This is a genomic window from Micromonospora sp. NBC_00821 (assembly GCF_036347035.1).
GTDB lineage: Bacteria > Actinomycetota > Actinomycetes > Mycobacteriales > Micromonosporaceae > Micromonospora > Micromonospora hortensis.
In genome coordinates this window covers 1,604,920-1,662,590 of the sequence record NZ_CP108880.1, presented here as the reverse complement: position 1 = coordinate 1,662,590, position 57,671 = coordinate 1,604,920, and the positions used below count along the sequence as shown (strand labels likewise).

Sequence of the window (57,671 nt, the reverse complement as noted above, 5' to 3'; positions counted from 1 at the left end):
CCCTTGGTGCCCTTGCGCTTGTTCTTCGGCGACTTGGTCGCCTTGCGGCGGCCACCGCCGGGCAGGCCCATCATGCCGCCCATCTGCTTCATCATCTTCTGCGCGTCGGCGAAGCGGTTGAGCAGCTGGTTGACGTCCATCACTGTGACCCCGGAGCCGTTGGCGATACGCGCCCGGCGAGAACCGTTGATGATCTTCGGGTTGGTCCGCTCGCCCGGGGTCATCGACCGGATGATCGCGGTGACCCGGTCGAAGTGGCTGTCGTCCAGCTCGGCGAGCTGGTCCTTCATCTGCCCCATGCCGGGCATCATGGCCAGGACGTTGGCGATCGGGCCCATCCGCCGCACCGCGATGAGCTGGTCGAGGAAGTCGTCCAGGGTGAACTGCTCACCGCCCATCAGCTTGGCGGTCATCTTCTCCTTCTGATCGGAGTCGAAGGCCTGCTCGGCCTGCTCGATCAGAGTGAGGACGTCGCCCATGCCGAGGATCCGGCTGGCCATCCGGTCGGGGTGGAAGACGTCGAAGTCCTCCAGCTTCTCACCGGTGGAGGCGAAGAGGATCGGCTGCCCGGTGACCTCGCGGACCGACAGCGCGGCACCACCACGGGCGTCGCCGTCGAGCTTGGAGAGCACCACACCGGTGATGCCGACGCCGTCGCGGAACGCCTCGGCGGTGCGGACGGCGTCCTGACCGACCATCGCGTCGATGACGAAGATGACCTCGTCCGGCGAGACGGCGTCGCGGATGTCGGCGGCCTGCTGCATCATCTCGGCGTCGATGCCGAGCCGGCCGGCGGTGTCGACGATGACGATGTCGCGTGCGGAGCGCTTCGCGTGCTCGATCGACGCGCGGGCCACCTGCACCGGGTCACCGGTGCCGTTGCCGGGCTCCGGGGCGTACACCTCGACACCGGCCCGGCCACCGAGCACCTGGAGCTGCCCGACGGCGTTGGGGCGCTGAAGGTCGGCGGCGACCAGCAGCGGCTGGTGCCCCTGGCCCTTGAGCCAGCGGGCCAGCTTGCCGGCGAGGGTCGTCTTACCGGAACCCTGGAGGCCGGCCAACATGATCACGGTCGGCGGCTGCTTGGCGAACTGGAGCCGTCGGCCCTCGCCGCCGAGCACGGTGATCAGCTCTTCGTTGACGATCTTGATGATCTGCTGGGCCGGGTTCAGCGCCTGGGAGACCTCGGAGCTGCGCGCCCGCTCCTTGACGGCCGCGATGAAGCCCTTGACCACCGGCAGCGCGACGTCCGCCTCCAGCAGCGCGAGGCGGATCTCGCGCGCGGTGGCGTCGATGTCGGCGTCGGTGAGCCGCCCCTTGCCGCGGAGCTTGGTGAAGATCCCGGACAGGCGGTCACTCAAGGTGTCAAACACGCGAACATCCCGTTTGTCAGTGTTCCGGCGGGCACAACGCGGCCGGCACTGCGGAGTCCGGCCACCGCTAGGGTAACCGCCCGGCCGTAGGGCCGCTGTCGCCCGGCCCGGGCCTCACCCCGACACCAACCCCGACTGGTACGCGAACACGACGAGCTGGGCCCGATCCCGGGCTCCCAGCTTGCCCATCGCCCGGCTGACGTGGGTCCGCGCGGTCGCCGGGCTGACCACCAACCGTGCGGCGATCTCCTCGTTGTTCAGGCCCTCACCGACCAGGCCGACGACCTGCCGCTCCCGATCGGTCAGCGCCTCGAGTCGGGGGTGCGGACGAAGCACCCGGGACGGCCGGGTCGCGAACTCCCGCACCACCCGACGGGTCACCGACGGCGACAGCAGCGCCTCCCCCTCGGCGACGAGCCGGATCGCGCGCAGCAGCTCAGCCGGTCTGGTGTCCTTGGTGAGGAACCCGCTCGCACCGTGGCGCAGCGCGTCGAAGACGTACTCGTCCAGCTCGAAGGTGGTGAGCACCACCACCCGCGTGCCGGTCAGGTCGGGGTCGGCGACGATACGGCGGGTCGCCTCGATGCCGTCGATGCCGGGCATGCGGATGTCCATCAGCACCACGTCCGGCCGTTCCCGACGGGCCAACTCGACAGCCCGCAGCCCGTCGGACGCCTCACCGGCCAGCGCCAGGTCGTCCTCGCTCTCCACCAGCGCGCGCAGCCCGAGCCGGACCAGGTCCTGGTCGTCGGCGATCAGCACCCGGATCACGTCGTCGGCTCCACGGGCAGCCCGGCGTACACCCGGAACCCGCCCCCGGCGCGCGGCCCGGTGCTCAACCGCCCGCCCAGCGCCGCGACCCGCTCGCGCATCCCGGCCAGACCGTGGCCACCCTCGTCGTCGGCAGGAGCCGTCCCGGGGCGGCCGGCACCCACCCCCCGGTCGGTGACCTCGACCGTCACCTCGTCGGCGCGGTAGCCCACTGTCACCTCCGCGCTCGCCACCCCCGCGTGACGCAGCACGTTCGTCAACGCCTCCTGCACCACCCGGTACGCGGCCAGGTCGACGGCGGCCGGCACCTCCCGGGGGTCCCCGACCACGCGCACCTCGACGGCGAGCCCCGCCCCGGCGAGCCGGTCGCGCAGCGCGGGGAGCCGGGCCAGGCCGGGTACCGGTCCGCGCTCCGCGCCCCGCCGCACCGCGCCCAGGGTGACCCGCAGCTCGTCCAGCGCCTCGCGGCTGGTCCGGCTGATCGCGGTCAGCGCCACCTCCGCCTGTTCCGGCCGCTTCGGCAGCAGGTGCAGGGCGATCTCCGCCTGCATGCTGATCGCGGCCAACCCGTGCCCCACCACGTCGTGCACCTCCTGCGCGATGCGCAGCCGCTCCTCGTCGGCCTGCCGTCGCGCCTGCTCAACTCGTCTGCGGGCCTCTTCGGCACGGGTACGCGCTGTCGCCTCACGGCTCACCCGCACCACCACCCCCACGGCGAGCGGTACGACCACCCAGGCCGACGCGGGCAGCACTCCCGTCCAACCCGGCGCCGGCCCCCGCCCGAAGAAGACGTGCGCCAACAACAGGACGAACGCCCCACCGGTGGCGAGCGCCGCCGGTCGCACCGGCAGCCGCACGGCCACTGTGTAGACCGCGACCAGGAACGTGACCAGAATCGGCCCGTACGGGTAGCCGGTCAGCAGGTACGTCGAGGTGGCCACTGTGACCACGGCGAGGGCGGCGACGGGAGAGCGCCGCCGGACCAGCAGGGCGAGCGCGGCGACGGCGATCAGCACCCGACTGGCGGCATCCACCGGCCTCGACCCTGGCTGGTTGTCCCCGGCCAGGCCGGTGGCGAGCAACCCGAACCCGAGCAGCACCAGGGCCAGCGCGGCATCCGCCGCCACCTCCGGCCACCGCCACTGCCCGCCCTGTCGCATGGCCGTCATTCTGCCCGCGCAGGTGCCGCGCGACGTCCGTCCACGAGCGGCGCCGCCCCTACGCCCCCGGACGTACCCCCACCCCGCCCATCCACCCGCGCCCCGCGCCCCGCGCCCTCGCCCTCGCCCTCGCCCTCGCCCTCGCCCTCGCGATCTTGCACTTTGTGTCGCCAGGATGTGGCTTTTGCGCGGTACGCGGGGACACAAAGTGCAAGATCGACGCGGGGAACGCGGGGAACGCGGGGCGGGGCAGCGGGAAACGGCGGGGCGGTTAGACGGCGGTTAGGACTGCGGCTTCCAGGCGGGCTCGGGTGGCGTCGTCCGGCCAACCGCCCACCAGATAGAAGGCGTCGACCACGTCGGCGCCGAGGGTGGAGATGCGGGCCGCGCGAACCAGGGCGCCGGCCTCGTCGAGCGCGCAGGCGACCCGGTAGAGCAGCCCGGCGGCGTCGGCGGCGCGCAGTTCCAGCAGTACGGCGTCCGTGGCCGCCTCGCGGTGCCAGACCACTCGTGGAGCCGCGCCGCCGGCACGGCTGGCGAGCGCACGGCCACGCAACCGTTGGGTGACCGACACGTCGCCGGCGACCGCCCGGCGCAGGTCGGCGCGGAGCGGGACCGGGTCCGGCGGAAGGCCGTAGCGGGGCTGCACCCGGCACTCGACAAGGGCCCGCCCGTCGACGGCGGAGGCGTCCGCGGAGATCACCTCAAGCCGGTGCAACGCCAGGCAGCCGGCCACGGTGGCGAGCAGGCCCCGCCGGTCGGCCGCCGCGACCGACACCCGGTCGCCGGTCAGGTGGACGACCGGCAGTGGCCCGGCCAGCAGCTCCGGGTCCGGTGCGGGTGGCTCGGGGAGTACGCCGGTGTCGAGCGCGGTGCGAACCCGGGCGACCAACTCGGCGACGAGTCGACCCTTCCAGTCCGACCAGGCCGCCGGCCCGGTCGCCGCCGCGTCGGCGCGGACCAACGCGTGCAGCACGTCCAGGGTGCCGGTGTCGCCGACCGCCTCGGCCACCGAGGCGATGGTGACCGGGTCGCTCAGGTCCCGGCGGGTGGCCACGTCGGGCAGCAGCAGGTGCAGCCGGACCAGCTTGCCGATCAGCTCGACCTCCGCGGGAGGCAGACCGACAGTGGTGGCCACCGCCTGGGCAACCGGCACACCGACTGTGCTGTGGTCACCGGGGAGGCCCTTGCCGATGTCATGCAGGAGAGCGCCGAGGAGCAGCAGGTCGGGGCGCTCGACCTCGCGGGCGTGCCGGCTCGCCTCGTGCGCGGTCTGTACGAGGTGCCGGTCGAGGGTGAAGCGGTGCACCGGGTTGTGCTGGGGCAGGCTGCGCAGCCGGGTCCACTCGGGTAGCCAGCCGTCGACCAGCCCGTACCGGTCGCAGGTCTCCCAGGCGGGCACCAGGCCGGGACCGGCGCCGAGCAGGGTGATCAGCGCGGCCCGGGCCTCGGCCGGCCAGGGAGCCGGCAGGGGCGGGCAGTACGCCGCCAGCCACTCGCAGGTGGCCCGCGCGATGGGGATTCGGGTCGTGGCCGACGCGGCGGCCACCCGCAGCGAGAGGCTCGGGTCGGGGCGGGCCCCGATCGCCGTGCGGGCGAGCACCAACTCGCCGTCGTGCTCGACCACGTCGCGGGCGACCGGGCGGCGGGCCGGGCGGCCGTTGCCGGCCCGGGAGCGACCGGAGCGCAGCCGGTCGGCGGCCCGGAAGGCGTCGTCCAGGGCGTGGCTGACCGTGCGGGCGTCACCGGCGACCCGACGCAGCAACGCGTCGCCGTCCTCCACGACGGCTCCAGGCCGCCGCGCGGCGTCAGACGTGCCGGGCTGGAGTTGTCGCAGGCCGAGCAGGGCGGCCACTCCGTCGCGTTCCTGGGCGACCAGTCGGTCGACCCGTCGGCCGACCTGCTGGTGCAGCGCGTCGCGGGTGTCCAACAGGCGCAGGTGGGCGGCGCGTACGGCGGGGCGCAGCGCGTCGGTGATGCCGGCCGCGGAGATCGCCCGCAGCAGCCCCACGTCGCGCAGGCCACCGGCGGCCTCCTTGAGGTCGCCCTCCAGCAGGAACGCCAGCTCGCCGTGGGCCTGCCAGCGGGCTTCGGTGACCTCCCGCAGGCCGGGCAGGTGCCGGACGGCGGTACGCCGCCAGTGATCGGCGGCGGTGCGGATCAGCGCGTCGGCCAGCGCCTGGTCCCCCACGATCAGCCGGGCGTCGAGCAGCCCGAGGGCGACCTTGACGTCGTCCTGGGCGACCGAGAGCGCCTCGGCGACGGTGCGGACGGAATGGTCGAGCCGCAGGCCCGCGTCCCAGATCGGGTACCAGACGGAGGCGGCCAACTCGTCGATGCCGGGCACCCCGGCGTGCAGCAGCACCAGGTCGAGGTCGCCGTACGGGGCACACTGCCGCCGACCCAACCCCCCGACGGCCAGCAGCGCCACCCCGTCCCGCGCCGGCAGCAACCCCCGCAGGAACGAGTCGTACGCGGCGGCCCGCCCCCGCCGGGCCGCTTCCCCGATCCCCCCGGGAACGCCGACGACCTCGTTGATCAAGAGGTTCGCGTCACCGTCGTCGGCGGGTCCTGACGCGTTCTTCTTGATCAACGAGGTCATGTCAGTAGTGGCCGCGTCAGAGTGCGTCGAGGCCGCGTTCGCCGGTACGTACCCGGACGACCTCTTCGACACCGGTGACCCAGACCTTGCCGTCACCGATCTTGCCCGTGCGGGCCGCTCCAACGATCGCGTCCACCACCTTGTCGACGTCGATCTCGTCGGTGAGCACCTCGACCCGGATCTTGGGCAGGAACTCGACCGTGTACTCGGCACCCCGGTAGACCTCGGTGTGCCCCTTCTGCCGCCCGTACCCCTGAACCTCGCTGACGGTCAGCCCGGCCACCCCGAGGGCGTGCAGGGCCTCCTTCACCGCGTCCAGTTGGTACGGCTTGATGACTGCGGTCACCAGCTTCATGTCCAACCCCTCCATCCCAGGAACGTTAACCGGCGACCTTTTCGCTGACCGGCTCGGCGGGCTCCGCCGGCGGCTTGGCACCACTCGTGCCGCCACCGGGGGTGCCGATGCCGGCCATCGCGAACGCGCTGCCCGTGCCGCCGCCAGCCGGGGACAGGTCGTAGCTGCTCTCGGCGTGCTCGGCGATGTCGATGCCCTCGACCTCGGCCTCACCCTTGACCCGGAAGCCGATCGTCTTCTCGATGACGAAGGCGAGCACCCAGGCGACGCCGAACGACCAGACGGTGACGATCAGGCCGGCGAGGGCCTGCCGCCCGAGCTGGGTCGCTCCGCCGCCGTAGAAGAGGCCGTCGGAGGCGCCCACCACGTCGGTGATCGCGGCGTTGACCGAGTTGGTGGCGAAGAGACCGAGCCAGAGCGAGCCGATCCAACCACCGACGAAGTGCACACCGACCACGTCGAGCGAGTCGTCGTAGCCGAGCTTGTACTTGAGGCTGACGGCGAGCGCGCACACCGCACCGGCGACGATGCCGAGCAGGACGGCCGCCCAGGGGGCGATGAAGCCACAGGCCGGGGTGATGGCGACCAGGCCGGCGACGGCACCGGACGAGGCACCGACCATCGTCGGCTTCCGGGTCTTGACCCACTCGACAGCGATCCAGCCGAGCACCGCCGCCGCCGTGGCGAGCTGGGTGTTGATGAACGCGAGACCGGCGACCGAGTCGACGGTCAGCTCCGAGCCGGCGTTGAAGCCGAACCAGCCGAACCACAGCAGACCAGCACCGAGCGCGACAAGCGGGATGTTGTGCGGCTTCATGCCCTCCCGCGGCCAACCGAGCCGCTTACCGAGGACCAGGACCACGGCCAGGGCCGCCGCACCGGCGTTGATGTGTACCGCGGTGCCACCGGCGAAGTCCAGTGCGTGGATGTCGCCGCCGATGATGCCGCCGCCCCACACCCAGTGGGCGACCGGGAAGTAGACCAGGGTGGCCCAGCCGAAGGCGAACAGCAGCCAGCCGGCGAACTTGGCCCGGTCGGCGATGGCACCGCTGATCAGCGCGACGGTGATCACCGCGAAGACCATCTGGAAGGCCATGAACACGTAGAGCGGGACGCCGATGCCGCTGGGGTTCTCCGCCGTGGCACCCCACAGGTCGGTTTCGGCGAGGAAGGTCTTGGTGCCGAGGTACGCGCCCGGGTCTCCCCAGAAGCCGTTCACGTCGGCCCCGAAGGCGACGCTGAATCCGTAGAACCACCACAGAATAGAGATGAGCCCGATAGCCGAGAAGCTCATCATCATCATGTTGAGTACGCCCTTGGCCCGGTTGAGGCCGCCGTAGAACAGCGCCAGTCCGGGGGTCATGAGCAGCACGAGCGCGGTCGAAACCAGCAGCCACGTGGTATTGGCGCCGTCGATCGTCGGTGCTTCAGGCACGCTGGCCTCCTAAAGGGTGAAGTCCTCCTTCGCGGCTTTCCGGGGCAGCGTCGCCCGTAGGCCGGTTGCGCGGAAGCTTCGCGGCCGGCTGTTTCACTTTGGGTCCCGTGCGGGTTTCCGTTTCGTGACGGGTTGTTTCGGACGTGTCACGAACTCCGCACAGTCATGAGCATGGACGATTGTGGATCGACCGGACGGCGATCGTCGATGACTGACCGGTCAACGGCATCGACCGGTGCGCTTGACGGACCCGGCCGAGCATCGCCCGACCGGCGCTCAGCGGAGGGCGTTCTCCAGGGTGTGCCGCTCGTAGTCGAGCAGCCGCAGATCGCGCATCGGCCGACGCAGGTGGCCCTTGTGCACGATCCGGACGAACGCCGGCTCGCCGGCGGCGGCCATCCGTCGGATCCCCTCGACGTGATCCACGATCCGTTTGCGGATGGTCCGGATCAGCCGGTGCCGGTCGCGAGGGATCAGCCCGTACGCGTCGGCGAAGAGCCGGAGGCGGCGGGGCCGGTCCGGGTGCTTCCAGCCCAGCGTGATCGAGTCCCGGTCGGCGAAGATCGGCACCCAGGTCCAGGCCGCGTACGCCACGTCGTAGATCCGCGCTCCGGGCGAGGCGAGGTCGAAGTCGATCAGCCCGAGGGTGCCGTCCGGACGCCAGATCACGTTGTGCGGCGCGGCGTCGTGGTGGCAGATCACCTCGGTGTCCGGTGGTGGGGGCCCGAACGAGCGCCAGACCGCCGCCTGCGGAGGAGTGAAGCCGTACTGCGCGTCGTGGAACATCCGCAGCATGGTGGCGACGGTGACCAGGGCCTCGTCGGTCACCCAGTGCGGGGCGAGCGGATATTCTCCGCACTCCCCCTCCAGGTACGACAGCACCTCACGGTTGCGCTCGTCCATCCCGAGCGCCCGGGGGGCGCCGGTGAACCCCACGTACTCCAGGTGGCGCAGCAGCGCGTGCACGGACGGGGTCCACGGCCCGGCGTTGCGCCGGACCGTGTCACCCACGCGGACAACTGTGCTCACGTTGCCGCCGTGCAGCGGGATCTCCTGCGAAGTCACGTACGGTCTCCCGAGGCGCTGCGAAGGATGGCCGGGGTCACGCCAGCCCGCGTACGCGCGATCGTCAGTGGTCACCCGAGACTACGCGTCCCGGCCGGTGGCCTCGGTCCCCAGCAACGCGTCGACGAACTGCGCCGGGTCGAACGGGGCCAGGTCGTCCTTGCCTTCGCCGAGGCCGACCAGCTTCACGGGGATGCCGAGCTTGCGCTGCACGGCGATCACGATGCCGCCCTTGGCGGTGCCGTCGAGCTTGGTCAGCACCACACCGGTCACGTTGACCACCTCGGTGAAGACCCGGGCCTGCTCCAGGCCGTTCTGCCCGGTGGTGGCGTCCAGGATGAGCAGTGTCTCGTCGATCGGGCCCTGCTTCTCCACCACGCGCTTGACCTTGCCCAGCTCGTCCATCAGGCCGACCTTGTTCTGCAGGCGGCCGGCGGTGTCGATGAGCACTGTGTCCACGCCGGTGTCGATGCCGCGCTTGACGGCGTCGAACGCGACGCTGGCCGGGTCGGCGGCCTCGGGCCCCCGCACGGTCTCCGCTCCGACGCGCGAGCCCCAGGTCTCCAGTTGGTCGGCCGCGGCGGCCCGGAAGGTGTCCGCCGCGCCGAGCAGCACGCTGCGACCGTCGGCCACCAGCACCCGGGCGATCTTGCCGCAGGTGGTGGTCTTGCCGGCGCCGTTGACGCCGACGACCAGGACCACCGCCGGCACGCCGTCCTTCGGGGCGGTCCGCAACGAGCGGTCCAGGCTCGGGTCGAGCGCGTTGACCAGCTCGGCGGCGAGCAGTGCCCGCAGCTCGGAGGCCGAGCGGGTGCCGAGCACCCGGGTGCGCTCGCGGAGCCGGTCGACGATGTCGCGGGTGGCGTCGACGCCGACGTCTGCGGTGATCAGGCTGTCCTCGATCTCCTCCCAGACGTCCTCGTCGAGGTGGTCGCGGGCGAGCAGACCGAGCAGGCTCTTACCGAACACGTTCTGTGAGCGGGACAACCGCGAGCGGAGCCGGACCAGCCGCCCGGCGGTCGGCTCGGGGACCTCGACCTGTGGTTCGAGCACCGGCGGCGGCTCGACCAGGACGCCGGTGGACAGATCGGACTCCGGGGCCTCGACCGGCGGGCCGGCGAGATCCTCCTCAGCTCTGGTGTCGACCTCCGTGCGTGGCAACGGGGGCTCGGGCCGCCGCCGCAGTCGCGGCACGACCAGCCCGACTGTGCCGGCGATCAGCACACCGAGCAGGACCAGAGCGAGGACGAGATATTCGGCCATGCCGGAATCCTGTCAGATGCCGGCGGCGGCGTCCCAGCCACCGCACCCCGAGCCGGTGCTCGGAGTCTCAGCCACCGCACCCCGAGCGGTGCCCGGAGTCTCAGCCACCGCACCCGGCCGGTGCCGGGGACCGGCGGTAGGCTCGGCCGCATGCCCGCCGCACACCTCCTCATCGGCCCACTTCTGCGGCGTGTGGTGGACACCCGTGCGACGATCTGGGTGGAGACGGCAGCGCCCGCCGTGGTCACCGTCCGCACCGCCAGCGGCGCCACCGGCACCGCTCCCACCTTCTCGGCGTACGACCACCACTACGCCCTCGTGGTGGTGGAGGGCCTTGCCCCGGACAGCGAGACCACCTACGAGGTGCTGGTCGACGACGAGATCGTCTGGCCGGTGCCGAGCAGCGGGTTCCCGCCGAGCGTGATCCGCACCCGGGCCGCCGACGATCGGGACCAGCCGGTCAATCTGATCTTCGGGTCGTGTCGCGAGACCACCCAGCACGCCACCACCCGCAAGCTGCCACCGGACGCGTTGGACGCGTACGCCCGGCGGTTGATGGCCGACCCGGAGTCGAACCCGCTGCCCGACCTGTTGGTGCTGCTCGGTGACCAGGTCTACGCCGACGTCACCTCGCCCACAGTGCGCCGACTGCTGCGTCGACGGCGGCGGCGGCCGAAGGGCGCTCCGGCCGACCAGGTGGTGAGCTTCGACGAGTACACCAAGCTCTACCTGGAGTCCTGGCGTGATCCGGAGATCCGCTGGCTGCTCTCCACGGTGCCCAGCGTGATGATCTTCGACGATCACGAGATCATCGACGACTGGAACACCTCGGCGGCGTGGCGGGCCGAGGTGCGCGAGCAGCCGTGGTGGCAGGAGCGGATCGGCAGTGGGCTCGCCTCGTACTGGGTCTACCAGCACCTGGGCAACCTCTCCCCCGACGAGATCGTCGCCGATCCGGTCTTCGCGAAGGTGGCCGCCGCCGAGGACGCCACCAGCGTGCTGCGCGAGTTCGGCCACCGGGTCGACCAGGAGTCCGACCTGGCGCACGACACCGAGCGCTGGCGCGCGGTGCAGTACCAGTGGAGCTACGCACTCGACCTGGGCCGGACCCGGCTGGTCATGCTGGACAACAGGTGCAGCCGGGTGCTCGAGCCCAACAGCCGGGCGATGCTGCCGCCCGGCGAGTGGGCCTGGTTCCTCGACCAGGCGCACGGGGTCTACGACCACCTGGTGGTGGGCGCCTCGCTGCCCTGGCTGCTGCCGCAGGGCATCCACCACATCGAGGCGTGGAACGAGAAACTGGCGGACTCACGGCGACCGTGGGTGGCGCGCGGGGCGGAGAAGCTGCGCCGCGCCCTGGACCTGGAGCACTGGGCGGCGTTCCGGCGCTCCTTCGAGGCGCTCGCGGAGACGTTCGCCCGCATCGGCACCGGCACGCCACGGCAGTCCGGTGCGCGGATCGGGGCCGGCCCGGCGTACGCCCCGCCGGCGTCGATCAGCGTGCTCTCCGGTGACGTGCACCACTCGTACGTGGCGCGGGCCCGGTTCGCGGACCCGGCGGTGGTCACCCCGGTGCACCAACTCACGTGTTCGCCGATCCACAACCAGGTTCCGGCGGGCATCCGTCCGCTGATGCGGCTGGGCTGGTCGCCCGGTCCGGCCGGGGCTACCCGGGCGCTGGCCCGTTCGGCGGGCGTACGCCGGCCGGGGGTGCGCTGGCGCAAGCTGGCCGGCCCGTACTTCGGTAACGCGGTCGCCACCCTGACCCATCACGGGCGCGGGGCCGACGTGGTCATCGAGGGCACCACCAAGGACGGGCACCTACGCCCGGTGATGCGGCGTCGACTCTCCGGCGACCGCGAGCCAGCCGCGCCGTAGTCTCTACGCCGTGGACGAGCACCTGCCGGAGCCGATCCGGGCGGTTGAGCACGAGTTGACCGCTCTGCTGCGCCGTGGCCGGGCGGTCTCCTGGGAGATCGCCCGGGAGGTGCACCCGAACCTGGAGCCGAACACCTACGGGTTGCTGCTCTGGTTGCGCCGTAGCGGGTCGATCCGGTTGACCGAGTTGGCGGCTCGGCTGGGCGTGGGCAAGGGGACGCTGAGCCGGCAGATCAACGCCCTGGAAGTCCTCGGTCTGGTGCACCGCGACCCCGATCCGAGTGACCGGCGGGCCGCGCAGATCAGCCTCACCGACGAGGGGCAGCGCCGGTTCGACGTGGCCCGCGCGGCCCGGCTGGGCGAGTTCCTGCGCGCTCTGGACGGCTGGCCGGAACGGGACGTCGAGGAATTCGCGCGGCTGCTCGGCCGGTTCAACGACTCCTGGCAGTAGCCCTCAACGCGGGGCGGTAGCTCCCAACGCGCGGGGGAATAGGGCCCCGGTCCGACAAGTTGTTGCTTCAGGCAACCAAGGCATACGGTTGCCTCAGGCAACTCACAGGCGGCCCGTGCGTACCAGCCCCGCCGTTCCACCTCGACTCCGCTCGGAGGCAACAAACGATGAGCCAGGCGACAGTGCCTCCCCAGGCGACCGCCGTGACCATGACCCACCGGCAGATCCTGGAAGCACTCTCCGGCCTGCTGCTGGGTCTGTTCGTCGCGATCCTCTCCTCCACGGTCATCTCGAACGCGCTGCCGCGGATCATCACCGAACTGCACGGCGGCCAGTCCGCGTACACCTGGGTGGTGACGTCGGCACTGCTCGCGACCACAGCGACCACCCCCATCTGGGGCAAGATGGCCGACCTGACCAGCAAGAAGACACTGGTCCAGCTCGCCCTGGGGATCTACGTGCTGGGCTCGGTGCTGGCCGGTCTCGCCCAGGGCACCGGTGAACTGATCGCCTGCCGGGTGCTCCAGGGTGTCGGCGCCGGCGGTCTCACCGCGCTGGCCCAGGTGATCATGGCCACGATGATCGCGCCCCGCGAGCGCGGCCGCTACAGCGGCTACCTCGGCGCCGTGATGGCCGTCGGCACCATCGGCGGCCCGCTGATCGGCGGCGTGATCGTGGACACCTCCTGGCTCGGCTGGCGCTGGTGCTTCTACGTCGGCGTGCCGTTCGCCATCCTCGCGCTGATCGTGCTCCAGAAGACCCTGCACCTGCCGGTGGTCAAGCGGAAGGCCGAGATCGACTGGTGGGGCGCCACCCTGATCACCGCGGCCGTCTCGGTGCTGCTGATCTGGGTCTCGCTCGCCGGCGACCAGTTCGCCTGGGCCTCCTGGCAGACCGCCGTCATGGTCGTCGGCGCGCTGGTCCTCGGCGCGCTGGCCATCCGGGTCGAGACCCGGGCCGCCGAGCCGATGATCCCGCCGCGGCTGTTCCGCAACCGCACCATCACCCTCGCCGTCGTCGCCAGCATCGCGGTCGGCGTGGGCATGTTCGGCGCGTCGATCTTCCTGGGCCAGTACTTCCAGATCAGCCGCGGGCAGAGCCCGACCATGTCCGGCCTGATGACCCTGCCGATGATCCTCGGCCTGCTGGTCGCCTCCACCGTCATCGGGCGGGTCATCAGCAAGACCGGCCGCTGGAAGCGGTACCTGGTGATCGGCTCGGCCCTGCTCACCATCGGCTTCGCGCTGATGGGCACCCTTCGCGCGGACACCAGCTTCACACTGCTCAGCGTCTACATGCTGCTGATCGGCGTCGGCCTGGGTATGACCATGCAGAACCTGGTCCTCGCCGTGCAGAACACCGTCGGCCCGCACGAACTCGGCGCGGCCAGCTCGGTGGTGGCGTTCTTCCGCAGCCTGGGTGGCGCGATCGGCGTGTCCGCCCTCGGCGCGGTACTCGCCCACAAGGTCAAGGACTACACCGCCGACGGGCTGGCCCAGCTCGGTATCCCCGCCTCCAGCTCCGGCAGCGGCGGCGCCCTGCCCGACGTGCACACCCTGCCCGGCCCGCTGCGGGCGGTGGTGGAGAGCGCGTACGGCCACGGCGCCGGCGACATCTTCCTGGCCGCCGCCCCGTTCGCGCTGATCGCGCTGATCGCTGTGGCCTTCATCAAGGAGGTGCCACTGCGCCAGCACAACGGCAACCCGGTTTCCGACCAGGTCGAGCGGGAATCGACAGTCGCCGCCGGCGCTGGCGCACCCGTGATCCGTACCGGCGAGCAGAGGTGAGGTAGAGCCATGGGCGTGGGAGCACCGGACCGCGAGGAGTACGGCCCCCGGACTCGACCGCTGCCCTTCGAGCGCGGTACGGACGGCCCTCGGGTGATCATGGTGGGCATCGACGGCACCCGAACCTCCGAGCGGGCCGGCTCCTACGCCGCGGGCCTGGCCCGTCGGCAGGGCGCCGCGCTGGTGGTGGTCTTCGTCAGCTCACCGAGCGGGCTGACCGCCCTGGTGCCCGGCATGGACGCCGGCGCGGTCCAGCGCACCCACGACGAGTTGGCCGACGAGCTGCGCCGGGAGTGCCGGCGCGGGGCCGAGCAGTGGGGCATTCCGGTGACCCTGCTGGTGCGGCGCGGCGACGCGTACGGCGAGCTGTGCGCGGCGGCCGACGAGTTCCAGGCCGACATGGTGGTCGTCGGCGCCTCCGAGCAGGCCGGACACCGGCTCGTTGGCTCGGTCGCCACCCGGCTGGTCCGCGCCGGCCGCTGGCCGGTCGTCGTGGTGCCCTGATAACCCGTCGCGGCATGTCCGGGGTGCCGGGCAGGATGCGCGGCATGACCTGGATCGCGCCGGAGATCACCCGGACCCCCGAACCGTACGTCGGCGACGAGCGCACCATGCTCGACGGCTGGCTCGACTACCACCGACAGACGCTGCTGCTCAAGTGCGCCGGCCTGACCGAGGAGCAGTTGCGGACGCCGAGCGTGGAACCGTCCGGGCTGACCCTGCTCGGCCTGGTCCGGCACCTGGCCGAGGTGGAGGCCTGGTGGTTCCGGGAGAACTTCGCCGGCGAGCATGTCGACTACCCGTACTTCACCCCGGACAACCCGGACGCCGACCACGACGTCAGCGCCGCCGACGCCGCTGCCGACTTCGCCACCTTCCACAGCGAGGTGGCGCTGGCCCGCGAGGCCGCCGCCGGCCACTCGCTCGACGAGACGTTCACCGAGGTCGGCGCGAAGAAGCGCACCTTCAACCTGCGCTGGGTGTACGTGCACATGATCGAGGAGTACGCCCGGCACAACGGCCACGCCGACCTGATCCGGGAACGCATCGACGGCGTCACCGGCGAGTGACGAGCGCTCAGTAGTCCAGGGCCGCCCGCAGGTACCGCAGGTCGGCGTGGCCGCCCCAGCGGTGCGCCGACAGCCCGGCGGACCGGGCACCCCGCACGGCCCAGTCCTCGTCGTCGACGCAGAGGACCCGGGCCGGCGGGGTGGCCAGGGCCACGCAGGCGGCCTTGAAGTATTCCGGGGCGGGCTTGTGCACGCCGATCACCGAGGAGTTGACCACCACGTCCAGCTCGCCGACCAGGCCGAGTGCGGCCAGGTCGGCGTCGAGCAGGTCGGTGGCGTTGGTGCCCAGCCCGACCCGGACGCCCGCCGCACGGACCTCCCGGACGAACGCCAGCACCTCCTGGTCGACCTCTCCCCGGTAGCTCTGCCACTGCTCCACAGCGGCGCGGGCCCGTTCCGGGCTGCCCACCGATTCGGCCAGGGCGTCCGCCACGCTGTTCATCCAGTCGGCGTGGTTGACCTGGCCGGTGAGCACCGGCTGGAGCCGCCCCCACTGCATGGCGATCTCACCGAGCACCCCCGCGGAGAGGCCGTACTCCCGCTCGACAACGGCAGCCACCGCCGGGTCCCACCGGCGCAGTACGCCGTCGAAGTCCAGCAGGAGCGCCGTCGCGCGTTCCCGAGCCACTACCCGTTCTCCTCGCCGCGGCCGTGCCGCTGGTCGTCCTCGTCGGCCCGGTTGAGCCGTTGGCTGATCACCTGAGTGACCCCACTGCGCATGGTCACGCCATAGAGCGCGTCGGCGATCTCCATCGTCCGCTTCTGGTGCGTGATGACGATCAGCTGACTCTTCTCGCGCAACTGTGCCAGCAACGTGATCAGCCGGCCCAGGTTGACGTCGTCCAGGGCCGCCTCCACCTCGTCCATGATGTAGAACGGGCTGGGTCGGGCGCGGAAGATCGCCACCAACATGGCCACCGCGGTCAGTGACCGCTCGCCACCGGAGAGCAGCGACAGCCGCTTGATCTTCTTGCCTGGCGGGCGGGCCTCCACCTCGACGCCGGTGGTGAGCAGGTCGTCCGGTTCGGTGAGGATCAGCCGTCCCTCGCCACCGGGGAAGAGCACTGTGAACACCTGCTCGAACTCGCGGGCGGTGTCCTCGAAGGCACTGGCGAAGACCTCCAGGATCCGCTCGTCCACGTCCTTGACCACTGTGAGCAGGTCCCGACGGGTGGCTTTGAGGTCCTCCAACTGCTCGGAGAGGAACTTGAAACGCTCCTCCAGCGCGGCGAACTCCTCCAGCGCGAGTGGGTTGACCTTGCCGAGCAGGGCGAGTTCGCGTTCCGCCTTCGCGGCCCGCTTCTCCTGCACCGGCCGCTCGTAGCGCACCGGCTCGGGCACCGGCAGACCGTCACGTTCGGCCGCCGCGACGTCCACCTGGGTCGGCGGAACGGGCTGAGTCGGACCGTACTCGGCGACCAGCGTCTCCACGTCCAGCCCGAAGTCCTCGGCGGCCTTCGCCTCCAACTGCTCGATGCGCAGCCGTTGCTCCGCCCGGGCCACCTCGTCGCGGTGCACCTGGCTGGTCAGCCGCTCCAACTCCGCGCCGAGCCGCTTGGCGGCGCCGCGTACCTCCTGAAGCTCTGCCTCCCGCGCGGCGCGCTCCAGGGCGACCGCGTCGCGGTGCTCCTCGGCCGTCGCGATCGACTTGGTCAGCCGGGTCAGCGCCTCCCGGGCGCCAGCGGCGACAGACCGGGCGATGCCGGCGCCCCGGGCGCGGGCGGCCCGTCGGGCCGCCGCGCGTTCCCGGGCGGCCCGCTCCGCGGTGGCCTGCCGCGCGAGCGAGTCGGCCCGGCCGGCGATCGAGGAGACCCGCTCCTCGGCGGTACGCACGGCGAGCCGGACCTCCATCTCGTTCTGCCGGGCCTGCGGCACCATGGCCGCCAGTTGATCCCGTTCCTCGGTGGAGGGCTCGGCGTCGACCGGGGTCTCCTCGGCCAGCCGGAGCCGCTCCTCCAGCTCGGCGAGCGCGGTGAGGTCCCGTTGCCGGGCGGCCTCGGCGCGGGAGCGGGAGTCGCCGAGCCGGTCGGTCTCGGCCTTCGCGGAACGGGCCGCCGCGCCCAGCTCGGCCAGCCGGCGAGCGGCGGCGTTGCGGTGGCTCTCCGCCTCGCGCTTCTCGGCTGCGGCGTGCTGCACGGCCTCCTTGGCGGCCGCCACCTCGGCGCGCGCCTCGACCAACTGATCGCGCAGCTCCAGGCCGGCGCGTTCGGCGGTGACCCGGTTGGCGCGGGCCTCCTCGACGGCGGCCTGCACCTCGATGTAACTGGGGGCCTTGGCCGACCCGCCCGCCGCCGCGTACGCCCCGACCACGTCGCCGTCTGGGGTGACCGCCCGCAGCTCGGGGTTGCTGGCGACCAGCTCGGCGGCGGCGGCGAGATCGTCGACGAGCGCCACGTCCCGCAGGGCCCGGTGCACCGCCGGACGCAGCTCGGCGCCGCACTCCACCAGGTCGGGTGCCCACCGGGCGTCGTCCGGCAGCTTCGGGCGCAGCGCGTCCGCGGAGCCGGTCATGCCGGGACCGGCCGGGCTGCCGACCAGCAGGCCGGCCCGACCGGCGTCGGAGATCTTCAACAGCCGCATCGCCTCGACGGCCTCGTCCACCCCGCTGACGGCGACCGCGTCGGCGAGGCCGCCGAGCGCGGCGGCCAGCGCGGCCTCGTGACCGGGCGCGACGGTGAGCAACCCGGCGAGGCTGCCGAGCAGGCCGGGCACGTCCCCGGCGCGGGCGAGCAGCGCCCCCGCGCCGTCCTTTCGCCGCAGCCCCAGGGCGAGCGCCTCCTCGCGGGCCTTCCAGGTGGCGGCGTCCTTCTCCGCCGCCCGCTCGGCGTCGGACAACGATCGGACGGTGGCCTGGGCCCGTTCCTGCACGGCGACCGCCTCGGCGTGCCGGGCGTCCAGGTCAGCGTTGTCCCGGTCGGCCTCGGTGGACTGGGCGGCGACCGCGTCCAGGTCGGCCTGCGCCTGCTCGGCGCGGCCCAGCGCGTCGGCGTGCGCGATGGCGAGGCGTTCGATCTCCTCGCCGGCGCTGGTGGTCCGGGCCCGGGCGGAGTTGACCTGGCCGGTGAGCCGGGCCATCCCCTCGCGCCGGTCGGCGATGGCCTTGGCCGCGGCGACCAGCTCGCGCTCGGCGGCGGCCAACTGCCGCTCCAACTCCTGGCGGTGCTCGACCGCCTCAGCCAGCCGGACCTGGTCGTCGGTGAGCGCGCCGCGCAGCTCCTCCTCCTGCTCGCGGACGCGTTCCGCCTCGGCCTCCAGCTGGTCCGGGTCGCGGCCGGGCCGCTCGTCGTCGCCGGTGGCGCTGAGGTGCCGCAGCCGTTCCCGGGCCAACTGCTCGATCGAGCGGAAGCGCTCCTGGAGGGCGGAGAGCTTGTACCAGGTGTCCTGTGCGGCGGCGAGCAGCGGCGCGTCCTCCGCGAGGGCGGCCTCCAACTCGCCGAGCCGGCCCTGCACCTCGGTGTGCTCACCCTCGATCTGCTCGCGCCGCTCGCGCAGCGCGGTCTCGTCGGCGATCTCCCGGTCGAGGGTGTTCCGCAGGGTGGCCAGGTCGTCGGCGAGCAGCCGCAGCCGGGCGTCGCGCAGGTTGGCCTGGATGGCGGCAGCGCGTCGGGCCACCTCGGCCTGTCGGCCCAACGGCTTGAGCTGACGACGCAGCTCGGCAGTGAGGTCGGTGAGGCGGTTGAGGTTCACCTGCATCGCGTCGAGCTTGCGCAGCGCCTTTTCCTTGCGCTTGCGGTGCTTGAGGACGCCGGCCGCCTCCTCGATGAACGCCCGGCGGTCCTCCGGCTTGGCGTGCAGCATGCCGTCGAGGCGGCCCTGCCCGACGATGATGTGCATCTCCCGGCCGATGCCGGAGTCGGAGAGCAGCTCCTGGATGTCGAGCAACCGGCACGAGTTGCCGTTGATCTCGTACTCGCTCTCGCCGGAGCGGAACATCCGACGGGTGATGGAGACCTCGGTGTACTCGATCGGCAGCGCGCCGTCGGTGTTGTCGATGGTGAGGGTGACCTCGGCGCGACCCAGCGGCGCCCGACCGGCGGTGCCGGCGAAGATGACGTCCTCCATCTTGCCGCCACGGAGGGCCTTGGCGCCCTGCTCACCGAGGACCCAGGCGATGGCGTCGACGACGTTGGACTTGCCCGAGCCGTTCGGGCCCACCACACAGGTGATCCCGGGCTCCAGCTTCAACGTCGTCGCGGAGGCGAAGGACTTGAACCCCTTCACCGTCAGGCTCTTGAGATACACCTACTCGATCCTCGTCCGGTGGCCGCCGTACCGTCGCCGGCTGCGGGGACCTGGGTGAACCCGCAGACTAACCCGCCGGCGGGAGCGGCCCGGCACGCGACCCGCCCCGCGTCGCGTCGACAGTGGGCGCGCTGTCGTCCGGGAGACCGCGGGAAAGACAAGCGCCTTTCATGATCGGCTTATCCGCCGACGCGCTTTTCGGTAACTGTGCGGCGCTGTTCCCGCACGATCGGCCGCATGATCATGAATCGTCGGCGCCGAAAAGGCCCGGGACAGTGTTACGCGCCGGCACAGAGGTGTCGGCGCGCATTTTTGCGATGGTGCGATTCAGTTTTTACGACCTGAAGATCAGGTCAGCGCCGGCTCGGCCAGACGGAGCAGATCGTCCGCCTCCGCCGCAGCCGCCGCGAGCCGATCATTGTCGGCACGCAGACGCGTGATCTCGAACTCCAGTGCCTGAACCCTGGAACGCAGTCGGGTGACCTCGTCGAGCAGACGCCGGTCGGGCGCTGCACCTACGTGGCCGTAGAGGGCCTTCGCCATGCTGACTCCTTGATATGCGCTGCCGGAAAGGCCGGCCAACGCGCGCCCAATTCATACGCGGCTGTCATTCCAGGCTGTATCTGGGCATGACCGGGCGCGACTGGCGACACCTATATATTGAGCCGCAAACCCCTCCTTCGTCAAGTTCTCGCAGGCCGTAGATCATCTCTACGTCGACCTGTCCACTTGTCGGGGGGCTGCCGCAAGGCACGGACACTCTCTGTCCGGACGCCTTTACTGTACGCCCGGATTCACGGAAGTCCGCACCCTGGCGTCCGACTTCCCCTTAACTCTTTCTTAGCCACGTTGCCGCAGGTCGTAGGCGCGCCGTAGCGTCACCCCGGCCCGCAACCGACCCCTGGAGGCATAGGCGTGTACGGCTGGACCGATCCAATGGACCCGAACGGCGCCCCCCGGCGCGCCGAGGGACCGACCGACGAGCCGGCCTGGCTGCACGACCGCCCGGAGCCCCGCTCGGCCTACCTCTTCGGCGACGAGCCCGGTCAGCCGGGCGACGAGTGGCACCGGGAGCAGCCCACCGACAGCCGGCAACCGGCAACCCCCGCCGAGGCGGCCGACGCCCGCACCGTTGCCTGGGGGGCCTACCAGCCGCAGGGCGAAACCGGCGACTGGGGCGACAGCCGCCCGACCCAGGACACCACGGGCGGACGGCGCGCCGAGTCACCCGGCGGCTGGCACACCGACACCGAACCGGAGACCACCGACGGCTGGCGCGGCGCCGCCGAGACCGACCGGCCCAGCGAGGGACGGCACCGCTCCCCACGCCGCTGGCGCCGGCCGCTGATGATCGGGGGCGCCGCCGCGGCCGCCACCCTCGTCGTGAGCTTCGGCGTCGGCGCGCTCACCCTGCCCGGCGGTGACGACGGGGCCGCCCAGCCGACGGCCGTCGACGACTCCTTCGCCACGTCGGCCGCGCCGACCGGAGAGCCGGAGCTGGACGCCCTCGCCGCGCCCTCCCCGTCGACGATCCCCACCCCGGCGTCTCCGAGCCCGTCGCCCAGCAAGGTCGTCAAGCCCACGCCGGCATCGTCGCGGAGCACCGCGGCGTCGCGCCGCAGCGTCGAGCGCAGCACCGCGCCGAGCAACACCGGCGGTTCCACCGGCTCCAGCGGTTCCAGCGGCTCCAGCGGCTCCGTCAGCGCTCAGGCCCGCGAGGTGGTGGACCTGGTCAACGCCGAGCGAGCCAAGGCCGGCTGCAAGGCGCTGAGCATCGACGACAAGCTGATGACGGCCGCCCAACGGCACAGCCAGGACCAGGCCGACAAACAGAACATGTCCCACACCGGCAGCGACGGCAGCAACGCCGGCACCCGACTGGACCGGGTTGGCTACACCTGGCGCACGTACGGCGAGAACGTCGCCTGGAACCAGAAGACCCCGGCCGCGGTGATGGACGCCTGGATGAACAGCTCCGGCCACCGGGCCAACATCCTGAACTGCGCGTTCACCGAGATCGGCGTCGGCATCGCCAACAGCAACGGACCGTACTGGACGCAGGTCTTCGCGGCGCCGCGCTGACCGCGCGTCGTTCCCGCCCCCGCGCTCGTTGACCCGGTGAGGTACGTCCGGCCGGAGCGTGGGGGCCGCGTACCGGTGCGGGCGGCGACCGGCCGCCCGGGACCCGGGAGCTGCCGATGCGGATCCGGCCGCGGCGACGCGTCGCCGTACGCCCAGTGCGTCGCGTCCTGTCCGCCAGCGTCGCCCTCGTGCTCCTGGTGCCGGCGTACGGGTGCCGGCCCGCGCTTACCCCGCCCGGCGCGCCCACGGCGTGGCCGGCGGCGCAGGCCCGGCACTGGCAGTGGCAGTGGCAGCTCAGCGGCCCGCTCGACCCGGCGGTGGACGCCCACGTCTTCCTCCTCGACCCGGTGGCCAGCACCGCCGCACAGACCGCCGAACTGCGCTCCCGGGACCGCCGGCTGATCTGCCAGGTCAACGTGGGATCGGTCCGCTCCGACGACCCGGACGCCAGCCGGTTTCCGGAGGTCATCCAGGGCGGGGCCGGGCGTCGACCCGACAGCCGGTGGCTGGACGTCCGGAGTTGGGACGCGCTCCGGCCGGTGCTGGCCGACCGGTTCCGACTCTGCCGGGGCAAGGGTTTCGGCGCGGTGGCGCTCTTCGACGCCGACGGGTACGCGGCGCGCACCGGCTTTCCGCTCGACTTCGACGACCAACTGCTGTTCAACCGCCGGCTCGCCGAACTGGCCCGCTCGCTGAGCCTCTCCCCGGGGCTGGTCAACGACGTGCCGCAGCTCGCCGCGCTGGCCCCGGACTTCGACTTCGCTGTCAACGAGGAGTGCGTCCGGCTGGCCCAGTGCGCCAAACTGCTGCCGTTCAGCGACGCCGGTAAGCCGGTCTTCCACGTCGAGTACACCGGCTCGACCGACGACTTCTGCGTCACCACCGTCGGCTACGGCTTCGCGTCGATCCGGAAGGACCGCACGCTGGACGCGTCCCGCGAACCCTGCCCCCTCCCCTGACCCCCCACCCCGGCCCCGCCTCGCCTCGCCTCGCCCCGCGATCTTGCACTTTCGGTTGTCGAATTGCCGGGTTAGCCGTGCTTTGTCGCGACAGAATCTGCAAGATCGCCGAGGCGGAGGCCGAGGGGCGAGGCCGAGGGCCGAGGGCGGGGCGGGGCGGGTTCGGTTGGTTAGGGGACTGGGACCAGCTCTGGGGTGGGGGCGGGCGGGTCGGTGGGCGCGGGTGCCGGGCGGGGGCGCAGGAAGCGCGGGGCCCACCAGTTGGCGTCGCCGAGCATTGTCATCAACGCCGGCAGCACCACTCCCCGGATGATGGTGGCGTCCAGCAGGATCGCCGCCGCCAGACCGATGCCGAGCTGCTTCATGTCGATGGTGCTCAGCGTGGCGAAGATCGAGAAGACTCCGACCATCACGATCGCCGCGCTGGTCACCACCCCGGCCGACGAGGTGATCCCGTACGACACGGCGTCGCGGTTGGGCAGGCCGGACCGGACGCCCTCGCGGATCCGACTGACCACGAAGACGTGGTAGTCCATCGAGAGGCCGAAGAGCACCACGAACAGGAACAGTGGCAGCCACGACACGATCGCGCCCATCGACGTGAAGCCGAGCAGTCCCTGTGCCCACTCGCCCTGGAAGATCAGAACCAGCAGGCCGTACGCGGCACCGGCGGAGAGCAGGTTCAGCACGATCGAGCTGGCCGCGATCACCACCGACCGGAAGGTGAACGTCATGACCAGGAAGGTCAGCACCAGCACGAAGCCCATGACCAGCGGCAACTTGTCCCGGACATGCTGGGCGTAGTCCTCGCTGTCGGCGACGCTCCCGCCCACCGCGTACTCGATGCCGGGGATACCCCGCAGTTCGGCCGGGACCAGGTCCCCGCGCAGCTTCTCCAACGACTGCACCGACCGGTCGTCGCGACTGGCGTACGGGGTCGGAACGTCCAGCACCGAGACCCGCCGGTCGGCCGACACCTCGATCTTCGGGCCGTCCGCCTCGGCCGGGGCGAACAGCGGATCGCCGGCCGCCCGGGTGGACAGGCCGGTGAGGGCGGCGCGTACCCGGTCGGCCTGGTCGGCGGGCGCCTGAACGGCCACCACGTGATTGGTGCCGGCGCTCGGGAAGGCGGCGGTGAGCCGGTCGTACGCCTGCATCGCCGGAGTCGTGCGGGGCAGGTCCTCCATGCCGGGGAACTTCAGCTTCATGCCGAGCGCCGGCGCGGCCAGCGCGAGCAGCAGTCCGACCGAGATGACAAGCGTCGCCACCGGCGCGCGCAGCGCGGGCCGGAGCACCGCCGGCCACAGCCGGGGCGTGCGGGGCTCGCCGTGCCGGCCGGTACGCGGCGCGGTCAGTCGCCAGAGCAGCGGCACCCGGGGCCGGTCCACCCATCGGCCGAGCCGGGCCAGCAGGGCGGGCAGGACGGTCAGTGAACCGGTCACCGCGACGGCCACCACGAGGATCGAGCCGATGGCGAGGGACGAGAAGACCACGTCGCCGGCGAGCAGCAGCCCGGCCATCGAGATGATCACCGCGAAGCCGGAGACCACCACGGCGTGCCCGGAGGTCTCCGCGGCGATCTCCACCGCGTCCAGACCGGACCGACCCTTGGCGCGTTCCTCCCGCTCCCGACGGATGTAGAACAGCGAGTAGTCGACGCCGACCGCCATGCCGATCAGCAGGATCACCGGTGCCGTGGTGTCGGTGGCCGGCACCAGGTGCGAGGCGAGAGTGGACAGACCCATCGCGGCGGCCACCGAGGAGAGTGCCAGCAGCACCGGCACGCTCGCCGCGATCAACGCCCCGAACGCGATGATCAGGATCGCCAGGGTGACCGGCAGACTGAGCAGCTCGGCGCGCTTGAAGTCCTTACCCAGGGTGTCGTCCAGGGCTTGGCCGATCGACGGCCCGCCGACCTGCTCGACCCGCAGCCCGGGGTGCGCGGCCTGCACGGAGGCGGTGGCGTCGCGCAACGGCTGCACCCGATCCGAGGCCGTCTCCGAGTCACCCGACATGGTGATCGGTAGCAGCATCGCCGAGCCGTCCCGCGCGGTGACCGGCTGGCCCACCCCGGCCACCCCGGTGACCGTACGCAGGCGGGCCGCCGCATCGTCGGCCGCCGACTTCGCCGCCGCCGGGTCCAACGCGCCACCCCGGGAGGTGATGAGGACGTTGTCCACCGCCGGGTCGTCGAAGGCACCGGCGTCCACGATCAGGCTGGCCCGCCCCGCCTCGCCGATCGCCTGGTCACCGCTGGTGGCCTCGTTGAGCCCGGCGGCGCTGCCACCCACGAAGCACACCGCCACGAACACGGCCCACAGTGCGATCGCCCGCCACGGGTGCTCGGCGCTCCACCGCGCCAGCCGCACCGTCACCGGTCTTCTCCCCATCTCGGGTCCCCCTGTCACGTCAACCCCCTGTCAACGGTGCTGACGCTAGGTGCGTGACGAGGCGGTCACATCGGGGATCGACCCGGGCCCACCCTGGAACCACCGGACCGGGCGCGGGGGTCCGTTCGCCGGGGGTCGAACCCCGATCCGGGCGTACACCAGGGTCCACCCCGGAGCGACCCGCCGCGACCCGCCGGCATCGCCCCGAGCCGGCTCCGGGTCATCCCCGAAGGGAACCCCGGGGCCGTGGCTGACAGTGCGGGCAGCTGTACGAGGACCGGTTCATGAACGCCTCACGGCGGATCGGCGCGCCACACCGCCGGCACGGCTCGCCCTCGCGGCCGTACGCGTTGAGCGCCCGGTCGAAGTAGCCACTCTCGCCGTTGACGTTCACATAGAGGGCGTCGAAGCTGGTGCCGCCCTCGCTGATCGCCTCGGCCAGCACGTCGCGGACGTGGCCGAGCAGGCGCTGCGCGGCCGGGCCGGTCAGCGCGTCGGTGGGTCGGCCACCGTGCAGCTTGGCGCGCCAGAGCGCCTCGTCGGCGTAGATGTTGCCCACCCCGGAGATCAGGGTCTGGTCGAGCAGCGCCCGCTTCACCTCGGTGTGCCGGCGGCGCAGCGCCGCGACGAACGCCTCGTCGGAGAACTCCGGGTCCATCGGGTCGCGGGCGATGTGCGCGATCTCGTCGGGCAACTCGGCGCCACCCTCGCTCACCGAGAGCCCGCCGAACGTGCGCTGGTCGACGAAGCGCAGCTCCGGACCGTCGTCGCTGAACCGGAACCGGACCCGAAGGTGGGTCTCGTCAGGCGTCCCGGGTGGCTGGAGCAGCAGTTGACCCGACATGCCGAGGTGCCCGACGATCGCGTCACCGCTGTCCAGTGGCAGCCACAGGTACTTGCCGCGACGGCGGGCGTCCAGCACCGTCCGGCCGGCGAGCACGTCGGCGAAGTGCACGTCGCCGGGAACGTGCCGGCGGACCGCACGCGGATGACGAACCTCGACCGAGGCGATCCGACGGCCGACGACCCACTGGGCCACCCCCTGCCGGACGGTCTCCACCTCGGGCAGCTCAGGCACGCGGCCGACCCGTCTCGTGACCGTCGGCGCCCCCGGCCGGCAGCGCCTGCGCCAGGTGGTCGGCCTGCTCGGCCTGAGCCGCCCGCTCCGCGCGCTCCAACGGCCCGAACGGCTCGTCGGAGTCGGCCGAGTCGTCCCGACCGATCGGCTGGTCCTGGCGATCGTCGCCGGCCCGACCACCCCGACCGTCGTCGCCGGCCCGACCGTCCTTGCCGTCGTCGCCGTTCTGACCGTTCTGCTCGGCGAGCGTCCGCCAGGCGGCCTCGGCGGCCCGCTGCTCGGCCTCCTTCTTGCTGCGCCCCTCGGCGCCGCCGTACCGGATGCCGGCCACCACCACCCAGGCGGTGAACGTCTTGAGGTGATCCGGGCCGGTGCCCTCGATCCGGTACTCCGGGACGCCGAGACCGAGCGCCGCCGTCAGCTCCTGGAGGCTGGTCTTCCAGTCCAGTGCGGCTCCGCGACCGGCCGACTCGGCCATCAGCGGGTCGAAGAGCCGGTGGATGACGATCCCGGTGGTGTCCAGGCCGTACTGGAGGTAGATCGCCCCGAGCAGCGCCTCCAGTGTGTCGGCGAGGATGCTCGCCTTGTCCCGACCACCGGTCGTCTCCTCACCCTTGCCGAGCAGCAGGTACGCGCCGAGCCCGTCCGGGCCCAGACCGCGGGCCACGTCGGCGAGCGCCCGCATGTTGACCACGCTGGCCCGCAGCTTGGCCAACTGCCCCTCGGGCAGATCGGGGTGGTTGTGGAACAGCGCCGTGGTGATCACCACGCCGAGCACCGAGTCGCCGAGGAACTCCAGCCGCTCGTTGGTCGGCAGCCCGCCGTTCTCGTACGCGTACGACCGGTGGGTCAACGCGCGCTGGAGCAGCTCGGGTTCCAGGCTCACTCCGAAGGCGGCTTCCAGGTGACCGACGGACGCCCGCCGCCGCTTGTCGTTGCTCATGTGCGTACCTCGGTGTCGGTGGAGCGGTCGGTGCGACCCGTCGCGGCGTCGCTGTCGAGCAACGCGGAGACCAGATCGGTGGCGCGCCGCCGCCACAGGTGGGCGGCGAGAGCTATGCCGGAGGCGACGTCGTCGGCCCGGGCGGACCCGTGACAGACGACCACCGTCCCCGCGACGCCCAGCAGGGCCGCCGCGCGGGGCGCGCCGCCCTGGGCAGGTGGGCCGCCGGCCATCGCGTACGCGCCCTCAATGGCCTTGAGCAGCACGTTACCGGTGAAGCCGTCGGTGACAACCACATCGGCGCGCGCGCCGAGGGCCACGTCGTACCCCTCGACCAGGCCGACGTAGCGCGCCCCGCCGGGCAGCGGTTCGACGGCGAGCAGGGGGTCGGTGGCGCGGCGGACCCGGTCGCCCTTGCCGGCCTCGGTGCCGACCGAGAGCAGCCCGACCCGGGGCGCGGCGATCGAGTGGGCCACCGCCGCGTACGCGGCGCCGAGCACGGCGTGGCGGGCGAGGGTGGCCGGGCGGGGTTCGAGGGAGCCGCCGACGTCGAGCAACACGACAGGCCCCGCCACTGCGGGCAGGGTGGCCGCCAGAGCGGGTTGGCGGATCTCCGGCGAGCGGCCGAGACCGAGTACGGCAGCGGTGACTGTGGCGCCGGTGGCGCCGGCGGAGACCAGGGCGTCGGCGGTCCCGTCCCGGACGGCGGTGACCGCGGCCCGGACGGTGCTCTCGGAGCGGGCGGCGCTGGGATGGTCGGCCATGCCGACGACATCGCGAACGGGCCGCACCGTGATCCGGGCGCGTTGCGCCGGATCGAGGGCAGCAATCAGCTCGTCGGCGACCTCGGTCGGACCGACGAGAAGCAGATGCAGGTCAGGGTCGGCGCGCATGGCCCGCAGAGCGCCGTCAACCACGACGGCGGGAGCGTCGTCCCCGCCGAGGAGGTCAACGGCGATCCGCGCGGCGCCCGGCTCCACCGGAACGCCGGCCGGATTGGGCCGGCCGGCGTCGGAGGGAGCCGGAGCACCGGGCGAATGCCAGGATGCGCGCGCCGCCCGACCTGGGGTCGGGGGCGTCACTCGGCGTCCAGGTCAGACCTCGAGAACCTGGCGGCCGTTGTAGGTGCCGCAGACGGAGCAGGCGGCGTGCGGCAGCTTCGGGGACTTGCACTGCGGGCACGCAACGGTCGCGACCACTGTCGCCTTCCAGTTCGCCCGGCGGGACCGGGTGTTGCTGCGCGACATCTTGCGCTTCGGGACGGCCACGGTTCTTACTCCTCTGTAACGGTCAGTTGCGACAGGCCCGCCCAACGCGGGTCGATCTGCTGGTGACTGTGGTCGGCCGGCAGATCGTCCCAGTGCGCCCCGCATTCGGGGCACAGTCCTGGGCAGTCCTCCCGGCAGAGCGGGTTGGTCGGCAGCGTGAGCACCAACGCGTCCCGCAGCGCCGGCTCCAGGTCGATCAGATCGCCCTGCATCCGGCCCACCTCGTCCTCGTCGGTCGTGGCGTCCGTGGTGCTGTCCTCGTACGCGTACAGCTCCTGGATCGTCACGCCCATCGAGTCGTTGATCTCGCGCAGGCAACGGCCGCACTCGCCCCGGACGGGACCGGTGATGGTCCCGGAGACGAGCACGCCCTCGGACACCGACTGCAACCTCAGATCGAGGTCGAGGTCCGCGCCCTCCGGCACGCCGATCAACTCCACACCGAGGTCCGCCGGTGCCGGCACGACCCGCTGGACCTCACGCAACGCGCCAGGGCGACGCGGCAGGTCCCTCGTGTCGAGGACCAGCGGCGCCCTGGGGTTGAGTGTCGATGGCGAGTGCTTGGGCATAGTTAGACTCCGGCCGGTGAGAGGCCGACAAAAAAGGTTACCTGGACGACCGCCGGCCCGTCGAACCGGGGGCGACGCCCGCCTGAGAAGTCGGCTGGTGAGGTGCCGCTCAGAAGGGTAGCGGGCGTTCCGCCTCATCCCCACCGAAGGTGCCGATCTCCCGTAGCGCGTGCATCTTGTCGCGGCCGCGCTCTATCGAGGCCAGCGCCCGGGTGAGGAACTGCTCGAAGTTGGCCAGCGCGGTGTCGACGTAGTCGTCGACCTCCTCACGCAGGCGCTGCGCCTCGGCGCGGGCCTCGCCGATGATCCGGGCGCCCTCGTGCTCGGCCGACACGGTGATCTCGTTCACCGAGACCAGGCGGGCGTGTTCTGCCTCACCCTCGCTGATGATCCGGTCCGCCTCGCGCTTGCCGGCTTCCATGATCTTGTCGCGCTCCTCCAGGAGCGCGGCGGCGCGACGCAGGTCGGCGGGGAGATCGACACGCATCTCATCGAGGGCAGCGATCATCTCACCCCGGTCGACCATGCAGTTGTTGCGCGACATCGGGACGGAGCGCGCCTGCTCCAGGATGGCGATCAGTTCGTCGATGCGATCGAGCGGGTCCACCGGCTACCTCACTCCTGTCGTTCGTCGGCCGACCTCCATGATGCGGGCTACGGCCGTTCCCCGCGCCACCAATCATGTCGTGCCGGCCCCACCGCCGCCCCACTCACCCCAACCCGGCGAGTCGCGACATAGTCACCCCCGGCTCCCACCACGCCGATCTTGCACTTTCGGTCGCGTCAAATCACGCCGAAAGGGGCGATGCGGGCACCGTAAGTGCAAGATCGCGAGGATGAAAGGGGGAGGCCAGGGTCCGCTTAGCGGCGGGGGCCCAGGCGGGCCTGGAGGGCTTCGCGGACCGGGTCGGGGACGTGGGCGGAGATGTCGCCACCCCACTTGGCCACGTCCTTGACCAGGCTCGAGGAGAGGAACGAGTAGAGCGGATTGGTCGGCATGAAGAGCGTCTCGACGCCGGCCAGACCGATGTTCATCTGGGCCATCTGCAACTCGTAGTCGAAGTCGCTGACCGCCCGCAGGCCCTTGATCAGCACACTGGCCTGCTGGGCCCGGCAGAAGTCCACCAGCAGCCCTCGGAACGACTCGACCCGCACGTTGCCGTACGACGAGGTCACCTCGCGGAGCATCTCGATGCGCTCCTCGACGGTGAACAGGCCACTCTTCGACTGATTCACCAGCACACCGACGATCACCTCATCGAAGAGCCGACTGGCCCGCCCGATGATGTCGAGGTGTCCGTTGGTGACCGGGTCGAACGAACCGGGGCACACCGCACGTCTCATGATCGGCGACCGTACCAAAGGGTGGTCTCGCCGTAACGACGACTGCGCTCGGGGGTGATCCCCTCCACCCAGTCGAACTCCCTGGTGCGACGGGACCGCTCCACCACCACCAAGGCGTCGGGCGCCAGCCAGCCGCCGTCGACGAGCGCGGCCAACAGCGCGGTGATCTCCTCGTCCGGCACGGCGTACGGCGGGTCGGCGAAGACCACGTCGTACGGCTCACCGTCGGGTCCGGCGGCCAGCACCGTCGCCACCTTGCCGGTGACCAGACGAGCCGCCGGACCGGCACGGAGGGCCGCCACGTTCTCCCGGATCACCCGGGCCGCACGCGGGTCGGACTCGACAAGCAACACGTGCCGGGCACCCCGGGAGAGCGCCTCCAGACCGACCGCGCCGGAGCCGGCGTACAGGTCGGCGAAGCGGGCGCCGTCGAGATCGACCTCGGCCTGGACGGCACTGAACAGCGCCTCCCGGACCCGGTCCGAGGTGGGTCGGGTGCCGGCGCCGGGCGGCGCGGCGATCCGCCGGCCACCGAGCGTCCCGGCCACGATCCGGGTCACCGTTTCCTCCTGCTCATGCCCGCGACGCTACGCGATGCGGCGCGGACCCGGTCAGCGCGGCGCAGATCCGAGGAGTAGGCCGGCCAGCCACGACGGGGAGCACCTGAGCAGCCCCGACGGCGCGGCATCCACCGTGGAGCCACGGCGGACAAGACCGTCCCCAGTGACCGGACCGACACCATCGGTGCATCAAAGATCACGAATCGACTACATTGCCGGATGGCAATGATCTGAACTCCCCTCATTAACCACCCATCAGTACAGTCTCCCCCTGTCCCCGCTTTCGCCGCGGGAACGCCACCGCGTCGCGCGACGCCCCGGTGAGCAGGTGACTCCCCGGTCACGATGTCTCCCGGCCTCCCGCCACGCGATCCGTACCCCCCTCACCAGGAGCAGGCGTGAACCCTCCCAAGTCTCCGTTCCGGCGCGTCGCGGCCATCGCCGCGGGCGCGCTGATCGGCCTCGCCGGCATCGGCGTCTTCGCGAGCCCCGCGAGCGCCCACTACACCGAGCCGAGCGGCCAAGCGGTCTGCGACACCACCACCGGAGAGTGGGTGGTGAACTGGACCGTCAAGAGCGTCTACCACTACTCCTCGAAGAGCTTCCAGCTGTCGAGCGTCGCGCTCACCCCCGCCAACACCACGGTGACCAACATCGTCGCGGCGTCGGACAAGTCCTCCTACCCGTATGACGTCAACACGCCGATCACCGGCGTGCAGCGGGTGCCCGGCTCGGCCACTGAGGCCACCCTCGCCGTGAAGGCCCGCTGGGACGACGGCTACCCCGAGAAGGACGCCCGCACGGCGAAGGTGACGTTCGAGGGCACCTGCGAGAAGGACGCGCCGCCGGCCAGCCCGTCGCCGGAGCCGACGCCGAGCGCCACGCCGACCACGCCGCCGACGACGCCGCCGGCGGTGTCCATCCCCACCGCCAGCTTCGCCTCCGACTGTGAGGGCGCCGTCACGGTGACGCTCGCCAACGGCGCGGACGCCACGACCGACGCCAAGCTCACCGTCAAGGCCAAGGGCTTCTCGAAGACCTACACCGTCAAGCCAGGCGACAGCAAGAAGGACATCGTCGTTCCGGCCAAGGCCGGCGAGATCACCGTCAGCGAGGGTGACAAGCCGGTCGGCGAGCCCTACACCTGGGCGACCCCCGAGGACTGCGTCAAGCCGGGCGAGCCCCAGGCCGGCTACGAGTCCACCTGCGACAAGCTGATCTTCGGCTTCGCCAACCCGGAGGACGGCAAGGCCTTCGAGGTGACCCTGACCCCGAACAAGGGTGAGGCCCAGAAGCGGACCGTCGAGCCGGGCAAGACCGTGGTCGTCGAGTTCAAGGCGTTCGAGGGTCTGACCGTGACGCCGGCGGCCGAGGGCCTCGACGACACCAGCCCGATCGCCTGGGAGAAGCCGGCCGAGTGCGCCCCGGGTCAGGGTGGCGGTAAGGACGAGCCGGCCCTGCCGCTGACCGGTGCTGCCACCGGCGGCATCATCGCCGGTGCCGCGGTGCTGCTGGCCGCCGGTGCCGCCCTGTTCGTGGTGGCCCGTCGTCGTCGGGTTCGCTTCACCGCCTGAACCAACACGCTCTGACAGTTGAGGGCGCGTCGACCCCCCGGTCGGCGCGCCCTCAACCATGTGACGACCTGCGCGGTCAGCCCTTTTCCAGGTACTCCGCGCGGTCCTCGTCCACCAGTGCGGCCACCGAGGCGGCAAGTGCCGGGCTGCGGGCCAGCTCCGGGTCGTCCTCGATCAGGGTGATCGCCTCGGCGCGGGCGTCGCGGATCAGGTCGGCATCGCGTCGCAGGGACAGCAACCGCAGGTGCGAGCGGTGCCCGGACTGGGTGGCACCCAGCACGTCACCTTCGCGGCGTTGCTCCAGATCCAGTTCGGCGAGCTTGAAACCGTCGCTCGTGGACGCCACAGCGTCCAATCGTTCCCGCGCCGACGAACCCTCGGCCGCCTCGCTGACCAGCAGGCACAGCCCGGCGGCGGCGCCCCGGCCGACCCGGCCCCGCAGCTGGTGCAGCTGGGAGACGCCGAACCGCTCGGCGTCGAGCACGATCATCACTGTGGCGTTCGGCACGTCGACGCCGACCTCGATCACTGTCGTCGCCACCAGCACGTCCAGGTCGCCGGCCGCGAAGGACCGCATCACCGCGTCCTTCTCGTCGGCCGGCAGGCGACCATGCAGCACGCCGATCCGCAGGCCGTGCAGCGGGCCCTCGGCCAGCAGCGGGGCGACCTCGGTCACCGCCAGCGGCGGCCGACGGCCGTTGTCGTCCTCGGGTGGCGGTTCCTCGTCGCTGGTCGGCCCGTCACCGATTCGCGGGCACACCACGTACGCCTGGTGGCCGGCGGTCACCTCCTCGCGCAGTCGACGCCAGGCCCGGTCCAGGTAGGCCGGCTTCTCGGCGGCCGGCACCACGTGCGAGGTGATCGGCGACCGCCCCCGGGGCAGCTGGGAGAGCGTGGAGACCTCCAGGTCGCCGTAGACGGTCATCGCCACAGTGCGCGGGATCGGGGTGGCCGTCATCACCAGCACGTGCGGCGGCTGGTCGGCCTTGGCCCGCAGGGCGTCGCGCTGCTCCACGCCGAAGCGGTGCTGCTCGTCGACCACCACCAGGCCGAGGTCGGCGAAGTCGACCCCCTCGTACAGCAGGGCGTGGGTGCCGAGCACGATGCCGGCGGCGCCGCTGGCCACCTCGCCGAGCGCCCGGCGGCGGGCCGCCGCGCCCAGGGAGCCGGTGACCAGCTCGACCCGGGTGGCGTGCTCGGCGGAGCCCAGCTCACCGGCCCGCCCGAGCGGCCCGAGCAGGTCGAGCATGCCCCGGTGGTGCTGGGCGGCCAGCACCTCGGTGGGCGCCAGCAGCGCGGCCTGCCCGCCCGCGTCGACCACCTGGAGCATCGCCCGTAGCGCCACCACCGTCTTGCCCGAGCCCACCTCGCCCTGCAACAGACGGTGCATGGGGTGCGGAGTGGCCAGGTCCGCCGCGATCTCCACACCGACCTCCCGCTGACCGGCCGTCAGCTCGTACGGGAGTCGGGCGTCGAAGGCTTCCAACAGCCCGCCAGGGTGCGCCGGGCGGGGCCGGGCCGGCCAGTCGGCCGCCCGGTGCTTGCGCTGCACCAGGGTCACCTGGACGGCGAAGGCCTCGTCCCACTTGAGGCGCCGCCGCGCCTGGTGCAGCGCCTCCTTGCTGGACGGCCGGTGGATCTCGGTCAGCGCGGCGCCCAGCCCGACCAGCTTGCGGCTGGCCCGCACGGCGCTCGGCAGTGGATCGTCCGGCGGGGTGAAGGTGTCCAGTACGACGCGCACGCAGCGCGCGATCACCCAGGTCGGCACGGCCGCGGCGGCCGGGTAGACCGGGATCAACGCCCCGGCGAACTCCTCGATGTCGTCGCTGACCGCCGCCTCGCCGTCGCCACCCTCGCCGAGCAGGACGTACTCCGGGCCGTTGAGCTGCCGTTTGCCCCGGAACTCGGTGACCTTGCCGGCGAACAGACCCCACCGGCCCGGGCGCAGCTCACGCTCGCGCCACGCCTGGTTGCCGAAGAAGGTCAACGTCAGCACCCCGCCGGAGCCGTCGCCGACTGTCACCTCCAGCAGATTGCCCCGCCGCTGACGCATCGGGCGCACCGCGGTGCGCTGCACCTGGGCCAACACGGTGACCTGCTCACCGACGTCCAGTGAGCGGATGTCGGTGTGCTCACCACGCTCGTCGTAGCGACGCGGAAAGTGGTAGACCAGGTCACCCGCGGTGTGCAGGTCGAGGTGCGAGGCCAGCGCCTTGGCTGTCTTGTCCCCGACCAGCTTCTTCAGCGGAGTGTCCACAGTGGCTGGTTCGCTCATTCGATCCCTACCAGGAGCGGATAAAACGGCTGGCCGCCCGGGTACGCGTGCACCTCGACGAACGGCCAGCGCCGCGCGACGTGCGCGCGGACGGCGTCGGTGAGCCCGGCCGGGGCGTCCACCCCGGCCAGCAGGGTGACCATCTCGCCACCACCGCCGAGCATCCGGTCGACCACCGCGGCGCAGGTGTCGGTGAGGTCGGTGCCGATCAGGTGCACCTCCCCCTCCACCAGCGCCAGCACGTCACCGGGACGGCACGGGCCGGCCACTGTCAGCGCCTCCCGGCTGGCATGGCAGACCTCGGCGTAGCGGCAGGCGCCGGCCGCCTCGGCCATCGCGATGACGTCGTCCTCGAAACGGCGGTCACCGTCGCGGACCGCGAGGGCTGCGAGGGCCTGCACCGGTGAGCGGGTCGGCACCACGCTCACCTTGATGCCGTACCGATGGGCCTCGCGGGCGGCCGCGCTCGCCACCGCCTCGGTGTTGGCGTCGTTGGGCAGCACCACCACCCGGGCCGCGCCGGTGCTGCGGACGGCGTCCAGCAGCTCACCGGTGGACGGGTTGCCCGGCACGACCGTGGCGCCCTCCGCGGCGAACAGGTCGGCGATGCCGCCGCCGGTGGCCACCACCACAGCGGCCCGGCCGGCCACCACCGGGCCGGAGGGCGACTCCGACTGGTCGGCGAACCGGGTGACCGAGATGCGGTAGGGGCGGCCGGCGGCAACACCGGCCTCGACCGCCGCACCCACGTCGTTGACGTGCACGTGCACGTTCCAGGTGCCTTCCGGCTCGCGCCCGTCGCCGACGACGACCAGCGAATCTCCCAGGGCGTCGAGCGCCCGCCGCAGACCGGCGACCGCCTCGGCCGGGGCGTCGAGCAGGAACTGCACCTCGTACGCGTATTCGTCGGAACCGGTCTCGCGGGCGACGGTGGCCGCCGGGCGGGCGGCGGAGCGCGGCGTCGGCGCGGGCCGGGCGGTGCGCTCCCCGGTCAGCACCTCGACCAGGGCGTCGAGCAGGACGCAGAGCCCTCGGCCACCGGCGTCGACCACACCGGCGCGGGCCAGCGCCGGTAGCTGTTCCGGTGTGCGGGCGAGCGCCTCGGCCGCCGCCCGGGCCGCGACACCGGCCACCGTCGGCAGGTCGTCGCTGTCCACGCCCTCGGCCGCGGCGGCGGCCGCCGCGACAACGGTGAGCACTGTGCCCTCGACCGGCCGGGAGACCGCTGTGTACGCGGCGGTGGTGCCGGAGCGCAGCGCGGCGGCCAATTCCCTGCCACGCACCGCCGGCACCCCGGCGACCTGGTCGGCGAAACCACGCAGGATCTGCGAGAGGATCACCCCGGAGTTGCCCCGCGCGCCGAGCAGCGCGCCCTGGGCCATCAGCCGTAGCGCGTGCCCGTGCGCCGTCGGCCCGCTGTCGGGGAGAGTGTCCAGATCCATGGCGAGGGCCTGCTGCGCCGAGGTGAGGGTGAGCACCAGGTTGGTGCCGGTGTCGCCGTCGGGCACCGGATAGACGTTGAGCTGGTCGATCTCGCCCTGGTGGCGCTTCAGTGCGGCCAGCCCGCTCGCGCACCAGCGGCGGACCGCGGCGGCGTCGAGGGTGTCCAGCACGGGCAGAAGCCTACTGGCGCGCACCGACACCCGTCGGACTCGTCCGGCGTGTCCCCGCCGGCCCGGGCCGGCGCTGGCCGCGGCGCGGACGAGCGCCTCCGGTACCCTTGCCGCCGGGCCGGCCCACCGTTGGGCGGGCGGGCCCGCGACCAGGCGGAAGCCGGGGCACGGGCGAGCGCCGGACCGGGCCGGTTGGCCGGGTCGGCGAGTCATCGGGTAACCTGACCAGGTTGCCCGGGCAGCACCTGCCGGCGACCTCATGAACGTATCAATCCCAGGAGTATCCCGTGGCTAGCGTGTGCGACGTCTGTGGCAAGGGACCGGGCTTCGGCCACAACGTGTCCCACTCGCACCGGCGGACCAACCGCCGCTGGAACCCGAACATCCAGTCGGTGCGTACCCCGGCCGGTGGCGGCAACACCAAGAAGTTGAAGGTCTGCACCTCGTGCATCAAGGCCGGCAAGGTCACCCGCGCCTGACGCGGTAGCACCCACCTTTTCGTTCGGCTCAGCCGGCGGACCCCGAGGGTCCGCCGGCTCTGTCGTGTCCGCGGCCCGGCACCGCGCGCCTACGTCTGGCGCGCGGTGCCCGGCCGGGCCGACCGTGACACCTGGCACACCGGCAGGGCTGACCCATAGGTCAGAGGGTGCGGCCGAAGGAGACGCAACCCTCCGCGTCCTTGTAGAAGCCGAAGTTCGGGATCCGCTCGTACCCGGCGGAGCCGTACATGGCGATCGCCTCGGGCTGCTTGTCGCCACACTCCAGGACCACTCGCTTGCGGCCGTGCTCGCGGGCGGAGCGCTCGACGGCCGCCAGCACCGCCCGGGCCACCCCCCGCCCCCGTGCCGCCGGGGCCGTGTACATCCGCTTCAGCTCCGCGCTGTCCGCGCCGTGGCTGCGCCAGCCACCGCAGCCGACCGGCTCGCCGGCCAGGTAGGCCACCAGGAACGCCCCATCGGGCGGCTCGAACTCGGCCGCGTCCACCGGGGTGTCGTCGCCGGTGCCACCGTAGCGGGCACCGAGGTCGGCCAGTGCGGCGATGATCAGGTGCTGCGCCTCCGGTGCGTCGAACCGCACCACCCGGATCTCGATCTCACTCACGGTATCCAGGGTACGGCCGCCTGCGGGCCTCACCGGAAGTGGTCCCAGCCGGCCGGGCCGTCGTGGGCGACGCCGTCGACAGTCACGCCGGCACCCTCGGTGACCAGACCGATCGGCCGCCAGTCCGGCGGCAGCACCACCGCCGGGGGGAAGGTCGCGGCCAGCGCATGATCGTCGCCACCGGCGAGGATCCAGGTGTACGGGTCGACGCCGAGCGCCTGCGCCGCGTCGGCCATCTGCCGGGGCACCTCGAACCCGTCGCGGCGTACGTCGATCGCCACCCCGCTGGCCGCCGAGACGTGCCCGAGGTCGGCGAGGAGCCCGTCCGACACGTCGATCATGGAGGTGGCGCCGAGCTGGGCGGCCTGCGGTCCGGCCTGGTAGGGCACCTGCGGCCGCCGGTACGCCTCGACCAACAGCCGAGGGGTACGGAAGCCCCGGGTCAGCACGGTCAGCCCGGCTGCCGCGAACCCGGTGCGCCCCGCCAGAGCGAGCACGTCCCCCGGTCGGGCGCCCGAGCGCAGCACGGGCGGACGGCCCGCCAGGTCGCCCAGCGCGGTGACCGCGACGGTCAGGGTGGGACTGGCCGACATGTCGCCGCCGACGACGCTCGCGCCGACAGTCGCCGCCTCCGCGGAGAGCCCGTCGGCCAGTTCCTCCGCCCACGCGGTGTCCAGGTCCGCCGGCATGCAGAGAGCGACCAGCAGGGCTGTCGGCGTGGCACCCATCGCCGCGATGTCCGCCAGGTTGGCGGCTGCCGCCCGGTGCCCGACGTCGCGGGCCGAGGACCAGTCCCGCCGGAAGTGCCGCCCGTCGACAAGCACGTCGGTGGAGGCCGCCACCCGGCCGTCCGGCGCGGCCACCACCGCCGCGTCGTCGCCCGGACCGAGCAGGGTCGTCGGCCCGTACGACAGCCGGGCGGTGATCTTCCCGATCAGCCCGAACTCCCCGATCCCGGACACGCCGACGCCACCGCGGGCGTTCCGCCCGTGCTGCCCGGCTCCGCCGTGCTCGCTCACCGCTGCTCCTTGACCACCGATAGGGATCAGACCTGGTCCGTAAGGTACTTTCACCCTTCGGGCCGCTCCCGGGCGGCGACGGACGGAGGTCGAGTCGTGGTACAGGCGTACATCCTCATCCAGACCGAGGTCGGGCGCGCACGTGACGTGGCGGGTCTCATCGCGGACATCCCCGGCGTGGTACGCGTCGACGCCGTCACCGGCCCGTACGACGTGGTCGTCCTCACCGAGGCGAACACCGTCGACGAGCTCGGCAAACTCATCGTCAGCAAGGTGCAGATGGTGCCCGGCATCACCCGCACCCTCACGTGTTCGGTGGTGCGGCTGTAAGTGGACGAGATGACGACCTCCTCCTCGGCTCTGGACGACGACAGGGCGCGTGACGCGGCCGACGGTACGTCCGAGCCGGCTGACGGTAACCGCGAGTCGACCGATCCGGCCGCCGCCGCGCCGGCCGGCCGCGATCGGACCATGCGTGGCGCGGCCCTGCTGGCCACGTTGATCGCGCTGCCGATCACGCTGCTGGTGGCCGTGCTGGCCTTCAGCAAGCTCAGCCCGGACACGCCGGCCGCCGCGCCGACGCCCTCCGCGACCACCGCCCGGGTGCAGTCCACCACCCCGGTGGAGATGGCCGCCCCGGCGCTGGCCGCCCGCCCGGCCACGGTCTGCCGGGCCCTGCTCTCCCAGCTTCCGGCGAGCATCCGCGACCTGGCCCAGCGGCCGGTCACCGCCGGTCCGGAGCAGAACGCCGCCTACGGCGACCCCGCGCTGACAGTGGCCTGCGGCGGCACCGAGCCGGCCTTCCCCAGCACCGACGAGGTCTGGACGGTCAACCGGGTCTGCTGGCACCTGGCCGAGCAGGCCGACGCGGCGGTCCTCTCCACAGTCGATCGGGAGACGCTGATCACTGTGCGCGTCCCGCGCTCGTACGAGCAGCCGTTGCAGTGGTTGCCGACGATCTCCAGCACGATCGTGGCGAGCGTGCCCTCCGGCGGCGCGATCCCGTCCGGCTGCCAGCGCTGAATCCGAACAGACTCCGCCCGCGTCGGCTGACCGGCGCGGGCGGGGTTCGGACGGCTCAGTGCAGGCCGACGCCGCGCCGCTGGGCGGTACGGATCAGCCGGTTGACCAGCTTCGGGTACTCCAGGCCGGAGGCCGCCCACATCCGCGGGAACATCGACGTCGGGGTGAAGCCGGGCATCGTGTTGATCTCGTTGAGGTAGACGTCCAGCTCGGGAGTGACGAAGAAGTCGGCCCGGGCCAGACCGGCGCAGTCCAGTGCGGTGAACGCGCGGACGGCGTACTCCTGCACCTGGCGGGTCACCTTCTCCGGCAGGTTGGCCGGGATGTCGTACTCGCAGGAGTCGTCGAGGTACTTCGCCTCGAAGTCGTAGAAGTCGTGGTCGGCGACGACCCGCACCTCGGCCAGCACGGACGCCTCGGGCGTGCCGCCGGCCTCGCCCTCCAGCACACCGCACTCGATCTCGCGGCCGACGATCGCGGCCTCGATGATGACCTTCGGGTCGAACTGCCGGGCGGCGGCGACGGCCGCGTCCAGCTCTGCCCAGTCGGTGACCTTGCTGACGCCGAACGACGACCCGGCCCGGGACGGCTTGACGAAGACGGGCAGGCCGAGCCGCTCCTTGTCCTGCTCGCTGAGCGTCATGCCGTTGCGCAGGACCGCGTACGTGCCGACCGGGATGCCCTCGACGGCACAGAGCTTCTTGGTGAACTCCTTGTCCATGGCGGCCGCGGAGGCGAACACGTTCGCCCCGACGTAGGGGATGCCGGCCATCTCCAGCATTCCCTGGATGGTGCCGTCCTCGCCGTAGGTGCCGTGCAGCACCGGGAAGACCACGTCCACGTCGGCCAGCGCCCGGGGGCCCTCGGTCGGGTCGAGCACCATCAGTCCGTTGCCGGTGGGGTCGGCGCGCAGCACGATGTCGTCACCCGAGTCGGCGGTGATCTCCGGCAGCTGACGGGCGTTGATCGCGAGCTGGGCGGGGTCTCCGTTGGTCAGCACCCACTGGCCCGCCCGGGTGATGCCCACCGGCACCACCTCGAACTCGTCCGGGTCGAGTGCGCCGAACACACTGCCGGCGCTGACGCAGGAGATGCCGTGCTCCGGGCTGCGGCCGCCGAAGACGATCGCCACGCGGGTCTTGCCTGGGGTGGTCACTCCGGTCACCTCTTCGTACGCGACTGCGGCTGGTCGTGCTCGCCGGTGGCGCTCACCCGGTTGACCTTACTGTGCGTGGCCGCAGGGCGAGGCGATACCCGGCGAGCCACGGCACGACACGGCAAACAGTCAGGAGAGGATATACGGTGTGTAATCGGACGGTAGTGCTGCCACAGACCGCCGACCTGGGCCTGTTCAGTCCCGGGAGTGCCGGCGCCCGACCGCGATCACCTTTACCCGCTGCCGGCCGGCCCGCACCATGCCCAGCGCCATGAACGCTCCGGCGATGCGGTCGGCGGCCTCCCGGCTGCTGGCGCCGACGACCTGCCGGCGCCGTTCCGGCGCGACCCGCTCGTTGCGGTTGACGCCCTCGACGTGGCGCACATCGGTGAGCACCACGAGGAAGCGGGTCATCGCACTCCGCCCGAGGGTACGGCGGGGGGCTCCGGGCGGGTTCGCACGTCGTCTCCTTCCGGCAGGCCGGGATGGAGGGGGCGGCACGCGACGATCGGGTACGGGGGAGAAACCCGATCGCCGCGCGCCCCATCCCCTCCGGTCGCTCACCACCACCGTCGCCACGACAACCGGCGGTGAGGACGCCATAACAGATTGACACGTGTATAGGCGTGAATGCAACTCCCATCGACGTTCTCTCATGCAGACGTTCCCGCAAATGTGTGCGACCATCGATGCATGGCTCCGAAGACCGCCCGCGCCCGCCGGCTCGGCATCGCCCTGCGCCACCACCGGGAAGCCGCCGGGCTGACGCTGGAGACCGCGGCGGATGAGATCAACAGCACCCGCAGCACGCTCTCCCGCTACGAGAACGCCCAGACCCTGATCAGCCCGGCCACCGTGCGCGCCCTGCTCACGTCGTACGGGGTGAGTGCCGAGGAGGTGGCCGCGGCGGTGCAGCTCGCCAAGGACGCCCGCAAGCCCGGCTGGTGGGTGTCGTACTCCTACCTGCTGGATCCGCGCACCATCGACTTCATCGCGCTGGAGGCCGAGGCGACAGCCATCGCCAACTTCGAGCCCTCGGTGGTCCCCGGCCTGTTGCAGACCGCTGACTACATCCGTGGCGTGATGCGCGGCGGGCCACACACCCTCGGCGACGACCTGGTGGAGCAGCGGGTCAAGATCCGGCTCGACCGACAACAGCGGCTCACCGCCGACCAGCCGCCCATCCTCGACGCGATCATCGACGAGGGCGCGCTGCTACGGCCGGTCGGTGACCAGTCGGTGATGAACGGGCAACTACGGCACCTGGTCAAGATGGCCGAGTTGCCGAACATCAGCGTCCAGGTGATCCCGCTCTCCGCCGGCTACCACCGGGGCACCCGGGGTTCCCTGCACATCCTCGAGTTCGCCGACCCGGAGGACCCGATCATCGCGTCGGTGGAGACAGTTGCGGGTCAGATGATCCTCGACCGCGCCGGCGAGACGCGTACCTGCACCAAGATCATGGAGCATCTCCGAAGCGTGGCGCTCAGCCCGGCGGACAGCCGCGAGATGCTCCTGTCAGTCCTGAAGGGACGGTAGGACCGATGACCCCGATGATCACAGCGGCGTTGGCCGCGGCGCGGTGGCGCAAGAGCAGCCGCAGCGGCGACGAAGGTGCCTGCGTGGAGGTGGCCGCGATCCCGCGGCTCGTTGCTGTGCGCGACTCCAAGGACCCGGCCGGCCCGGCTCTGCTGTTCCCAACGGCGGCCTGGGCCGCCTTCGCCCAGGCGCCACCGCAGCGCTGACCAGAGGTGCCGAGCCGGTGCGGGCCGAGGCCCGCGCCGGCTCAGGCAACCAGCGGACGAGGCTCCGGCACGGCGCGTAGCGCCTCCAGCGCGGCGATCGCGACGCCTCGGGCACCGGCCATGTCCCGATCCGGTACCAGGGCGAAGGCAGCCACCGCGGCCTGCTCCTCGCGGAGGACCGTGTGCTCGCGGACAGTCGCCAGAAACCAGTCGCGGAACTCCGGCGCCGCCTCCACCACTCCGCCCCCGACGAAGTACGCGTGCGGGTCGGTGAAGTTCGCGGCGACGGTGAACAGCCGCCCCAACGCCATCGCCTGCTGGGTGAAGAGGTCCCGCGCGAGAGCGTCCTCGCGCTCGCCGTACCCCCGGACCAGCTTGGCCCCCCGGGCCACCGGCTCGGCCACGAGCGGGTGCTCGGGGTACCGGGTCAGCCAGTACGGCAGCAGGTTGCGTTCGATGCCGGTCAACGAGGCGACGCTCTCGACATCTCCGGTGAAGCCGCAGGCGCAGGTGGGCTCCGGCTGGCCCGGGCCGAGCAGTCCGGTGAGCGGGATGTGCACATGGCCCAACTCCCCCGCCATCCCGGCCGCACCGGCGATCACCCGGCCGCTCTCGACCACACCGCCGCCGAGGCCGGTGCCGACGATCGCGGACACCGACGAACGGTTCATCGCGTCGGCGCCGAAGTAGACGTGGTGGGCGTAGAGCGCCGCCGCGTTGCCGTCGTTGTGATAGATCACCGGCAGCCCGAGCCGCCGCTCCAGCGCCCCTCGCACGTCGAAGCCGCGCCAGGCCGGCTGGGAGAAGTTGGTGGAGCCCCGCGACGAGATGACACCCTCGGCGCTGGCCGGGCCGGGAGTGTCCAGCCCGACCGCCTGAACCAGGTCGCGCGGCACGCCGGTCCGCGCCAGGGCGCCGTCCAGCGCCTGGGCCAACGCCTCGATCGCCGCCTCCGGCCCGGCCCGTACCTCGCTGGGGATCTCCAACAGCCCGTCCACCAGGAAGCGGCCGTCCACCGTCAGCACTGTGGCGTTGTTGCTGGTGCCGCCGTTGTCCAGCCCGACGACCACCGGCACCCCTGCGCTGCCCACCGAAACCGCCTCCCGCCGTCATGAGTGTGAGCCGAGGCTAGTGCCAACCCCCCTCCCCCGCCATGCCCGGCAGCCGCACCCTCCCCGCGATCTTGCACTTGCTGTCCCGACACAAGGGGCATCCCACTCATCCCGACAACCGAAACTGCAAGATCGCGGGGAGGGGGGGCGGGGCGGGGGCGGGGTGGGGTGGGGTGGGGGCGGGCGGGGCGGGGCGGGTGGGGCGGGGCGGGTGGGGCGGGGCGGGTTAGGGGCGGCGGGCGCAGACCGCGGTGGCGTCCAGGTCCTCGTCGTGGCGCACTGTGGGTACCAGGCCGGCCGCGGTGAAGGCCGCGCAAAGGGTTTCGACCTGGGTGGTGCCGGCTTCGACCACCAGGTGGCCGCCGGGGGTCAGCCACTCGGCGGCGTCGGCACCGACCCGGCGCAACACGGACAGCCCGTCCGGGCCGCCGTCGAGCGCCACCGGGGCCTCGTGCAGCCGCGCCTCCGGCGGCATCAGCGCGACCGCGTCGGTCGGCACGTACGGGGCGTTGGCGACCACCAGGTCCAGCCGACCCCGCCACTGTCGGGGCAGCGGCGCGAAGAGGTCACCCTCGTACACCTCGGCGTCCAAACCGACGACATTGCGGCGCGCACACGCCACAGCCGCCGGGTCGATGTCGGCGGCGGCCAGCCAGCGCGGCGCGAGCCGGTGTGCCAGCGCGACGGTGGTGGCCCCGGAGCCGCAGCACAGGTCGACCACGGCCGGAGCCGCGCCGGTCAGGTCGGCCGCCACCTCGACCAGCAGGGCGGTCCGGGCCCGGGGCACGAAGACGCCCTCGTCGACGGCGATCCGCAGGCCGCAGAACTCCGCCCAGCCGAGCAGGTACTCCAGCGGTTCGCCGGCCACCCGACGGTCGGTCAGGTCAGCCAACGCCGCAGGGCTTCGCGCGGCGGCCAGCAGCAACTCGGCCTCGTCCTCGGCGTAGACGCAACCGGCGGCCCGCAACCGACCCACCAGGGCGGCCCGGTCGGTGCGGAAAGGGAGCGCCATGGGAGACGTCAGACCGATCCCGCCACATCCAACGCGGCGGCGATGTCGGCCACCAGGTCCGCGGTGTCCTCAGCGCCGCAGGAGAGCCGGACGAAGCCGGGAGCGGTGTCGTCGCCCCACTGCGCCCGCCGGTCGGCAGTGGTGTGCAGGCCACCGAAGGAGGTCGCCGCCGCCACCAGCGTGGCGGCCTCGACGAATCGGCCCACCCGGTCGGCGTCGCCCAGGTCGAACGAGAGCACCCCCGGTATCCGGCGCATCTGCGCCGAGGCCACCGGGTACGCCGGGTCCTCCGGCCGCCCCGGCCACCGCAGGCCGGTCACGTCCGACCGGCCCGCGAGCAGGTCCACGACAGCGGCGGCGTTGGCGCTCTGCCGCGCCAGCCGCAGGTCGAGAGTGGCCAGTGACCGGTGGGCCAGCCAGGCGTCGAACGCGCCCGGAACCGCCCCGGTGGTGGTACGCCAGGTCGTCACCGCCTCGATCAGCTCGGTGGACCGGCTGGCCAGGTAGCCCAGCAGCAGGTCGGAGTGGCCGGTGAGCGCCTTCGTCCCGGAGGCGACCACCAGGTCGGCACCGAGATCCAACGGACGCTGTCCGAGCGGGGTGGCTGTGGTGTTGTCCACCGCGAGCAGCGCGCCGGCGGCGTGCGCCCGCTCGGCCAGGGCCGCCACGTCGACCACGTCGAGGCCCGGGTTGGCGGGCGTCTCCACCAGCACCAGCCGGACGCCCTCGAACGACGGGTACGGCCCGACGGTCGGCGCGAACAGCACCCGGACGCCGATCGCCTCCAGCACACCTGTGGCGAACGCCCGGACCGGGAAGTATCCGTCGGTGGGGAGCACCACTGTGTCCCCCGGCCGCAGCAGGCTGAGCAGCAGGCCGGTGATGGCCGCCTGACCGGTCGCGAAGACGCGGCAGTCACCGCCCTCCAGCTCGCCGACCGCCGCCTCCAGCAGCCGGCGGGTCGGGTTGTCGGGGCGACCGTAGCCGTTCGGTGACGTGCCCTGACCCTCGAACGGATCGAGGTGGTACGGCGCGGCGAAGACCGGCCCGGGTAGGAACGGGTCCCCCGGCGCCGGCTCGGGCAGGCCGGCACGTACGCAGCGGGTGCCGTCTCCCCACTCGCTCATCGGGTTCCTCACTCGTACGACTCGGGTTTGGCGGTGCGGCTCATCAGGGTCTCCACGGCGAGGCGCGGGTCCATGCCCTCGTGGCAGATCCGCTCGACGTGCTCGGTGATCGGCATCTCCACGCCGTGCGCCCGGGCCAGGTCGCGGATCGCCAGGCAGCTCTTCACGCCCTCGGCGGTCTGTCGGGTGGCGGTCTGGGCCTGCTCCAGCGTCTCGCCCCGGCCCAGATGCTCGCCGAAGGTGCGGTTGCGGGCCAGCGGGGACGAGCAGGACGCGACCAGGTCGCCCATGCCGGCGAGGCCGGCGAAGGTGATCGGGTCCGCGCCGAGCGCCACGCCCAGTCGGGCCGTCTCGGCCAGCCCACGGGTCATCAGCATGGCCCGGGTGTTGTCGCCGAAACCCATCGCGGTGGCGATGCCGTACGACAGGGCGATCACGTTCTTGACCGCCCCGCCCAGCTCACAGCCGATCACGTCGTCGTTGGTGTAGGGGCGCAGGTACGGGGTCCGGATCGACGACTGGACGAGCGTGGCGCGGGCGCTGTTCGTCCCGGCGACCACTGTCGCGGCGGGCTGCTCGGCGGCGATCTCCGGGGCCAGGTTCGGGCCGGACACGACGACCACCCGGTCCGCGGCGACCCCGGCGGTCTCCACGATGACCTCGCTCATCCGCTTGGTGGTGCCCAGCTCGATGCCCTTCATCAGCGATACCAGGGTGGAGTCCGGGTGCAGGTGCCCGGCCCATTCGGCGAGGTTGCCGCGCAGGGTCTGCGACGGCACTGCCAACACCACCACCTCGGCGCCGGTGATCGCCTCGGCGGCGTCGGCGGTGGCGGTGACGCGGGCCGGGAGCAGCAGGCCGGGCAGGTACTCCGGATTGCGTCGCTCGGTCCGGATGCACTCGGCGACCGGTGCCCGGCGGGCCCACACCGTCACGTCCCGCCCCGCGTCCGCGAGGATCTTGGCGAACGCGGTGCCCCAGGAACCGGCACCGAGAACCGCGACGTGACCGCTCATGCCACCGCTCCGCTTCGCTTCGCGGCGGCCTGAACGGCACCGCTACTGAGCCAGACGATCCGCTCGCTCATGCCGCGTCGTCCCGCTGCTCGGGGCCGACGGAGGACCGGGCCGGTCGCTCCCACAGTGGCGGCGGAGTACCGCCACGGATCTCGGCGAGCATGTCCCGCAGCCGCAACATGATGGTGTCCGTCATCTCCTCGAGGGTGGCCCGGGTCGGCTGGGCGTCCGCCCACCGGCTCAGGTCGATCGGCTCCCCGGCGGCAACGGTCACCGGGATCCGGGGTCGCAGGCTGACACGGGTCGTCCGCGGGTCGAAGATCCGTTCCGGCCCCCACATCACCACCGGTACGACCGGGGCGCCGGTGGCCAGGGCCAGCCGGGCCGCACCGGTCTTGGCCTTCATCGGCCAGAGCTCCGGCTGTCGCGTGGTGGTGCCCTCAGGGTAGATCACGACGGCGCCGCCCTCGTCGAGCGCGGCGACCAGTGCGTCCAGTGAGCGGACGGCGTCAACGCTGCCCCGCTCGACCGGGATCTGCCGGCACCGGTGCAGGATCCAGCCGACCACCGGCACCCGGAACACGCTGGCCTTGCCCAGGTACTGCGGCCAGCGCCCGGAGTCGTAGATGAAGTGCGCGGACACCAGCGGGTCGGCGTGGGAGATGTGGTTCGCGACGATGATCATGCCGCCGTCGCCGTGGAGATGCTCCTGACCACGCCAGGTACGCCGGGTCCAGACGGTCATCACCGGCTTCACCAGCCACACGGCGAACCGTTGCCAGAACCCCAGCCTCCGCCGTGCCACTGTGCCTCCTCTTTCGCGCCCCAACCCCGCCGCAACATCCCGCCCGCGACGCCCGCAGCGGAAATCATGCCTGCTCGCCCCCGGTACGGCCAGCGAGGGGCCCGCCGTCCGGCTGGCAGGATTGCGGACGTGACTCAGCCGAGGTGGGCCGTGGTGGTGCCGGTGAAGCGGCTGGCCGTGGCCAAGAGCCGGCTGCGGGGCGCGCTGCCCGGCGTACCCCATGAGGAGTTGGCGCTGGCCCTGGCGGCCGACACGCTCCGCGCGGTGCTGGCCTGCCCGGCGGTCGCCGAGGCCCTGGTGGTCACCGACGACGCCCGGGTGGCGGCGGCGGCACGGGCCGCCGGCGCGCGGGTGCTGCCGGACGAGCCGGACGCCGGCCTGAACGCCGCGTTCCGGCACGGGGCGGCCACTGCCGCCGCCGGGTGGGTGGCCGGGATCACCGCGGATGTGCCGGCGCTGCGCCCGGCCGAGTTGGCCGGCGCGCTGCTCGCGGCGCAGAACGGCCGGCAGGGGGTACGCCGGTTCCTGCCGGACGCGCCCGGCGGGGGCACCGTGCTGCTCACCGCCGGCCCGGATGTGCCGCTGGATCCGCGTTTCGGGGTGGGCTCGGCGGTAGCGCACGCGGCGAGCGGTGCGCTGCCGCTCGACGGCGACTGGCCCAGCCTGCGCCGGGACGTGGACACCGCCGCGGACCTGGCCGCCGCCGCCCGCCTCGGGCTGGGGCCGCGCACCGCCGCGCTGATGGCCGCCGGTCGCCCCGCCCGCGCCGCAGGCTGAGCCGCCCGGCGGGCTGAGCCCACGCCACTGGGTCAACCGCCGGGTGTACGGTGCCAGCATGCAGGGCACTGTGGCCAGCTACGACGCGGCGACGCGCAGCGGAGTCCTGCTGCTCGACGACGGCACCGAGATGCGTTTCCCCGCCCGGGCCTTCGACGCCTCCGGGCTGCGACTTCTCCGGCTCGGGCAGCGGGTCCGCATCGACACCGATCCCGACGGCGAGGTTGTCCGGGTGACATTGCCGACGATGATCTGACCCGGCGAGCCCAAGTTCATTTTGCGTTTACCGTAATCGGGTGATTATGAGCGGGTGAGCACCCCTCGCGAGCAACCGGCCCACCCGCCCGCCACCGACCTCCGCAACGGCTCCCGTACGCGCGGCACCGATGGGCGCTTCCGCCCGTCCCGTGCCGAACGTGCCAGTGCCGCCCGCGCCGACACGCTCGCCGACGATCCTGGTGCCGCCTCCTCCGGGCTGGACGAGGTCATCGACCCCGCCCCGAGCATCGAGGCGGACGGCCCGGCCGCCGGTGACGTCCACCCGGTCCTGCCCGACGACCTGCCGACCGGCGCCGCAGCGGAGGACGACGACGAGCCCCCGGCGGCCCCGCCGCTGCCCGAGGACCGGTTCCTCAACCGGGAGCTGTCCTGGCTCGACTTCAACGCCCGGGTGCTCACCCTGGCCGAGGACCCGCGCACCCCGCTGCTGGAGCGGGCCAAGTTCCTGGCCATCTTCGCCAGCAATCTCGACGAGTTCTACATGGTGCGCATCGCCGGGCTGAAGCGGCGGCTCTCCGCCGGCCTGCCGGTGCGCGGCGGGGACCGGCTGCCCCTGCGTACGCAGTTGGAGCTGATCGCCGAGCGGACCGCCGCGCTGGGCGCCCGGCACGCCGCCTGCTTCGTCGACGACGTGCTGCCCAAGCTGGCCGACGAGCGCATCCGCATCCTGCGCTGGGGCGAGTTGGGCGACGGCGAGCGGGAGCGGCTGCGCACCTACTTCCGGGAGCACATCTTCCCGGTGCTGACCCCGCTCGCTGTGGACCCGGCGCACCCGTTCCCGTACATCTCGGGGCGGTCGCTGAACCTGGCGGTGTCGGTTCGTGACCCGGACGGCGGTTCGGAGCTGTTCGCCCGGGTGAAGGTGCCCAACAACGTCCCCCGCTTCGTCCGGGTGGACCGGGACCAGCCGGGCGTCCGGATGTTGCCGGTGGAGGACCTGATCTCGGTGCACCTGGGGCAGCTGTTCAGTGGCATGCAGGTGGTCGAGTGCCACCTGTTCCGGGTCACCCGCAACGCCGAGGTGGAGGTCGACGAGGACCGCGACGAGGATCTGCTGCAGGCCCTGGAACGGGAGCTGGCCCGTCGGCGGTTCGGTCCCCCGGTCCGCCTGGAGGTCGCCGCGTCCATCTCCGACCACATGTTGGAGCTGCTCGTCCGCGAGCTGGACATGGACGACCAGGACGTGCTGCGGGTGCCCGGCCTGCTGGACCTGTCCGCGCTGTGGCAGGTCTACGGCGAGGCGGACCGGCCCGACCTGAAGGACCCGCCGTTCGTGCCGGCCACCCATCCCCGGCTCGCCGAGGGTGAGGTGCCGCGCAGCGTCTTCTCCACACTGCGCGACGGGGACATCCTGGTGCACCACCCGTACCACTCGTTCGCCACCAGCGTGCAGCGCTTCATCGAGCAGGCCGCCGCCGACCCGAACGTGCTGGCCATCAAGCAGACCCTCTACCGGACCAGCGGCGACTCCCCGATCGTCGACGCGCTCGTCGACGCGGCCGCAGCCGGCAAGCAGGTGGTGGTGCTGGTGGAGGTGAAGGCCCGCTTCGACGAGGTGGCGAACATCGGCTGGGCCCGCACGTTGGAACGCGCCGGCTGCCACGTGGTGTACGGCCTGGTCGGCTTGAAGACGCACTGCAAGACCGCGCTGGTGGTCCGGCAGGAGGGCAACCAGATCCGTCGCTACTGCCACATCGGCACCGGCAACTACCACCCGAAGACGGCCCGACTGTACGAGGACTTCGGCATGCTCACCGCCGACCCGGAGATCGGCGCCGACCTCACCGACCTGTTCAACGTGCTCACCGGATACAGCCGGCAGACCGCGTACCGGCGGTTGCTGGTCGCCCCGCAGGGCATCCGCAGCGGCCTCATCGAGCGGATCGAGCGGGAGATCTCACACGTCCGCCTGGGCATGCCCGGCCTGGTCCAGTTCAAGGTCAACTCCCTGGTCGACGAGGGGGTGACCGACGCGCTGTACCGCGCCTCCCAGGCCGGCGTGCACGTCGACCTGCTCATCCGGGGCATGTGCACGCTGCGCCCAGGGGTGCCGGGGCTGTCGGAGAACATCAGGGTCCGCTCGATCCTCGGCCGGTTCCTGGAACACTCCCGGGTCTTCCGGTTCGGCAACAACGGTGAGGCCGAGTTCTGGATGGGCTCGGCCGACCTCATGCACCGCAACCTGGACCGGCGGGTGGAGGCGCTGGTGCGGGTGAGCGACCCGATCGCCCGCGCCGAGTTGGACCATGTGCTGACCGCCGCGATGAGCCCCGAAGTGGACGCGTTCGAGCTGGCCGGCGACGGGACCTGGACCCGGCGTACCGGCGGTGACGACGCCCCCCGGGCCCATCTGCAGGAACTGCTGCTGCGCCGCGTCGGTGGCACGGCCAGCTGACCGCGCAGCGCATAGGCTGAGCTGATGGTCGAGGAGGAGCAGAAGTACGAGGTGGACGACGCCTACGTGCTGCCGGACCTGGCCGGCGCGGCCCCGGCCGGCGGTCGGGTCCGGGCACTGCCACCGGTGACGCTTGTCGCCCGCTACCTCGACACTGTCGACCTGCGGCTGGCCCGGGCCGGTGCCTCACTACGCCACCGCAAGGGCGACGAGCTGCCCTGGACGGTGAAACTACCGACCGGGACGCCGGGCGTCCGGCACGAGATCTCCCGTCCCGGGCCGAAGGGGCAGCCGCCCGCGGAGTTGCTGGAGTTGGTCACCGTTCTGCACCGGGGGGCGCCGCTGGCCCCGGTGACAGTGGTGCGGACGGTGCGGCACGCGTACGAGGTGTGCGACCGGGCCGGCTCCGTGCTCGCCGAGGTGGTGGACGACCGGGTGACAGTGCTCGACGACGCCGGCGCCACCACCGACACGTTCCGCGAGGTGGAGGTGGAGCTGAAGGCCGGCGACCGGAAGCTGCTCGACCGGGTCGGCGGGGTGCTGCGCGAGGCTGGCGCCCAGGGCGGGTCGTTCACGCCGAAGCACGTACGGGCGCTCGGCGCCACGGCGCAGGCCGATCCGGACCTGGTCGCGCCGGCCGGGCTGACCGCCGAGCCGAGCGCCGGTGACGTGGTGACCGAGGCGCTACGCAAGGAGATCCGCCGGCTGTTGGCGCACGACCCGCTGGTCCGGCTGCGCGCCCCGGCTGCCGGCGGCGACACCGCCGTGCATCAGATGCGGGTGGCCTGCCGACGCCTGCGCAGTGATCTGCGCACCTTCAAACCGTTGCTGCGAAAGACCTGGTCCCGCCCGCTGCGCACCGAGCTGCGCTGGTTGGCCGACGTGCTCGGCGCGGCCCGCGACGCCGAGGTGCTGCGCGCGCGGCTGCGCCGTACCGCCGACGCCGATCCGCTGAGCCCACTCGACAGTGGCGCTGTGGATCGGCTCGACGAGGTGCTCGCCGAACGGCAGCGGCAGGCGCTCACCGCCATCGACGAGATGCTGCGCTCCGCGCGCTACCTGGCCCTGGTGGACTCCCTGGTGCTGGCCGCCGGCGCGCCCCGGTTCACCCGCCGGGCGGCAGCGCCCGCCGCGCAGGCGCTACCCGCGCTGGTGGCCCGCCCCTGGCGGCGGTTGACCGGGCCGGACGGCGTCGGCGGGCTCGACGCACAGTCGCCGGACGAACGCTGGCACGCCGTCCGCAAGGAGGGCAAGCAGGCCCGGTACGCGGTCAACGCGGTGGCCCCGACGGTCGGCAAGGGCGCACGGCGGCTGTCCCGCGCACTCGCCCGGGTGCAGGACGTGCTCGGCGAGCACCAGGACGCGGCGGTGGCGGCGGACACCTGGTTGGAGATCGCCGCCGAGCGACCGGACGACCACGAGCTGGCGGTCACCGCCGGGCGGCTGGCCGAGCGGGAACGCCTGTCGGTACGCCGGACAAGGGGTCTCCTCCCGGCCGCCTGGCACCGGGCCACCCGGCGACGGCGCACCAGTTGGCTGCCGTGACGGGCATCCGGGCGGCGGGCGGGGTGGCCTGGCGGCCGACCGACGACGGCGTACGCGTCTGCGTGGTGCACCGCCCCCGTTACGGCGACTGGACGCTACCGAAGGGCAAGTTGGAACCGGGCGAGCACGCGTTGGCCGCAGCTGTCCGTGAGGTGGCCGAGGAGGCCGACGTGCGGGGCGTGCCGCAGGTGCGGCTGCCGTCGGTGCGGTACCGCAGCGAGGGGCAACCCAAGCTGGTCGACTACTGGTCGATGCTCGCTGTGGCCAGCGGCGGTTTCCAACCGGACACCGAGGTGGACGACATCCGCTGGCTCGCCGTGGACGACGCGATCCGGTTGGTCAGTTACCCGCACGACGCCGAGGTGTTGGCGGCGTTCGCCGCCCTGCCGTCGGTCACGGCGACTGTCGCGCTGGTCCGGCACGCGCACGCCGGTAAGCGGGCCACCTGGTCCGGCCCGGACGTCGGGCGGCCCCTGGACGCCGAGGGGTGGGCCCAGGCGAGCACGCTGGCCGAGCTGATCGCCCTGATCCGACCGGCCCGACTGGTGTCGGCGTCGCCACGACGGTGCGTGCAGACGCTCGACCCGGCCGCCGCGTTGCTCGACCTGCCGATCGAGGTCTGCGGCGACCTGGACGAACCACAACCCGGCCAGCAGAGCGACGAGCAGATCCTGGCCACCGCAGCCCGACTGCTGGAGCTGGCCGACACCGGTGGGCAGTCGGTGGTGTGCAGCCAGGGCAAGGTCCTGCCGGGCGCCCTGGAGCGGCTGACCGGCCGCACCGATGAGGACTTCAGCACCCCGAAGGGCGGCGGCTGGCTGCTCGCCTTCGCCGCCGACCGGCTGCTGGCCGCCGATCGCCTGTAGGGCCCGCGTTCGGTGGGCCCCGGCTTGGTCAGCGGGGCGGCAGGGTCACTGTCACAGCGACCGGCAGGTGATCGCTGGCCGTGCCGCGCGGCGCGACTGGATCACTCGGGGTCAGGCCAGGCGAGACGAAGATGTGGTCGATCTGCTGGCGCGGGTCGTCCGCCGGGCTGGTCGCCAGTGGTCGGGCGGCGGCAAGCGCGTCGACCAGGCCGGCGTTGGTGAACTCCGCGAACGCCTCGTCGCCCGGCTCGGTGTTCAGGTCACCCGCCACCACCAACGGCCGACCGGCCGCGTACCGGGTGGCGAAGTCGGCGACCGCGCGGGCCTGGACCACCGGGCCCGTGCCGGGCGGCGGTTGCAGGTGGGTGCTGACCACTGCGGTACGGACACCGTCGCCGAGGTCCAGCGTGACGGCGAGGGCCTGCGCTCCGGTGGGCGCGCCGACGGCGGCCAGCGGCAGGGTCCGCGGATCGCGTACCGGCCAACGACTGAGCACCGCGTCGCCCCAGACCGGGTCGGCGGCCGGCCCGAAGACGTACGGCATGGCGAGCCGGTCGGCCAGCAGGTCCAGGGTGTCGTGCCCGCCGTTGAGCAGCCACGCCCGGTCCACCTCGCTGAGCAGCACCACGTCGGGCCGTTGCCGTTCGACGACCTCGGCGAGGCCGGCCAGGTCGAACCGGCCGTCCAGCCCGAACCCCATCCGGATGTTGTACGCCACCACCGTCAACCGTTCCGGTGGGCCGTCCCGGTTGCTGGCCACCGGCACCTCGTCGGCGAGCACCGGTGCCAGCAGGGCCAGCGCGGTGACCGCGGCGGCGGCCCGGAGCGGCGGAAACGGCCCGGGTGGCCGGTCGGCGACGGGGCGGGCGGTGAACGCCACGGCGGCGATCAGCACGGCCACCACCACCGGCACCGCAGCGTTGGGGTAGCCGAGGTCGTAGGCCGAGTAGTAGCCGACGGCCCCGAGCGCGAAGACGAGCATCCCGGCGGCGACCGCGTACCCCCGCCGGGAGGCGCTGGCGCTCGCGGTGTCGGCGGCTGACCGGCTGGTGTCGTCGGTCAACGCGAGGCAGGCGCCGAGGCCGACAGCGGCGAGGAGGATGGCTGGCAGGAGCAGGTCACCCCGGTCGAGGGCGAACAGCACCGCGCCGCCGAGCAGTGCCACCGGGCCGTACGCCCGGCCCCACCCACGGGGCGGCCGGGTCAACGCGGCGCACAGGAACCCGGCGACAGCCACCGGCACCGGCGCCAGCCCGAACAGCGGCGAACGAGCCACCCCGTCGCCGGCGACCAGGTACGACATCCCGGTTCGGGCCAGCGCCGGGGAGAGCGCCACCATCCCGGCCAGCAGCAGCGCCGGCCCGGCCAGCAGCCAGGCCCGGCCACCACCGGGGCCGGCAGCGGCGTCAGCGGGGCCGTCAGGGGCGTCAGCGAGGGCGTTACCCGCACCGCCGCGCTGGCCGGGTTGCGCCGTGCCGGCCAGGAACACCGCCACCGCGACGGCGCTGAGCAGCCAGGCCACCCAGTCACCCCGCCAGACCAGGTCGACGGTGTCCAGCACCGCGTGCACTGCCGCGTTGACAGCGAACCCCAACGCCAGCCCCGGGACCGGGCGATCGGTGTCGGCGGCGACGCCGACCAACCAGACCAGCCCGGCGAGCAACCCGGCGGTGGCCAACCAGAGCTGGGTACGCCCACCGGGAGCGGCGGTGAGCGCGAGCCGGGCGACGGCGAGCGCGACGGCGGCGACGACAGTGACCGGGCGGGCTCCGACTCGGCGGACCACTGCGGGTGCGCCCATCGCGAGCACGAACCAGCCGAGGGCGAACGCCCCCATCAGCTCGGCCGGCGTGGACGCCGCCTGACCGAAGATGGTGATGATGCCGGGCAGCCAGACCCGCAGCACGTCGATGAGGAGGAGCACGCCCAGCGCGAGCGTGCCGGTGGTGAGCTGGCGGTAGCGCACCGGCGCCCCATTTCCCGTCGACGGGCCGGCCCAGGGGTGGCCGGCACGGCGATTCTGCGCGAGCGAGCCAACAGGGTCAACGGTCCCCGTACGCCGAGAAGCCGGCCCGGCACGCCGAAAGGGCGCCCACCCACTGGTGGACGCCCTCGCGGTACGGGTCGGTCAGCGCTTGCTGGCCGCCTTCTTGGCCGGAGCCTTCTTCGCCGGCGCCTTCTTGGCCGCCGTGCTCTTGCTCGCCGCCGCGGTGGTCTTCTTCGCCGCGGTCGACCGGGTCGCGGCGGTGGTCTTCTTCGCCGCGGTGGTCTTCTTGCTGGCGGCCGTCTTGGTCGCCGTGGTGGTCTTGCTCGCCTTGGCCGGGGCGGTCTTCTTGCTGGCGGCCGTCTTGGTCGCCGTGGCGGTCTTGCTCGCCTTGGCCGGGGCGGTCTTCTTGCTGGCCGCCTTCGCCGTGGTCGCCTTGGTGCCCGCCGCCTTGGCGGTGGCCGCCTTGGTGCCGGTCGCCTTCGTGCCCGCCGCCTTGGCCGTGGCGGTGCTGGTGGTGGCCTTCTTCGTCGCCACCGTGGCCTTCGGCACCTTGCCGCTGGCCACCATCTCCTTGAACCCGGCGCCGGGGCGGAAGGTCGGGACTGACGTCTTCTTGACCTTCACCGCCTCGCCGGTACGCGGGTTGCGCGCTGTTCGCGCGCCACGCACACGCTTTTCGAATGCTCCGAATCCGGTGATCGCCACCTTCTCGCCCTTGGTGACCGCCGCCTGGACCTCGGTGAGGACCGCGTCGAGCGCGGCCGTCGCCATCTTCCGGTCCCCCAGGCGAACGGCGAGCGCCTCGATGAGCTCGGCCTTGTTCACGACTTCCTCCCGATTGTGCAACTGACTCGTCGCGAGCCATTCTGCGCGCACGGTATGCCCTGTGCTGCCGGGACACAAACATTCGGTAGAAAAAAGCCCTTGTGTCGTAACGGATTCACCCCCACCGGATGGACCGATGGGGGTGAAATCCGCTGTGCGGGCGGCCTAACGGCTATGCGACGGAGGGCAGGAACGGCAGCCGGCGCGCCTCGTAGGAGTCGATGTCGGCGGCGTGGCGGAGGGTGAGTCCAATGTCGTCGAGGCCTTCCAGAAGCCGCCAACGGCTGAAGTCGTCCAGCGGGAAGGACCAGCTAGCGTCCCCCGCCCGGAGCTGGCGGGTGGTCAGGTCGACAGTCACCGCAGTGGTGGGATCCGCCTCGACCAGGTCCCACAACTCTTCGACGGCTTTCAATTCCAACTCGACCGGCAACAGACCTTCCTTGAGGGCGTTGCCGCGGAAGATGTCACCGAAGCGCGGGGCCACCACGGCACGGAAGCCCCAGTCCCGTAGCGCCCAGACGGCATGCTCCCGGGATGAGCCGGTGCCGAACTCCGGGCCGGCGATGAGGATCGACGCCCCAGAATAGTTTTCATCGTTGAGCACGAATGCCGGATCTTCCCGCCAGGCGCTGAACAGCCCGTCGGCGAAGCCGGTCCGGGTCACCCGCTTGAGGTACACGGCGGGGATGATCTGATCGGTGTCCACGTTGGACCGGCGCAGCGGCACGGCGGTGCCGGTGTGGGTGGTGAACTTGTCCATCTCGTCGGTCCCTTCTACAGGTCGGCGGGGGCGGCCAACCGGCCGACCACTGCGGTGGCGGCGGCCACCGGCGGGGAGACCAGGTGGGTACGTCCGCCCCGGCCCTGACGGCCCTCGAAGTTGCGGTTCGAGGTGGAGGCGGAGCGCTCGCCCGGCTTCAGCGTGTCGGGGTTCATCCCCAGACACATGGAACAGCCAGCGAACCGCCACTCGGCCCCGGCGTCGGCGAAGACCTTGTCCAGCCCCTCGGCCTCGGCGGCCTCGCGCACGGCGGCGGAGCCGGGCACCACGAGCATCCGGACGCCGTCAGCGACCCGGTGGCCACGCAGCACGTCGGCGGCGGCCCGCAGGTCCTCCAGGCGGCCGTTGGTGCAGGACCCCACGAACACCACGTCGATGGGCAGCTCCCGCAGCGGGGTGCCGGGGCGAAGGTCCATGTACTCCAGGGCCCGGCGGGCGGCAGTGCGCTCCGAGTCGGTGGTGAACTCCTCAGGGTCCGGCACCGGGGCGCTCAGCGGCGCACCCTGCCCGGGGTTGGTGCCCCAGGTGACGAACGGGGTGATCTGGCTGGCGTCCAGGGTCACCTCGGCGTCGAAGCGCGCGCCGTCGTCGGTGGGCAGCGTCCGCCACCACTCCACCGCCGCGTCCCAGTCCGCGCCCTGCGGCGCGTTCGGTCGACCCTTGAGGTACGCGAAGGTGGTCTCGTCCGGCGCGATCATGCCGGCCTTGGCACCCCACTCGATGGACATGTTGGCGATGGTCATCCGCCCCTCCATGGAGAGGGAGCGGATCGCCTCGCCGCGGTACTCGACGATGTGCCCCCGACCTCCACCGGTGCCGACCTGCGTGATCAGCGCGAGCACCAGGTCCTTGGCGGTCACGCCGGGCGCGAGCTGGCCGGTGACGTTCACGGCCATCGTCTTCGGCCGGCTCTGCGGCAGCGTCTGGGTGGCCAGCACGTGCTCCACCTCGCTGGTGCCGATGCCGAAGGCGAGCGCGCCGAAGGCGCCGTGG

The 57,671-nt window shown here is 72.4% G+C and carries 52 protein-coding genes and 1 pseudogene (2 of these 53 only partly in view); 18 read left to right on the top strand and 35 right to left on the bottom strand.

The window, feature by feature from the left end; translation table 11 throughout:
• The 8 genes from ffh to ftsY form a co-directional block, all read right to left on the bottom strand.
• Positions 1–1,373, bottom strand: partial view of a signal recognition particle protein gene (gene ffh, locus OHB44_RS07780; RefSeq protein ID WP_238686666.1) — the 5' portion only. It extends 187 nt beyond the left edge of the window; 1,373 of the gene's 1,560 nt are visible here — the first part of the coding sequence; the start codon lies at positions 1,371–1,373; its stop codon lies off the left edge, out of view.
• A 114-nt stretch (positions 1,374–1,487) separates the two neighbouring features.
• Positions 1,488–2,144, bottom strand: a complete 657-nt coding sequence (locus OHB44_RS07775; RefSeq protein WP_112678685.1) for a response regulator transcription factor — start codon at positions 2,142–2,144, stop codon at positions 1,488–1,490.
• Entirely contained in the window at positions 2,141–3,304 is a 1,164-nt protein-coding gene (locus OHB44_RS07770; RefSeq protein WP_330440098.1) for a sensor histidine kinase, read from the bottom strand. Before OHB44_RS07770 ends, OHB44_RS07775 begins: the two co-directional genes overlap by 4 nt.
• Before the next feature lie 271 nt (positions 3,305–3,575).
• Complete coding sequence (locus OHB44_RS07765; RefSeq protein ID WP_330440097.1) at positions 3,576–5,906, bottom strand: [protein-PII] uridylyltransferase; 2,331 nt, start codon at positions 5,904–5,906, stop codon at positions 3,576–3,578.
• Positions 5,907–5,922: 16 nt separating this feature from the next.
• Complete coding sequence (locus OHB44_RS07760) at positions 5,923–6,261, bottom strand: P-II family nitrogen regulator (protein ID WP_172862163.1); 339 nt, start codon at positions 6,259–6,261, stop codon at positions 5,923–5,925.
• A 25-nt stretch (positions 6,262–6,286) separates the two neighbouring features.
• The gene (locus OHB44_RS07755; protein WP_238684603.1) at positions 6,287–7,696 is read right to left on the bottom strand and encodes an ammonium transporter; all 1,410 of its coding nucleotides are present in this window, start codon (positions 7,694–7,696) and stop codon (positions 6,287–6,289) included.
• 276 nt (positions 7,697–7,972) lie between these two features.
• A complete protein-coding gene (locus OHB44_RS07750; RefSeq protein ID WP_181518597.1) occupies positions 7,973–8,836 on the bottom strand; it encodes a phosphotransferase in 864 nt (287 codons plus the stop codon).
• Positions 8,837–8,842: 6 nt separating this feature from the next.
• A complete protein-coding gene (ftsY, locus tag OHB44_RS07745; protein WP_112603473.1) occupies positions 8,843–10,024 on the bottom strand; it encodes a signal recognition particle-docking protein FtsY in 1,182 nt (393 codons plus the stop codon).
• A 150-nt stretch (positions 10,025–10,174) separates the two neighbouring features.
• Here ftsY and OHB44_RS07740 point away from each other — a divergent pair, with 150 nt between their 5' ends.
• From OHB44_RS07740 to OHB44_RS07720, 5 genes are all read left to right on the top strand, one after another.
• Positions 10,175–11,902, top strand: a complete 1,728-nt coding sequence (locus tag OHB44_RS07740; RefSeq protein ID WP_238684604.1) for an alkaline phosphatase D family protein — start codon at positions 10,175–10,177, stop codon at positions 11,900–11,902.
• Between the two features lie 10 nt (positions 11,903–11,912).
• Positions 11,913–12,353 carry a MarR family winged helix-turn-helix transcriptional regulator gene (locus OHB44_RS07735; protein WP_238681244.1) on the top strand — a complete coding sequence of 147 codons (441 nt, stop codon included), beginning with the start codon at positions 11,913–11,915 and terminating at the stop codon, positions 12,351–12,353.
• Positions 12,354–12,520: 167 nt separating this feature from the next.
• Entirely contained in the window at positions 12,521–14,140 is a 1,620-nt protein-coding gene (locus OHB44_RS07730; RefSeq protein WP_238684605.1) for an MDR family MFS transporter, read from the top strand.
• 9 nt (positions 14,141–14,149) lie between these two features.
• Positions 14,150–14,644, top strand: coding sequence for a universal stress protein (locus OHB44_RS07725; protein ID WP_238684606.1), 495 nt, complete (start codon positions 14,150–14,152; stop codon positions 14,642–14,644).
• A gap of 44 nt (positions 14,645–14,688) precedes the next feature.
• Positions 14,689–15,210, top strand: coding sequence for a DinB family protein (locus tag OHB44_RS07720; protein WP_238684607.1), 522 nt, complete (start codon positions 14,689–14,691; stop codon positions 15,208–15,210).
• 7 nt (positions 15,211–15,217) lie between these two features.
• Here OHB44_RS07720 and OHB44_RS07715 read toward each other — a convergent pair whose 3' ends face one another.
• The 3 genes from OHB44_RS07715 to OHB44_RS07705 form a co-directional block, all read right to left on the bottom strand.
• Entirely contained in the window at positions 15,218–15,838 is a 621-nt protein-coding gene (locus OHB44_RS07715) for an HAD family hydrolase (RefSeq protein WP_238684608.1), read from the bottom strand.
• Positions 15,838–19,452, bottom strand: coding sequence for a chromosome segregation protein SMC (smc, locus tag OHB44_RS07710; RefSeq protein WP_238684609.1), 3,615 nt, complete (start codon positions 19,450–19,452; stop codon positions 15,838–15,840). The genes OHB44_RS07715 and smc overlap by 1 nt, the downstream gene beginning before the upstream one ends.
• 348 nt (positions 19,453–19,800) lie before the next feature.
• Positions 19,801–19,995, bottom strand: a complete 195-nt coding sequence (locus OHB44_RS07705) for a hypothetical protein (protein ID WP_030487463.1) — start codon at positions 19,993–19,995, stop codon at positions 19,801–19,803.
• A 393-nt stretch (positions 19,996–20,388) separates the two neighbouring features.
• Here OHB44_RS07705 and OHB44_RS07700 point away from each other — a divergent pair, with 393 nt between their 5' ends.
• Together OHB44_RS07700 and OHB44_RS07695 are read left to right on the top strand one after the other, a co-directional pair.
• A complete protein-coding gene (locus OHB44_RS07700) occupies positions 20,389–21,534 on the top strand; it encodes a CAP domain-containing protein (protein WP_330440093.1) in 1,146 nt (381 codons plus the stop codon).
• Between the two features lie 116 nt (positions 21,535–21,650).
• Positions 21,651–22,493, top strand: a complete 843-nt coding sequence (locus OHB44_RS07695; protein ID WP_266303427.1) for an endo alpha-1,4 polygalactosaminidase — start codon at positions 21,651–21,653, stop codon at positions 22,491–22,493.
• Between the two features lie 170 nt (positions 22,494–22,663).
• Here OHB44_RS07695 and OHB44_RS07690 read toward each other — a convergent pair whose 3' ends face one another.
• The 9 genes and pseudogenes from OHB44_RS07690 to rsmD all read right to left on the bottom strand — a co-directional run bounded on the left by OHB44_RS07690 (position 22,664) and on the right by rsmD (position 30,645).
• Entirely contained in the window at positions 22,664–24,883 is a 2,220-nt protein-coding gene (locus tag OHB44_RS07690) for an MMPL family transporter (protein WP_330440092.1), read from the bottom strand.
• A 220-nt stretch (positions 24,884–25,103) separates the two neighbouring features.
• Positions 25,104–25,961, bottom strand: coding sequence for a bifunctional DNA-formamidopyrimidine glycosylase/DNA-(apurinic or apyrimidinic site) lyase (mutM, locus tag OHB44_RS07685; RefSeq protein WP_238684613.1), 858 nt, complete (start codon positions 25,959–25,961; stop codon positions 25,104–25,106).
• A gap of 193 nt (positions 25,962–26,154) precedes the next feature.
• Positions 26,155–26,904 (bottom strand): annotated as a pseudogene (gene rnc / locus OHB44_RS07680) (ribonuclease III); the annotation flags it as partial.
• Complete coding sequence (locus OHB44_RS07675; protein ID WP_266303429.1) at positions 26,901–27,884, bottom strand: phosphate acyltransferase; 984 nt, start codon at positions 27,882–27,884, stop codon at positions 26,901–26,903. The pseudogene rnc and the gene OHB44_RS07675, both read right to left, overlap by 4 nt.
• A 114-nt stretch (positions 27,885–27,998) precedes the next feature.
• The gene (gene rpmF / locus OHB44_RS07670; RefSeq protein ID WP_030335284.1) at positions 27,999–28,172 is read right to left on the bottom strand and encodes a 50S ribosomal protein L32; all 174 of its coding nucleotides are present in this window, start codon (positions 28,170–28,172) and stop codon (positions 27,999–28,001) included.
• Positions 28,173–28,177: 5 nt separating this feature from the next.
• Positions 28,178–28,741, bottom strand: coding sequence for a YceD family protein (locus OHB44_RS07665; protein ID WP_238684615.1), 564 nt, complete (start codon positions 28,739–28,741; stop codon positions 28,178–28,180).
• Positions 28,742–28,850: 109 nt separating this feature from the next.
• On the bottom strand, positions 28,851–29,348 hold the full coding sequence (locus tag OHB44_RS07660) for a hypothetical protein (protein WP_238684616.1): 498 nt from the start codon (positions 29,346–29,348) through the stop codon (positions 28,851–28,853).
• Positions 29,349–29,602: 254 nt separating this feature from the next.
• On the bottom strand, positions 29,603–30,085 hold the full coding sequence (gene coaD, locus OHB44_RS07655; RefSeq protein ID WP_030335289.1) for a pantetheine-phosphate adenylyltransferase: 483 nt from the start codon (positions 30,083–30,085) through the stop codon (positions 29,603–29,605).
• On the bottom strand, positions 30,082–30,645 hold the full coding sequence (gene rsmD / locus OHB44_RS07650) for a 16S rRNA (guanine(966)-N(2))-methyltransferase RsmD (protein ID WP_266303430.1): 564 nt from the start codon (positions 30,643–30,645) through the stop codon (positions 30,082–30,084). The genes coaD and rsmD overlap by 4 nt, the downstream gene beginning before the upstream one ends.
• 398 nt (positions 30,646–31,043) lie before the next feature.
• Between rsmD and OHB44_RS07645 the strand changes: the two genes are divergently transcribed.
• The gene (locus OHB44_RS07645) at positions 31,044–32,219 is read left to right on the top strand and encodes an LPXTG cell wall anchor domain-containing protein (protein ID WP_330440081.1); all 1,176 of its coding nucleotides are present in this window, start codon (positions 31,044–31,046) and stop codon (positions 32,217–32,219) included.
• 76 nt (positions 32,220–32,295) lie between these two features.
• Here OHB44_RS07645 and recG read toward each other — a convergent pair whose 3' ends face one another.
• Together recG and OHB44_RS07635 are read right to left on the bottom strand one after the other, a co-directional pair.
• Positions 32,296–34,494, bottom strand: a complete 2,199-nt coding sequence (recG, locus tag OHB44_RS07640) for an ATP-dependent DNA helicase RecG (RefSeq protein WP_330440080.1) — start codon at positions 34,492–34,494, stop codon at positions 32,296–32,298.
• On the bottom strand, positions 34,491–36,107 hold the full coding sequence (locus OHB44_RS07635) for a DAK2 domain-containing protein (RefSeq protein WP_330440079.1): 1,617 nt from the start codon (positions 36,105–36,107) through the stop codon (positions 34,491–34,493). Before OHB44_RS07635 ends, recG begins: the two co-directional genes overlap by 4 nt.
• A 287-nt stretch (positions 36,108–36,394) precedes the next feature.
• Between OHB44_RS07635 and rpmB the strand changes: the two genes are divergently transcribed.
• Entirely contained in the window at positions 36,395–36,586 is a 192-nt protein-coding gene (gene rpmB / locus OHB44_RS07630) for a 50S ribosomal protein L28 (RefSeq protein ID WP_011905179.1), read from the top strand.
• Positions 36,587–36,746: 160 nt separating this feature from the next.
• Here the strand turns inward: rpmB and OHB44_RS07625 are convergent, their stop codons facing one another.
• The gene (locus OHB44_RS07625; RefSeq protein WP_330440063.1) at positions 36,747–37,208 is read right to left on the bottom strand and encodes a GNAT family N-acetyltransferase; all 462 of its coding nucleotides are present in this window, start codon (positions 37,206–37,208) and stop codon (positions 36,747–36,749) included.
• A gap of 29 nt (positions 37,209–37,237) precedes the next feature.
• Positions 37,238–38,227 (bottom strand): thiamine-phosphate kinase, encoded by a 990-nt coding sequence (locus OHB44_RS07620; protein ID WP_330440062.1) that lies wholly within the window; start codon positions 38,225–38,227, stop codon positions 37,238–37,240.
• A gap of 96 nt (positions 38,228–38,323) precedes the next feature.
• Between OHB44_RS07620 and OHB44_RS07615 the strand changes: the two genes are divergently transcribed.
• A complete protein-coding gene (locus OHB44_RS07615; protein WP_030487446.1) occupies positions 38,324–38,557 on the top strand; it encodes an Lrp/AsnC ligand binding domain-containing protein in 234 nt (77 codons plus the stop codon).
• Positions 38,558–38,566: 9 nt separating this feature from the next.
• Positions 38,567–39,250, top strand: coding sequence for a DUF3515 family protein (locus OHB44_RS07610; protein ID WP_274531045.1), 684 nt, complete (start codon positions 38,567–38,569; stop codon positions 39,248–39,250).
• A gap of 55 nt (positions 39,251–39,305) precedes the next feature.
• On the opposite strand, the gene OHB44_RS07605 is transcribed toward OHB44_RS07610, so the two are convergent.
• Together OHB44_RS07605 and OHB44_RS07600 are read right to left on the bottom strand one after the other, a co-directional pair.
• The gene (locus OHB44_RS07605; RefSeq protein ID WP_091393084.1) at positions 39,306–40,406 is read right to left on the bottom strand and encodes a D-alanine--D-alanine ligase family protein; all 1,101 of its coding nucleotides are present in this window, start codon (positions 40,404–40,406) and stop codon (positions 39,306–39,308) included.
• A 195-nt stretch (positions 40,407–40,601) separates the two neighbouring features.
• Entirely contained in the window at positions 40,602–40,820 is a 219-nt protein-coding gene (locus OHB44_RS07600) for a hypothetical protein (protein ID WP_238684625.1), read from the bottom strand.
• A 279-nt stretch (positions 40,821–41,099) separates the two neighbouring features.
• On the opposite strand from OHB44_RS07600, the gene OHB44_RS07595 reads away from it, so the two are divergent.
• Positions 41,100–41,945: a helix-turn-helix domain-containing protein gene (locus OHB44_RS07595; RefSeq protein ID WP_091393087.1), complete on the top strand. Its 846-nt coding sequence runs from the start codon at positions 41,100–41,102 to the stop codon at positions 41,943–41,945.
• Between the two features lie 5 nt (positions 41,946–41,950).
• On the top strand, positions 41,951–42,151 hold the full coding sequence (locus OHB44_RS07590) for a DUF397 domain-containing protein (RefSeq protein ID WP_112582016.1): 201 nt from the start codon (positions 41,951–41,953) through the stop codon (positions 42,149–42,151).
• 41 nt (positions 42,152–42,192) lie between these two features.
• Here OHB44_RS07590 and OHB44_RS07585 read toward each other — a convergent pair whose 3' ends face one another.
• The 5 genes from OHB44_RS07585 to OHB44_RS07565 form a co-directional block, all read right to left on the bottom strand.
• A complete protein-coding gene (locus tag OHB44_RS07585; RefSeq protein WP_330440060.1) occupies positions 42,193–43,242 on the bottom strand; it encodes an ROK family protein in 1,050 nt (349 codons plus the stop codon).
• A 247-nt stretch (positions 43,243–43,489) separates the two neighbouring features.
• Positions 43,490–44,275: a putative protein N(5)-glutamine methyltransferase gene (locus OHB44_RS07580; protein ID WP_330440058.1), complete on the bottom strand. Its 786-nt coding sequence runs from the start codon at positions 44,273–44,275 to the stop codon at positions 43,490–43,492.
• 8 nt (positions 44,276–44,283) lie between these two features.
• Positions 44,284–45,402 (bottom strand): cystathionine gamma-lyase, encoded by a 1,119-nt coding sequence (locus OHB44_RS07575; protein WP_238684628.1) that lies wholly within the window; start codon positions 45,400–45,402, stop codon positions 44,284–44,286.
• 8 nt (positions 45,403–45,410) lie between these two features.
• The gene (locus OHB44_RS07570) at positions 45,411–46,418 is read right to left on the bottom strand and encodes an NAD(P)H-dependent glycerol-3-phosphate dehydrogenase (RefSeq protein WP_238684629.1); all 1,008 of its coding nucleotides are present in this window, start codon (positions 46,416–46,418) and stop codon (positions 45,411–45,413) included.
• Between the two features lie 67 nt (positions 46,419–46,485).
• Positions 46,486–47,223, bottom strand: coding sequence for a lysophospholipid acyltransferase family protein (locus tag OHB44_RS07565; protein ID WP_238684630.1), 738 nt, complete (start codon positions 47,221–47,223; stop codon positions 46,486–46,488).
• A 129-nt stretch (positions 47,224–47,352) separates the two neighbouring features.
• Here OHB44_RS07565 and cofC point away from each other — a divergent pair, with 129 nt between their 5' ends.
• Genes cofC through OHB44_RS07540 form a run of 5 tightly spaced genes read left to right on the top strand, consistent with a single transcriptional unit; the run spans position 47,353 to position 53,085 of the window.
• Positions 47,353–48,000, top strand: coding sequence for a 2-phospho-L-lactate guanylyltransferase (gene cofC, locus OHB44_RS07560; RefSeq protein ID WP_238684631.1), 648 nt, complete (start codon positions 47,353–47,355; stop codon positions 47,998–48,000).
• Positions 48,001–48,058: 58 nt separating this feature from the next.
• Positions 48,059–48,256 (top strand): cold-shock protein, encoded by a 198-nt coding sequence (locus OHB44_RS07555; RefSeq protein WP_030335323.1) that lies wholly within the window; start codon positions 48,059–48,061, stop codon positions 48,254–48,256.
• Positions 48,257–48,310: 54 nt separating this feature from the next.
• On the top strand, positions 48,311–50,674 hold the full coding sequence (locus OHB44_RS07550) for an RNA degradosome polyphosphate kinase (RefSeq protein WP_442932656.1): 2,364 nt from the start codon (positions 48,311–48,313) through the stop codon (positions 50,672–50,674).
• 24 nt (positions 50,675–50,698) lie between these two features.
• Entirely contained in the window at positions 50,699–52,219 is a 1,521-nt protein-coding gene (locus OHB44_RS07545; RefSeq protein ID WP_330440057.1) for a CYTH and CHAD domain-containing protein, read from the top strand.
• Positions 52,207–53,085: an NUDIX hydrolase gene (locus OHB44_RS07540; RefSeq protein WP_330440056.1), complete on the top strand. Its 879-nt coding sequence runs from the start codon at positions 52,207–52,209 to the stop codon at positions 53,083–53,085. Before OHB44_RS07545 ends, OHB44_RS07540 begins: the two co-directional genes overlap by 13 nt.
• Positions 53,086–53,113: 28 nt before the next feature.
• Here the strand turns inward: OHB44_RS07540 and OHB44_RS07535 are convergent, their stop codons facing one another.
• The 4 genes from OHB44_RS07535 to leuC form a co-directional block, all read right to left on the bottom strand.
• Positions 53,114–55,051, bottom strand: coding sequence for an endonuclease/exonuclease/phosphatase family protein (locus tag OHB44_RS07535; RefSeq protein ID WP_330440054.1), 1,938 nt, complete (start codon positions 55,049–55,051; stop codon positions 53,114–53,116).
• 162 nt (positions 55,052–55,213) lie between these two features.
• A complete protein-coding gene (locus OHB44_RS07530) occupies positions 55,214–55,897 on the bottom strand; it encodes an HU family DNA-binding protein (RefSeq protein ID WP_181518641.1) in 684 nt (227 codons plus the stop codon).
• 172 nt (positions 55,898–56,069) lie between these two features.
• Positions 56,070–56,657, bottom strand: coding sequence for a 3-isopropylmalate dehydratase small subunit (gene leuD, locus OHB44_RS07525; RefSeq protein ID WP_266303442.1), 588 nt, complete (start codon positions 56,655–56,657; stop codon positions 56,070–56,072).
• A 14-nt stretch (positions 56,658–56,671) separates the two neighbouring features.
• Positions 56,672–57,671, bottom strand: the 3' portion of a protein-coding gene (gene leuC / locus OHB44_RS07520; protein ID WP_238684638.1) for a 3-isopropylmalate dehydratase large subunit. It continues 446 nt past the right edge of the window; 1,000 of the gene's 1,446 nt are visible here — the last part of the coding sequence; the start codon falls outside the window, past its right edge — the gene reads right to left on this strand; the stop codon is at positions 56,672–56,674.

Excerpts from the sequence above, each read along its gene's own strand:
- OHB44_RS07575 (WP_238684628.1), bottom strand. The coding sequence starts at position 45,402 with ATGAGCGAGTGGGGAGACGGCACCCGCTGCGTACGTGCCGGCCTGCCC.
- OHB44_RS07555 (WP_030335323.1), top strand. The coding sequence starts at position 48,059 with ATGCAGGGCACTGTGGCCAGCTACGACGCGGCGACGCGCAGCGGAGTC.
- OHB44_RS07765 (WP_330440097.1), bottom strand. The coding sequence starts at position 5,906 with ATGACCTCGTTGATCAAGAAGAACGCGTCAGGACCCGCCGACGACGGT.
- coaD (WP_030335289.1), bottom strand. The coding sequence starts at position 30,085 with ATGAGACGTGCGGTGTGCCCCGGTTCGTTCGACCCGGTCACCAACGGA.
- OHB44_RS07600 (WP_238684625.1), bottom strand. The coding sequence starts at position 40,820 with ATGACCCGCTTCCTCGTGGTGCTCACCGATGTGCGCCACGTCGAGGGC.
- OHB44_RS07665 (WP_238684615.1), bottom strand. The coding sequence starts at position 28,741 with ATGCCCAAGCACTCGCCATCGACACTCAACCCCAGGGCGCCGCTGGTC.
- OHB44_RS07760 (WP_172862163.1), bottom strand. The coding sequence starts at position 6,261 with ATGAAGCTGGTGACCGCAGTCATCAAGCCGTACCAACTGGACGCGGTG.
- OHB44_RS07770 (WP_330440098.1), bottom strand. The coding sequence starts at position 3,304 with ATGCGACAGGGCGGGCAGTGGCGGTGGCCGGAGGTGGCGGCGGATGCC.
- OHB44_RS07730 (WP_238684605.1), top strand. The coding sequence starts at position 12,521 with ATGAGCCAGGCGACAGTGCCTCCCCAGGCGACCGCCGTGACCATGACC.
- OHB44_RS07705 (WP_030487463.1), bottom strand. The coding sequence starts at position 19,995 with ATGGCGAAGGCCCTCTACGGCCACGTAGGTGCAGCGCCCGACCGGCGT.
- OHB44_RS07695 (WP_266303427.1), top strand. The coding sequence starts at position 21,651 with ATGCGGATCCGGCCGCGGCGACGCGTCGCCGTACGCCCAGTGCGTCGC.
- OHB44_RS07545 (WP_330440057.1), top strand. The coding sequence starts at position 50,699 with ATGGTCGAGGAGGAGCAGAAGTACGAGGTGGACGACGCCTACGTGCTG.
- OHB44_RS07610 (WP_274531045.1), top strand. The coding sequence starts at position 38,567 with ATGACGACCTCCTCCTCGGCTCTGGACGACGACAGGGCGCGTGACGCG.
- OHB44_RS07700 (WP_330440093.1), top strand. The coding sequence starts at position 20,389 with ATGGACCCGAACGGCGCCCCCCGGCGCGCCGAGGGACCGACCGACGAG.
- OHB44_RS07725 (WP_238684606.1), top strand. The coding sequence starts at position 14,150 with ATGGGCGTGGGAGCACCGGACCGCGAGGAGTACGGCCCCCGGACTCGA.
- leuD (WP_266303442.1), bottom strand. The coding sequence starts at position 56,657 with ATGGACAAGTTCACCACCCACACCGGCACCGCCGTGCCGCTGCGCCGG.
- OHB44_RS07740 (WP_238684604.1), top strand. The coding sequence starts at position 10,175 with ATGCCCGCCGCACACCTCCTCATCGGCCCACTTCTGCGGCGTGTGGTG.
- OHB44_RS07580 (WP_330440058.1), bottom strand. The coding sequence starts at position 44,275 with ATGGCGCTCCCTTTCCGCACCGACCGGGCCGCCCTGGTGGGTCGGTTG.
- recG (WP_330440080.1), bottom strand. The coding sequence starts at position 34,494 with ATGAGCGAACCAGCCACTGTGGACACTCCGCTGAAGAAGCTGGTCGGG.
- OHB44_RS07720 (WP_238684607.1), top strand. The coding sequence starts at position 14,689 with ATGACCTGGATCGCGCCGGAGATCACCCGGACCCCCGAACCGTACGTC.
- ftsY (WP_112603473.1), bottom strand. The coding sequence starts at position 10,024 with ATGGCCGAATATCTCGTCCTCGCTCTGGTCCTGCTCGGTGTGCTGATC.
- OHB44_RS07595 (WP_091393087.1), top strand. The coding sequence starts at position 41,100 with ATGGCTCCGAAGACCGCCCGCGCCCGCCGGCTCGGCATCGCCCTGCGC.
- OHB44_RS07570 (WP_238684629.1), bottom strand. The coding sequence starts at position 46,418 with ATGAGCGGTCACGTCGCGGTTCTCGGTGCCGGTTCCTGGGGCACCGCG.
- OHB44_RS07690 (WP_330440092.1), bottom strand. The coding sequence starts at position 24,883 with ATGGGGAGAAGACCGGTGACGGTGCGGCTGGCGCGGTGGAGCGCCGAG.
- OHB44_RS07590 (WP_112582016.1), top strand. The coding sequence starts at position 41,951 with ATGACCCCGATGATCACAGCGGCGTTGGCCGCGGCGCGGTGGCGCAAG.